Genomic DNA, 57,671 nt, shown 5'->3' on the forward strand with positions numbered 1-57,671 from the left:
CCTGCAAGACGCGCCCCCACAGGACAACCGCAGAAACGGACAGCGGACCTACGTTTCCGTAGGTCCGCTGTCCGGGATGTCCTGCGACATCACATTGGTGGCGGGTGAAGGATTCGAACCTTCGAAGCTTTCGCGACGGGACAGTCCGCGAGATGCATCGTCGTGCCCTGCGAATTCACCCGCGAGGTTCTACCTCTGGACACATATCGGACGCGCCGGGTTCACCGGTCGAGCAATGCCGAACTCGTCGGCAAGGCGCACTGCCACGCTACTCCTGGCCCGGGTCGCAGCTGCGTGCGACCCGACTCGCGACTCTTCAACGACCTGGGGCCTTTCGCCTGCTTGATGCCTGCCCTCTCGGAGTGATGCCGATCAGTTGTGCCGCTGGATCGTGCCTGGTCACGACCTGGACGGGTATCGTTCAGGTCGAGACGCGCACGTACGCCTTGAGTCTTCCGGGCGCACCATGAGCCGGCACTCCATCACGCTCTTAGGGGCTTCGCCACGGCGCGGCGGACGGCGACATCGTTTACTCCCGGCTGCCACAGCGCGTCGGAATCCCCGCCGCGGAGGTGTCCCTTGCGGCCATGCCGACTCCCACGCGCATGCGTACAAGCCTGTTGCGGTCGATCCTGAAGACAGCGGTCGACGACGGCGGTCACTATCTGCCAGGCCCCGCGTGTGCGATCCGTCGGCCCGCTCAGAGCGCGGCCAGGTACTCCCGCGCAGCCGCACAGGCCAGCTCGATGAGCATCGGTCCCATGCTGCGCGCGGTCTCGGTCTCGGGACGGGACTGCACCCACCCCAGGTACGTCGTACCGCGCAGGAAGATGAAGAGCGGCAGCAGGGCCTCCTCCTCGGCGCTCAACGGTCGGACGGAGCGATAGCCCGCGAGCAATCCACGACGAACATCACGGTATCCAGGCGCCTCGAGGTTGAAGTAGAGCGCAGTCGCCAGCTCGAAGAGGAACCAGCCGTGACCGGCGTCGTCGAAGTCGATCAGCTTGAGCTGACCGCCCTCGTCGAGGAGGTTCTCCGGCACGAGGTCGGCATGGATGAGGCCGTAGTTGTGCGGATGCCGGCCGATCCGATCCAACTCGGTGCGCGCCCTCCGGCGCGCTTCCAGGAGGAGGTCTCGTTGAGCATCGGTGAGGCGGTCGTACTCCCAGAACCGGCCCCAGAGCGGGGTCTCGCCCACCAGCCCCTCGGCATCCCAGGAGTGCCTCGTGAACCCTTCGGGCCGTTCCCAGGACCCGCAGTGGTCGTGCAGGCGGGCGGCGACGACCCCCGCCTTGGCGTAGAGCTGCGCAGCCGCCACGCCATCCAGGTCGACGCCGTCTTCCGAGGTGCCGGCGGGCTGACCTGCCAGCCAGCCGAGGACCGACACCTGCCGCGACTGCGGGACGTCGCAATGACGGATCTCGACGACCAGCCGACCGTCGGCCGCCGGCAGAACCGGCGGTACCGTGACGGCGCCGCTCTCCCCCAGCGCGCGCATCCACGCCAGCTCGGAGCGGAGCGCGGCATCAGAGTGGTATCCGTGCCGGTGGATGCGAACGGCGACGCGCTCTCCGCCTGGACGTCGAGCGGAGAACACGGCGTTCTCCCGGTACTTCACGAGCTCGACGTCGCTGAACCCGCCCTCCCAGTGGTCTCCGGCGGCCTGCGCCATCCGGGTCAGGCGCGCAACCTGGTCGTCGACGGGCAGCGTGTCGAAGTCGACGGCGGTCGTCACAGCGCCACCAGCGCTTCCTCGAGGGTGTCCAGGAGGAGATCGGCCTCCGACTGGCCGAAGACCAGTGGGGGCCGCATCTTCAGGACGTTGTCGTGCCGGCCGATCCGGCTGAGCAGCACGCCGCGGTCCCGCATCGCGTTGACCAGGACCTTGGTGAGGCCAGGCGCCGGCGCGCCGTCCTGCTCGATCTCGATGCCGAAGAACAGGCCGCGTCCTCGGACGCCGCCGATCACGTCGTGCCGGGCGGCGAGCTTCTCGAGGCCCTCACGCACGTAGGCGCCGACCACGCGAGCGTTGTCCTGCAGACGCTCCTCCTCCAGGACGTCGAGCACGGCCATGGCTGCCGCGGCGGAGACCGGGTTGCCACCGAAGGTGTTGAAGTAGGTCGACGCTGCCTGGAAGTCGGAGATGAGACCGTTGGGCGCGACGACGCCGGCCACCGGGTGACCGTTGCCCATCGGCTTGCCCATCGTGACGATGTCGGGCGCGACCTTCGCCAGCTCGTGGCCCCACATCGCATCCCCGGTCCGACCGAAGCCGGCCTGCACTTCGTCGCAGACGAAGAGGCCACCCGCCTCACGTACCGTCGCGACGGCACGCCGCACGTAGCCCGGGACGGCGTCGGGCAGCCCCTCGTTGGCGAAGAAGGAGTCGATGAGGATCGCGGCCACCCCGTGCCCCGCCTGCTCGAGCGAGCGCACGGCCTCGGCAACCTGCGTGACGTAACGGTCGGCCAGCTCGTCCTCGCTCAGGCCCTGGCCGTCGTGGCGCGGGTCGGGGACCCGGACAGCCCGGGCGTTACCGGGGAACGCCTCGACCACTGGGAAGCAGGTGGTCAGCGAGGCCAACGTCGCGGTGTTGCCGTGATAGCTGAAGTCGCTGACGATCAGGCCGCTGCTGCCCGTCGCGAAGCGTGCCATCCGGAGCGCAAGCTCGTTGGCCTCGCTGCCCGAGCAGGTGAGGACCGCGGTGTCGAGGGGCCCCGCCAGGGTCGCGGTGAGCCGCTCGGCGTACTCGACGACGAGCTCGTGGAGATACCGGGTGTGCAGGTTGAGCGTGCCGGCCTGGCGCGCCACCGCCTCGACGACGCGAGGGTGGCAGTGCCCGACATGGGGCACGTTGTTGTAGGCGTCGAGGTAGCGCCGCCCGTCGGCGTCCTCGACCCATACCCCCTCGCCACGGACGAGATGGACGGGACGCTCGTAGAAGAGCGGGGCGTTGCGGCCGAGGACGTCGAACCGGCGCTGCAGCAACTGGTCGTCGTCGGTCATGGAAGGCTCCTGCCGGAGATCGAGTGAAGACGACTCAGCCAACGGGGGCCGCCTCGAGCTCGGTGGCCGAGTCGTCGCCGTCGCTCGACGACCGTGACGGCCGGCCGCCGAACAGGACGCCGACCACGAAGACGGCGACTACAGCGGCCAGGAAGATCGCGGCGATCGTGCGCGATCCTCCGATCAGCGTCGTGAAGTTGGCGATCACGAGTCCCGTGATGGCGATGAGGCCGAGTCCCCCGAGCACGGGAGCGATGACGGTCTGCCACAGGCGCGTGTCGACACGCGTACGTCGGAAGTAGGCCACGATCGCGAAGCTGGTCAAGGCCATCAGGGCGAGGATTGCCACGATCGCGACACCGGCCATCCAGGTGAACAGCTGCAGGACGGGGTCGGCGCCGGCAATCGCGAAGACACCCACGAGCACGGCGGCGGACGCCGTCTGCAGGAGCGACCCTGCGTGCGGCGACCCGTGCTTGGCGTGCACGGCAGCCAGGCCACGCGGCGCATAGCCGGCCCGAGCAAGGGCGAAGACATAGCGGGCGATCGCGCCGTGGAAGGCGAGCAGCGTGGCGAAGAGGCTCGTAACGAGCATGATCTGCATCGCCTCGGAGGTCCACGGCGCGAGGAAGCGAGCCGCTGCGTCGAACGTCAGTCCAGCGGTGTCCTTCGCCGCCGCATCGGAAATCCGGCTGCTGCCGAAGGCCAGGACCACGGCCCAGCTGGACAGGGCGTAGAGGACGCCGATCACGATGATCGCGACGTAGGTCGCCAGCGGGACGGTGCGCTTGGGGTTGCGCGCCTCCTCGCTGTAGATCGCGGTGGCCTCGAAGCCCATGAATGACCCGATCGCGAACATCATCGCGATGCCGGGCGAGCCGGAGAAGAAGCTCGAGGGGGTGAACGATGTGGCATCGATCCCGTGCGCCCCGCCCTTGACCAACACAGCGATGGTGAGCGCGATGATCGCGACGATCTCCAGCGCGAGCAGGACGCCGAGGACGAGAGCGCCGAGGCTGATGTTGCGGTATCCGACCACGCCGACGACGGCCATCATCACGAACGCCCACAACCACCAGGGCAGATCCGGACCGCCGTACTGGACGACGAGGCCGTCGATCGTGGCGGCGGCCAGCCCGTAGACACCGGCCTGCACCGCGGCATAGGCGAAGAGCGCAAGACCCGCGGCGCCGATGCCGAGCCGGCGCCCGAGTCCATGGGTGACGTAAGCGTAGAAGGCGCCCGCGTCGGTGATCCGGCTGCTCATCGCCGCATACCCGACGCTGAACAGCAGCAGGACCAGCGCTGCGACGATGTAGGTCAGTGGGGCTCCGGCACCGTTCCCGATGGCGATCATCACCGGCAGGGACCCGGCGACGGTGGTCAGCGGCGATGCGGCCGCCACCACCAGGAAGACGATGCCGATGACACCGATCGAGCCCCGGAGACCGGACGCGTTGCTCGACATACTTCACTCCTTGCGATTGCTGGGGTCGACTCCGCGTGCGGCAGAAGGCCAGCCGGCGTGCGTCGAGGGAGAGTGTGAGGAACGCTACGTTTGCTCACCCACCTGGCAGCAGCGCGACTTTCTCCCACCGCCGTAGGGGGATCCTTTAGGCCGACAGCGTCAGTTGAGCTGGTCGAGGGTCGCGACCCGCTCCGAGAGCGCCGTCAGCGCCTTCACGTACCGCGCGACATCCGCGCGGAAAGCGGGCGCCGTGATGGAGACCGAGGCCAGCACCATGCCACTGCTGCCGGTCAGCGGCACGGCGACCGAGACGTAGCCAGCGGTCGTCTCCTCCTGCTCGACGGCGTAGCCGCGCTCACGGACGATGCGCAGCTGCTCGGCCAGCACCCCCGGCATCACGATCGTCGCCGGCGTCTCCCGAGACAGCCCGCGGGCGACGACCTCGTCGAACACCGAGGCCGGCGCGTGCGCCAGGAGGACCTTGCCCGTTGCGGTCGAGTGCACGGGCATGCGACCGGCGATCCGGGACGGACGCGCGGCTTGGGGGCCGCCCGCGACCTTCTCCAGGTAGAGCACCTCCAGACCGTCGAGGACGGCCAGGTGCACCGTCTCCTTCGTCGCGAAGTGCAGGCTCTCCATCAACGGCCGCACGGTGTCTCGCAGCACGCGGAACCGCGGGACCCGACTTCCGAGCTCGAAGGCGCGCAGTCCGAGCCGGTAGTCCTGGCCGGCCCGCTCGAGCATCCCCCAGTCGACCAGCTCCTGGGCGAGTCTGTAGACGGACGCCTTCGAGATGCCGGTGCGCCGAGCCAGCTCCGAGAGCGAGAGTGCGGAGTCCTCGATGTGGAACGACTCGAGGATCAGGCGCGCCTTGCCCAACACGCTGTTCGCGCTCTCGCCCAGCCCTTCCCCGTAGCGCCGGGGCCGCGATCCGACCACGTCGGCCGTCCTCTCGTCACACACGCTCTCATCCACGCAGGGCAATGCGTCGCCTTGCAGGGCACCAGTATCTCCTCAACGAGACCGGATCAGCCGGCGCACCAGGGCCACGCCTGCCACGACCTCCGCCGTCAGTGCGAGGGAGAGCCCGCCGTGCATGAGAAGATCCGTCGTCGTCGAGACCTCGACGTGCTCGTGCCCCTCGTGCATCGGCGCGAGAAGCAGGTGGACAGCCACCATCGCGAGGCCCAGCACCAGCATGACGGCCAGCTCGAGGTCGGTGCATCGGCGGCGCCACGCGGACGCCGCGCAGGCTGCACACATGCCCGACAGCAGCAGCATCGGCACCGTCAGCACGAGAAGCGACTCCCCCGTCAGTCCGAGCAGCACCACATGCGTGAGCAGGCAGCCCGCGGAGACCAGGGCGGCCACGCGCGGCAGCCGCTCGGCTCGCGCGCCGGTCACCGTGGGGGCCGAGTAGGTGAGCGTCATGAGGGTCCTCGCGATCGTCGTACGCCGGTGGCGTTCAGTATCCGCACCGGAAACCGCTGCCCCACACCGATCGGACTGCTGAGCGAACCGCTCGCACGGATTGAAGGTTTCCCTTACGCCTGCGCGCATTCCTCCGATTTCTGCGCAGTCAGAGGCACGACAGGATTCGACTGACCTACGACCCACGGGAGCGGTGATGACCCAGACCCAAGCGGACGTCCGGCAGGACGTCGACGCCCTTGAGAGTGCCACGTCGATGGAGGACGTGCTCAGCGAGCTGGGCGCCCGACGCGAGGAGTTCCACGCCCAGCGCTACGTCTCGGCCGACTTCGTCGCGCGACTCAAGGAGATCGGGGTCTACCGGGCCGCGACCCCCCAGCACTTCGGGGGCAGCCCTCTGCGCCCAGCTCAGTTCCTGCGCATGGTCGAGCAGATCTCGACCGTCGACGGGTCGGCCGGCTGGGTGGCGAGCTTCGGATGCCAGACGTCCTACCTGGGCTCGCTGCCGGAGGCGACGCTCGAGGAGCTGTACGCCGACGGGCCCGACCTCGTCTTCGCCGGTGCCCTCTTCCCAGTGCAGCAGGCCCGGCCGATCGAGGGTGGCTTCTCGGTCACGGGCCGCTGGAAGTTCGCCAGCGGCTGCAAGGCGGCCGAGGTGATCTGCGTCGGCATCCCGGGCGACGACTCCAGCAGCGGCAAGCCACGCGGCGCGCTGGTGCGGCCGAGCGACGTGGAGATCGTCGAGGACTGGGACGTCGTCGGCATGCGCGCCACCGGATCCTTCGACCTCGTCCTGGAGGACGTGGTGGTCCCGACGAGCTGCACCTTCATCCGAGGGGGCGCGCCGACCATCGACGAGCCGATCTATCGCTACCCGACCATCACCTATGCCGCACAGGCCCTCTCGGTGGTCTCGGCCGGCGTCGCACGCGCCGCCCTCGACTTCGCCCAGGAGATCGGGGCCGCCCGCGCGGGGATCACCGGGGCGCCGAAGCTGGCCGACCGGCCCTACTACCGCACCGGCATCGCCGAGGCAGAGGCCCTGCTCCGCTCGGCCAGGGCGTACTTCTTCGAGGCCGCCGAAGAGGGCTGGGACGCGGCTCTGGACGGCCCCGTGCCGGACCGGGTCAACGCTCACCTCCGGCTCTCCGCCGCCCACCTGTCGCGAGTCTGCGCCGACGTGGTGGGCAAGGTGGCCAGCATCTCGGGCACCGCACCGATCTTCACCGGTCACCCGCTGCAGCATCTGCTCGGCGACGCGCTCGTCCCACAGTCGCACGCCTTTCTCAGCCCGGCGATGTACGACGCCGCCGGAGCCGTGCTCATGGGGCAGCCGGCCACCGTGCCGGCGTTCCGCTGAGGCCCTCGGCAACACCGAAGCTCCGGCCCGCCGCACGAGTGCGGCGGGCCGGAGCTTTTGGTGGGTGTCGTTCAGTCCAGGGAGTCGACGTCGATCTCGAAGACGAGGATGTCGCGCACCAGGGCGCCGAGCGTCTCCACCTCGGTCTTCGCCTTGATCCGCGCGCGATGCACGTCGATCGTCTTGTCGCTGGTGCCCAGCTCTCGCGCGATCGCGCGACTGGACATGCCGCGGATGACGAGACTGAGCACCTCGCGCTCGCGCACGGTGAGCGGCGCCAGCCGGGCGAGCAGCTCACGACGCTGGCGGCTCTGGTCGAAGCGCGCCCGCGCCTGTTCCAGCTGGGTCTGGACGACGTCGATCATCCGCTGGTGGTCGTATGGCTTCTCCAGGAAGTCCACGGCCCCCATCGAGAGCGCCCTCACCGACATCGGGATGTCGCCGTGCGCCGAGCAGAAGATCATCGGAGCCGGATAGCCGCGCTCCATGAGGAGCTGTTGGAGCTGGAAACCGTTCATCCCGGGCATGCGTACGTCGACGATGACGACCGCCGGCTCGTCCGGGTCGAACTCGTCCACGAAGGACGTCGCGTCGGGATAGGTCAACGCCTCGATCCCGACGCTCTCGAACAGGAAGACCAGCGACTGCCGCAGGTCCTCGTCGTCGTCGATGATGTGCACCACGGGCTCGACGGAACGGTCCGAGGAGGTCATCGCACCTCCTCGGACCGTGTCGAGCGCCGGCCAGGCAACGCTCACGCCTACAGGACCACCGTGACCGTCTTGGCCTCGGTGTTGGCCAGGATGCCCTCGTAGCCGAGCTCGCGTCCAACACCGCTGGCCTTGGTGCCGCCCCAGGGCAGCTGGGGGGCGAGCGGCGACCACCCGTTGACGCCGACGGCACCGGCCTGAAGCTGCGCGGCGACCCCATGGGCCCGACCGACGTCGCGGGTCCAGACGGTCGCGGCGAGGCCGAAGTCGTTGTCATTGGCCATGGTCACGACGTCGGCGTCGTCATCGAACGCGATCACGGTGCCCACCGGGCCGAAGATCTCCTCCCGCGCGATCGTCAGGTCGTTGCTGCCCGCGAACACGGTCGGCTGCACGAAGAACCCGGGACCCTCGGGCGTCCCTCCACCGGCCACGACGACCGCTCCCTCGGCCCGGCCCTTGGCGACGTAGCCCAGCACCCGCTCACGCTGCGCCTCGTTGATGAGCGGCCCCATCGTCGTCGACGGGTCGAACGGGTCGCCGAGCACCTGGGCCTGCGCGGCGCCCTTGAGCCCGTCGATGACGGCGTCATAGACCGAGCGGTGCGCGAAGACGCGGGTGCCGGCCGCACACACCTCGCCCTGGTTGGCGAACAGACCCATCGCCAGGCCGGGGATCGCGGCCTCCAGGTCAGCGTCGCCGAAGACGATCTGCGGCGACTTGCCGCCGAGCTCCAGGGTCGTGCGCTTGAAGTTGCCCGCCGAGTTACGCAGGATGCGGCGGCCGACCTCAGTGGAGCCGGTGAAGCTCACCTTGTGCACGCCCGGGTGAACGGCCAGCGCCTCGCCTGCCACCTCGCCGAATCCGGGCAGCACCTGCACGACGCCAGCAGGGAAGCCTGCCTCCTCGACGAGCGTGGCGAGGTGGAGGATCGAGAGCGACGCGTCCTCCGCCGGCTTCACGATCACGGTGTTGCCGGTGGCCAGCGCCGGCGCAAGCTTCCAGCCCAGGATCATCAGGGGCGAGTTCCAGGGCACGATCGCCGCGATGACGCCCACCGGCTCGCGCCGCGTGTAGGAGTGCGTCGGCGCTCCGAAGTAGCCGTCGGTGCTGACCAGCTCGCCGTTGACCTTGTCGGCCCAGCCGGCGTAGTAGCGCAGCGAGGCGACCAGGTTCGGCACGAACAGCGCCTGCGCGAACCCGAAGGGCGTCCCCATGTCCAGCGACTCGAGGGTGGCGAGTGTCTGCGCGTCTCGCTCGACCAGATCGGCGAGCCGGTGGAGCAGGAGGCCCTTCTGGGACGGCGGGGTGGCCGCCCAAGAGCCGCGCAGGGCCTCGGTGGCCGCCACGACGGCCAGGTCGACGTCCTCGACACCGGCTGCGGCGATGACGCCGAGCACGTCGCCAGTGCTCGGGTTGATCGCGTCGATCTTGCCGCCGGAGCCGGTCGTCCAGTTGCCGGCGAGGTACATCGAGGTGGTGAGCTCAGGCAGGTTCACTGGTTCTCCTAGAGGTGACGGACGAGAGGTGGGTGGGTGTTCAGAAGGCTCAGTCGCAGCCGCAGCCCGAGCCGGCGCTGGCGCGCGTCGAGTGGCAAGCGGTTCGGTTGAGATCGGGGACGTCGAGGGTGGGGTTGCGGTCGAAGAAGCCGTGCGGCCGGAGCTTGAAGCCGGCGTAGTCGACCGGCATGATCGGCCAGTCCTCGGGACGGACGAAGTGCGTCAGACCGAACGTGTGCCAGACGACGAGGTCCTCGCCGTCGACGCTGCGGTCGCCCGCGACATACGCCGGGAGGCCGGCGCCGCCAGGGTGCTGGTTCACTGTGTAGCCGGACGGCCACATCTCGTCCCGGTCATACTGCGTGACCCACAGGTGGTGCCGCGCGAAGTTGGCGCGGCGCGAGATCGAGGAGTCCTCCGCTGCGAGAAGCGTGGGCTGCCCCTCCGGCTGCAGGACGTAGGCGGTCGGGTGGCCGAAGCGGTTCGTGCGCTCCGCACTGGAGATCGTCCACACCCGGTTGCGCTCGTTGGCGGCGTCGCGTCGGGCGGAGAGCTCGGTGGCGAGTCGAGTGCTGGTGCGTGCGATCGCGTTGCCCCACGGGTTGTCGGGGTCTGCGGGCACGGAGACCGCATCGAGCTCGTCGACGTGGTTGCGAACCGTGTCTACGGTGAAGTCGAGCCGGGCGGAGAACAGGTGCTGGTGCACCGGGGCACCCAGCCCTGGAGCGAGCTCGGAGAAGTATGGGTCGGTGCCGTCGTGCCCCGATGGGAACGGGATGCCCGTCGCCTTCACCTCCAGGTCGACGGTGCCGTCGAGGTAGAGGGACCAGTAGAAGCCGTAGTCGTAGTTGCCCACCGTGCCGAAGAACGACATCACCATCCGCCGCTGGCGCCGGGTCTCGGAGGTGCCGCTGAAGATGTCGTTGTGCTTCCACAGCACGCCGTAGTCCTCCTCGTGGAGGCAGATGGCGTTGCGGATCGTCTGAGGCACGCAGAAGTCGTCGACGACGACGGCGTCGAGGTAGGTGATCTCGCCGAGGCAGTCACAGCCGAGCTCGAGGGAGTTGGCGAGCCGGCCGAACTGGTACTCGCCGAAGTCGAAGTAGTTCTGCCAACCGTGCGTCGGCCCGGGGTCGCCGTAGTTGACGACCATCTCGGCGACCGACGCGCGGTAGAGGATCGGGCGCTCCTCGTCGCCGTCGGTGAAGGAGAGCTGGTGCAGCGTGAGCCCCTCACGACCGTTGAATCCCAGGCGGACTTTCCAGTTCTGCCAGGACAGCACGCCCTCCTCGATGGAGAAGGAGACGCCCTCGGGCTGCGTGATCGAGATCGGCTTGAGGTCGGTGCGCTGCGGGCCTCGCACGGCCGGGTCGAGGTAGTCGCCGGACTCGCTCGGCATGTGCTCGATGTGCGTCTCGACGACGCGGAGCACCTTGCCGCCGGTGACGTCGACATGGGCGATGACACCGCCCACCGGATGGGCCCACACCATGGCGCCCGGCTCGGGCTCGTAGAAGCTGAGCACGCGGTAGATGCGCCTGCCCACCTCGTCGTCGTAGCCGAACACGCCGGCGGAGAGCGGGACGGGTCGCACCTTGTCGATGTCGGTGACGCCGCGCTTGGTCACCGCCGCGCGCCAAGCCTCGTCGGCCTTCACGATCGCGTCCACGAGCGGGTAGTCCTCGTCGAGGCACGGGCCGAACCCGTCGCGGGTCGGGTCGAGCAGCTCGCGGGAGACGACCGCGCCCGCCGTCAGGTCGACGACCACGGCGCTGACGGTCAGCGTCGCGAGCTCCGTGTGCAGCAGGCTCACCTCGCGGGGCAGCGGACTGGCGCCGTCCCAGGAGAAGACGTCGGCCTTCTCAGGCTCACGCAACATCACGTACGAAACCCGGGACTCGGCCGTCATCAGCCCCTCGCTCTCGAGGATCGCACGCGTGCGGTCGACCTCCGCGGCGGTCAGCGCGGCGAGCGGGTGGCGCGAGCCTGGCCTGTCAGCGCGCCGGGTCTCGGCGACTTCGATGAGATCGGACGTCATGGTGGAGCTCCTGGATCGTGGGCGTGACCTCGCACACACTCCCCGGCTTCACGAATCTTGTCAATCGGACAGTTCTGAAGAAATCCCTCATGCTGGGACCACCCGAGCGTGCCGACCTCAGTCGGCCAGCGGGAGGGCGAAGGAGAACCGCGATCCTCCTTCGTCGCGCCGCTCGGCCCAGACCGAGCCGCGCTGACGCGTGATGATGCGGTAGCTCAGCGCGAGCCCGATCCCGCTCCCGCGCTCCTTCGACGTGAAGCTGTCGACGAACGGGTCCCGGGCGATGCCACGCCCCTCGTCCTCCACCGAGACCACACCGACGCCGTCCCCGGGGCGCACGACGATCCGAAGGCGCGAGCCGCCTCCGGCCGCCATCTCGTCGATCGCGTTGAAGCAGAAGTTGAGCAGCACCTGCCCGGTGAGCACCCGCTCGCAGCGGACGACCACCTGGGTGGCGTTCGGCTCGACGACGACCTCGACCCCAGCATCGGCAGCACGAAGACGGACGAAGTACTCGCAGTCCGCGACGACGTCGTGCAGGTCGACACTCTCCCCCACGTGCTCGAGGTGGCCGACGAAGCCGCGCATCGCCTCGACGATCTTGCTGGCCCGCTCGATCTGGCGGCGGGCGCTGTCGATGCCGCGGACGATGCCACTGAGGTCGCCCTCGGGCACGGCGGACCCCTCCGGCGCCAGCAGTGCGTCGACGCGGGCGAGGACGCCGCCGAGGTAGTTGCCGGCCGCGGCGAGCGGCTGACCGAGCTCGTGAGCGATCGCCATCGCCATGTCGCCCATGGCGTTGTAGCGGGCGAGGTAGTTCTCCCGCTGCGCCTCACGGACCCTCTCCGCCTCCCCGTGAACACGTTCGGAGACGTCGTGGACGATGAGCAGATAGGTCCCGCCCTCGGTGTCGTTGAGCCGCTCGACACTCCCCTCCAGCCAGACCGCGGCCGGACCCTCGTTGATCACGAGCTGGACGGAGGTCAGCGGCGCGGCCGCTTCGACGACGTCGGCCCAGTGCACCTCCGCGTTGTCCATCCGGAGCCGGGCCCGGCCCTCGAGCGGTCCCAGGGGCTCTCGCATGTCCGCTCCGATGAGAGCCATCGCCGAGTCGGTCGCGAAGTGGAGGACACCTCGACGATCGGCCATCAAGGCCGCCACCGACGTCTGTCGCGCCAAGGCATCGATGTACGACGTCGCCAGACGGAGCTCCTGGGCGATGTGCTGCTCGCGCTCGATGTCGCGGAACTGCACCATCACCGCCGGCCCCTGCGCGAGCTCCACCCGCGTGGCGATCGAGTCGGTGGGCACGATCCGACCGGACCGCGTGCGGTAGTGCCACTCCATCCGGCTGGCACCGCGCTCCACGGCGTCCTGGAGCCAGGCCCGGCCGATCACCCGGTCGTACTGCTGGGCCGAGCTGCTCATGTCGTTGGCCTTGAGGGGGCGCAGCTCGGCGACGTCCCACTCCAGGAGCTCGCAGGCAGCCGGGTTCGCCCACAGGATGTTCTTCGTCTCGGCGTCGTGCACGAGCACGCACATCTGCGCGGCTGAGAGCATGGCGACGAAGTCGTCACTGACCAGCTCCGGCGCGCGCGGGTCGACGGTCATGCCCGCAGCGTAGGCCGAACTGCTCGATGGCGGATCAGGCAAGGGCATGTCGGGTCATGATTGCTCCCGCTCGCCCAGCGGGTGGAACTGACGTTGGAAGTAGACCAGCCCACCGGCCTCGGAGTTGAGGAGGATCCGCTCGACCTCGACGAAGACGACGGAGTGCGACCCCTGGCCGCTGATCTCAGTGATCCGGCCGAGCACCGACGCCGCGGCGCCGACCAGGACGGGCACGCCGGCATCGTCGTCCCACTCCCCCGCGGCGAAGCGCTCGGCGCCGGAGACGCCGGTGGCGCCGGCGAAGAGCAGAGCGACGTCCGCGTGACGTCCGCCGAGCACGTTGATGCAGAGCCGACCGTTGCGCGCGAACGCGGCATGGCTGCGGCTGGACCGGTTGATGCAGACCAGCATGGTCGGTGGGGTATCGCTCACCGAGCACACAGCGCTCACCGTGATGCCCGCACGACCGGCAGGCCCGTCGGTCGTGACCACGTTGACGCCCGCGGAGAGGCTGGCCATCGCTGACCGGAACCGCTGCTGGGTCGGCGTCAGCTCGATCATGCTCGCAGTCACCTGGATCCTCCTCACTCGGATGTCGGTCGGCGTGCGTCTCCGACGTTAGGAGCCGGATCGGCTCGGCGACATCGAGAGTTCCTCGCGCGTGCCTGAAGGAATCGCCTACCTCGCCCCGCATCCCCCGCGGGCGCGGTGGCTAGGCTCCTGCCAGGAGGAGGTGGCGAGGAACGCATGCGAGTGACGTACGGGACCGGCCGCCAGGCACTGCTCGACGCAGCGATCCGAGTGGTCGCAGCCCAAGGTCTGCGAGGCCTGACCTACCGGACGGTCGCCGCCGAGGCGGGGGTCAGCCACGCCTCGGTCCGCTACCACTTCGGCGACTGGTCCACCATGCTCGAGGAGGCGCTCGCCTACTGCCTCGAGAGCAGCGCGTCGGACGCCGTCCTCGCCTCGCCACAGCCCGGTCTCGACGGCTTCGCCGAGCACCTGCTCGAGCTGGTGACACGCAACCCGGATCTCCAGGCGTTCCAGTACGAGCTCAACCTCGAGGCTCGCCGCCGTCCGGAGCTCCGCGCGCTGATGGGGAAGGTCGACGACTCCTACCGGGACCTCGTCCGGCGCGAGCTGACGCGACACGGCCTCGACGACCCGGACGTGGCCGAGGTCGTCTACATGGCGCTCGACGGGCTGGTGTTCCACCAGACCGTCCTGGGCGACCTCGACCGCAGCGAACGGGCCCTGGTCGCCTTGCGGCGCCTGCTGGCGACGTACGCCGCCGAGCACCTGTCCGTCTGAGGCCGGGTCGTCTCAGAGGCCGATCCCGCTCAGGAAGGCCTCGACAGCCCGGACGACCTCCTCGGTCTTCTGCTCCATCACCGCGACGGTTCCCCCGTCGATGTGGACGACCTCGACCGACGCGGCGTTGGGGTAGGCCCCAGCCACCCGGTCGGTGTGCGGGTAGGACACCGGGTCGGCTGTGTTCGCCAGCAGGAGCACCGGCGCCTTGACGAGCTCGACCCGATCCTCCATGACATAGCGCGCACAGGCCAGGTGGCCCTCGGCCGGGTCGACCTGGGGGGCGAGAGCGTCTCGGATGTACCGGTTCAGGATGTCTGGGCGCCCGGACGGATAGAGCGGATATCGCTTGCCCCAGAGCACCGTCAGGTGGGACCCGTCCTCCTGGACCGGAGCCACGTCGACGTCGCCGGCCGCGCTCGCCTCGGCGTCCTCCCCGTGCATCGCCTTCGCCGACGCGGCCCGGAAGTCGGTATCGGCATACTCACTCGAAGAGAGAACCGCAGCGAGGACTCGCTCCGGGGCGGCGGCGGCTATCTCCGAGGCGACGAAGGAGCCGGTGTGGTGCCCGACGACGCAGAACTGCTCGATGCCGAGGGCGTCGGCCAGCGCGAGCGCGCCCTGGGCGTAGTGCTCGATGGTCTGCGGCGTGCCGGCCACCGGCTTGGCCGAGACCCCGAACCCGTACATGTCCATGGCGATCGCACGGCGCTTGCGTGCCAGCAACGGCAGGACCTCGCGATACTCGTCCCACGAGCGCGGGGTCTGATGCAACAGCAGGACGGGGGTCCCTTCGCCGGCCTCGGCGTAGTGCAGCTGACCGAGCGGTGTGTCAGCGTAGGCGAAGCGAATGTCGGTGGTGGTCATGGAAGTTCCTGAGATGGGCCGGGTCGATTCAGGCCAGGTTGACGAAGACCGACTGCGTCTCGGTGAACTCGTCGAGGGCGTAGGAGCCCATCTCCCGGCCCCAGCCGCTCTTGCCGAACCCACCCCAGGGCGCACCCGGGTCGATGAGCGGGAGCTGGTTGACGAACACGGTGCCGGCGTTGATCCGCGGCGGCAGCGCGTGCGCCATCCGGAGGTCCTTGGTCCAGACAACGGCTGCCAGCCCGTAGTCGGTGTTGTTGGCGCGCGCGACCGCCTCGTCCATGTCGTCGTACGGCATGATCGAGATCACCGGCCCGAAGATCTCCTCGCGCGCGATGGTCATCTCGTCGGTGACCTCGGTGAACACCGTCGGTCGGTAGAAGAAGCCGCGCTCGAGCTCGCCGCCGACGCGCTCCCCGCCGGTGACGAGCTGAGCACCTTCGGTCCGTCCGGTGGCCACGTAGCCGTCCACGCGACCGAGGTGCTCCGCCGACACGAGCGGGCCGATGAAGGTCTCGGGGTCGGTTCCGGGGCCGATCTTGAGCCCGTCTGCGGCGGCCGCGATCTTGGCGGTGAACTCGTCGACGCGAGAGCGGTGGACGAGAAGGCGGGTGAACGCGCCGCAGGCCTGGCCGGTATTGAAGAGCGCGCCTTGCAGGTTGCCCAGCACGGCAGCGTCGATGTCGGCGTCGCTCGCGACGATGCTGGGAGCCTTGCCGCCGAGCTCGAGGCCGACCCTCTTGAGGTCGTCGGCGGCGGCCCGGACGATCTCCTGCCCGACCGCGGTCGAGCCCGTGAACGAGATCTTGTCGACGCCCTGATGGGCGACCAGCGCCTTGCCGACCTCCGGGCCCCCGGTGAGCAGGTTGACCACACCCGCGGGCACGCCGGCCTCGCGGGCCAGCTCGACGAGGCGGACCGTCGAGAGCGGGGTCTGCTCGGCTGGCTTGAGGACGACAGCGTTGCCGGTGGCCAGCGCCGGGGCCAGCTTCCACGCCGCGATCCCGAAGGGGAAGTTCCACGGCGTGATCAGACCGGCGACGCCGAGCGGACGTCGCTGCTGGTAGGTGAGCTGACCCGGGATGGAGACCGGCGACACCTTGCCCTCGAGCTTGGTCGCCCAGCCGGCGTAATACCGGAACGTCTGAGCAGCCAGGGGGATGTTGATGGTGGTGGAGACGAACGTCGGCTGTCCTTGGTCGGCGGTCTCCAGTGCTGCCAGTTCGGCGGCGTTCGTCTCGATCAGCTCCGCGATCCGCCACAGGATCCGCCCGCGTGCGTCCGGGGTGAGCGACTGCCACGCTTCGGACTCGAACCCGATCCGGGCAGCAGCCACGGCGGCGTCGACGTCGGCCGCACTCGCTTCGGCGAAGGTCCCGATCGTCTCCCCGTTGGCCGGGTCGATCGTCTCGCTCGTCGCCCCGGTCGAGGCATGGACCCACTCGTCGCCGATGAGAAGCTGGGTGGCGGTCATAGAGACATCTCCTTCGTTCGCGTGATGGGCCGAACGTGGCACGGTCACTCGACCCCCGCACGCGGTCGGTCCGGTCACCGAACCGCCTCCCTCAGCCGGCGCATGCGGTCCGCGAGACGCTCGTCGGCCCGTCGATGCAAATTGCGCGGAAGTCGGACCGCTCACCGAACCAGCGGGCGGATGACGCGGCCGGTCGAGCCGAGACTGAGGGGAGGTTCACAGCGGTGTCCTGCTTGCGCCGCTGATCACGAGATGCGTAGTCACGCACACCGGACTCCGATGTCAGTCCCGAAGGAGAACACCGTGTCAAACACCGAAGAAACACCCCTGGCCTCCGAGCAGGCCCGGCTCCTCATCACGACCGAGGAGACGGCTGTCGGCGATACTGTCGACACCGTTGGTGTCCAGCCTGGCCTTGCGCGCGGCACCCTCGGTCCGGCTCACATCGTCTTCATGGTGATGGCCGCCGTCGCGCCTGCCGGTGGCGCCGTCGCCATCCTTCCCCTCGCGATCGCGCTCGGTGTCGGAGTGGGAACCCCGGGCATGTTCGTGGTCGTCGGCGCGGTCCTCACCCTCTTCGCCGTGGGCTTCACCCGGATGGTCCCCTACGTCCGCAACGCAGGTGCCTTCTTCGCCTACATCGCCAACGGCCTCGGCCGCCCACCCGGCCTGGCGGCCGCCTATGTCGCCCTGAGCGCCTACCTGTCGATCGGCTGCGCGACCGCCGGAGCGATGGGCTTCTTCGCCAGCACCACCGTCGAGCAGTTCTTCGGCGTCCACATCGCGTGGTGGGTGTTCACGATCATCGGACTGGCCGTCTGCTTCGTCCTGGGCTACTTCCGCATCACGCTCGCCGCCGGCGTGCTGGCGACCGCCCTCATCCTGGAGGGGACGGTCGTGCTCGTCCTCGACGTCGCGATCCTCTTCCAAGCGGGCTTCAGCGCCTTCCCGCTCGAGTCGTTCAGCCCCTCGCAGATCTTCGTCCCCGGTGTCATCGGCGTCGGGGTGATCTTCGCGTTCTCGTGCTTCCAGGGCTTCGAGGGCACCGCGATCTACGCCGAGGAGGCGCGTGACCCGGAGACGACGGTCCCCCGTGCGACGTACGCCGCCATCGCCTCGGTCTGCCTCTTCTTCGTGCTCACCTCGTGGGCGATGATCGCCGGGGCCGGTGGCTCGGCGGCGCCCGCCAAGGCCTTGGCGGACCCCGGCAACTTCGCCTACAGCCTCAGCGACCAGTACGTCGGCTCGCTCTGGACCGACATCCTCGAGATCCTCATCGTCACCAGCTGCTTCGCTGGCGTCCTCGCCTTCCACAACGCCGCTTCGCGCTACTTCTTCGCGCTCGCCCGGGACCGCTTCATGCCGAGCCGACTCGCGGCCGTGCACCCGCGCTTCGCGTCCCCCATCAACGCCGGCATCGCCAGCTCGGCGCTCATGCTCGTGGTCGTGGTCGCGTTCGCCATCGCGGGCCTCGATCCCTTGACCACCCTCACCTCCGCCCTCACCGGCTTCGGCGCCGTCGGCCTGCTCGGCCTCGTCACCCTCACGTCGGCAGCCGTCGTCGTCTTCTTCTGGCGGCGCCGGCAGTTCGGTTGGGTGCACACGGTCGCGCCGGTCCTCGCCACCCTGGGCCTGGGCACCGCGACGATCATGGCGCTGGTCAACTACGACGCGATCACCGGGACGTCGTCGAAGGTCATCAACTCCCTGCCGTGGCTGCACGTCGTCACCGTCGTCACGGCGATCGGTGTGGCGATGCATGCGAAGTCCCGTCGCCGCTCCGACTACGACCGGATGGGCCGCACGCTCGTCGACTGAGAGTCCTGCCGAGAACGCCCGGTCGATCCTCGACCGGGCGTTCTCGGTGAGCGAACCCTGGTGCTGCGCAACCCCCCGCACACCGCGTTGACTGGCGCTCATGCCCACGCCGACTCCCCGATCCTTCGCGGAGGCCGTCGAGCAACGCAGCGGGACCGAGCCCGACGGGGAGCTCGTCCGCCTCGCCGGCGGTGCTGCCTGGAGCGCCGGAGCACTCTGGGACCGGTCCGTGGAGCTCGCCCGAGGTCTCGCCGCCCTGGTCGGGTCCCGCGACTCCGTCGCGACGGCGACCACACGAGGACCCGAGGCGATCGCACTGACGACCGCGCTCTCCTGGCTCGGCGCGGTCGAGCTCGCCCTCCCCGACGGGATCGACGAGGCTACCGCGCGTCGGCTCGCCACGGCGTCGCGGTGCCGGGTGACCGTCGCATCGCCGACCCGCGCCGCCGGCGAGCCGTTCCTGACGGTGCTCGGCGACCACGCCGTCACCCCGCTGGTGCTCACCGACTCGGGGACCGCAGAGACCCCGAGCCTCGACGACCTGAGGGCCCACCCTCATCCGCTGCCTCACCACGTGCCGGACCTGCTCTCACCTGCCGCCGTCATGGTCACCTCCGGGACCACCGGACGGGCCAAGGGCGCGTTGTTGCCGAACGGCGCGGGGATCGCACAGGCCCAGCGGGTCCGAGCCGCCATGGGGTACGACGCCGCGGATGCGTTGCTGAGCGTCTTCTCGTGGCAGCACATCAACGCCCGCCATGCATCGTTCCTGCCTGCCGTGCTTGCGGGCGCCCGCCAGGTGATCGCCCCCCGGTTCTCCGCCTCGACGTTCTGGGAGACCACGCGGGGCGAGGGAGTGACCGCCTTCAACTTCATGGGCGCCCTCTGCGCGATCCTCCTGCGTCGGCCATCGGACGCCGCCGACCGGGACCACGCGGTGACGCGGGCCTACGGCGGCCCCGCACCAGCATGGATGGTGGAGGCCATGGCCGAGCGGTTCGGCGTCGAGCTCCGCCAGGCCTATGCCTGCACCGAGCTCGCCGATGTGTCGTTGACGGGCGACGAGGTGCGGGCAGGTGCCGCTGGTCGTCCGACCGCCGACTACGACATCCGTCTCGTGAGCGCGGACGGATCGGATGCGTCGGACGGCGAGGAGGGCGCGCTGCTGGTTCGGCCCCGCCGGTCCGGCATCACCTTCAGCGAGTACGTCGGCGACCCCCAGGCGACCGAGGCCGCGTGGGACGACGGTTGGTTCCGGACCGGCGATCGGGTGCGACTCGACGACGGCTGGCTGACCTTCGTCGGCCGGTCGGCCGACGTGATCCGACGCCGCGGCCTCAACATCGCGCCGGACCGGATCGAGGAGGCGGCGCTGTCGCTGCCGGCCGTCGCCGCGGCCGCCGCGGTCGGCGTACCGTCCGAGCTCACGGAGGACGACATCCTGCTGGTCGTGGTCCCGACGCCCGGCGTCGTGCTGACTCCCGAGGCCGTGCGCCGACACTGCACCGCCCGTCTTCCCCGGCATGCGGTTCCCCGCTTCATCAGCATCGAACAGGCCATCCCCCGCAACGCCAGCCTCAAGGTGCTGCGGTCCTCGCTTCGTGACCGCGGGGTGCCCGAAACCGCCTGGGACGGCGAGCAGTCCCTCTCAAACGTGGAGCACATGTGACCCCATCGCCGTTACGCGTCATCGACCTCTGCGACGCGCTGACCTTCCAGGCCGCTCGCCTTCTCGTCGGCCTCGGCGCCGACGTCATTCGTGTGGAGTGCACGGATACACCGGTGCTCAGCAAAGCCGAGCGGCTGCACTGGCACGCCGGCAAGCGCGTGGTCACGGTCGCCTCGCACGACATCGAGAAGGTCGTCCAACGGCTGGTGCCCGACGCTGACGTCGTGCTGGAGTCCGGATCGCTGCGTGCCCTGCGCACGCTGGCGATGCGGGAGCAGCGCCCGGGTGCGTGGACCCGGACAGCCCATGTCGTGACGACGCCGTTCGGTCTCACCGGCCCTCGGCGGGAATGGCTCGCGGACGACCTCGTCCTCACCGCAGCCGGCGGGATGGCCTGGCTCGGCGGCGACCCCGGCGAAAGCCCCGAGCCGCCGCCGCGCGAGCAGGCGACCCAGCTCGCGGGAGTCCATGCCGCCATCGGCGCCCTGCTCGCACTGGTCGCGCGCCGGCGCACCGGTCGAGGGCAGCTGGTCGAGGTCTCGGCCCAGGAGGCGGTGGCCGCCACCCTCGAGACAGGTGCTATCTCGTGGATCCACGGCGGCACTGTCCCGGGCCGCACCTCCGGCGTGTACGGTCACGTCGCGCACCGCGTCTTCGCCGCTGCCGACGGCCACCTTGGCGGGGGCTACTCCGGCAGCCCGCGGATGTGGGATGACCTCTTGGCGTGGATGCTCGAGGAGGGCGCAGCCGCCGACTTGGCCGAACCACGGTGGCAGGACCCCGACGTGCGGTGGCAGGGTCGCCCCCACGTCGACGGCGTGGTCGCCGCATTCGTGGCCGACCGCCCCGCTGCGGCGTTCGCAGAGGAGGCACGCCGGCGCGCGCTGCCCTGGGCGGAGGTCGCCTCCCCCAGCCGGCTGCTGGACAACCCCCAGCTTCGTCACCGGGGCTTCCTGGCGGAGGTGGAGGACAACGGCTGCGTGCTCACCGACGTCGGGTTCCCCTTCGCCTCCCCGGCGCTGCCCCGACCGGTCCGGCTGGCCTCACCCGCCGACGTGCCGGCCGACGTCTGTTGGCACGAGGTGGAGTCGTCAGGTGCCCCCGCTGCTCCGGCGGTCCCGGCGGCCCCGCCCGCGTTGCCCGCCGGCCGGCCCGCCCGTCCCGCCCGTTCCGTCCGGGGACCCGGTGCACTCGCCGGCATCCGAGTCCTCGACCTGACGTGGGTCCTGGCCGGGCCCTACGCGACGAAGATCCTCGGCGAGCACGGCGCGGAGATCATCAAGGTCGAGTCGCAGCACCGCAAGGATCCGACCCGGTTCGCGCCCGGGATGCGGCTGCGTCCCGGTGCGACCTTCGACGACAGCGGCTACTTCCTCAACTTCAACCGCAACAAGCAGAGCCTGGCGCTCAACCTCCGCACGGCCCAGGGGCAGGACCTGTTGCGCCGGCTCGTCCCCCACGTCGACGTGGTGGTCGAGAACTTCAGTCCGGGCGTGCTCACGAAGTGGGGCCTCGCCTACGAGCAGCTGCGCGAGCTCAACCCGGACGTCGTGCTCGTCTCGATGGCGGGCGTCGGCCAGGACGGCCCGTGGCGCAACGCCGTGACGTTCGCCGACACGCTCGCCGCGATGTCCGGACTGACCTTCGAGACCGGGCTCGGGCGGCCGGCGCCTCAGGGCCTCACCTTCGGGCTCGGCGACATGGTCGCTGCGAACGCCGCCGTCCTCGCGACCCTGGAGCTGCTGTACGCCGGCCGTGGCGGGCATGTCGACCTGTCCCAACTGGAGGCGATGGCGAGCAGCCTCGGCGCGGCCCTGCTCGAGACTCAGACGGGCGAGACCGCCGGCCGCTGCCTGCTTCCTCCACGAGTCGTCCGGACCTCCGGCGAGGACCGATGGCTCGCCGTCGGAGCCGTGGAGTCCGCGACGCTGCGCATCGCGCTGCCGGCACTCTCCGACGCCGCCGAGGACGAGCTCGACAAGGCGCTCGCCGAGATCGCGCTCGGGCACGAGGCCGACGCCCTGGCCGAGGCGCTCCAGGCTGCCGGCGTGGCGGCGTACCCGGTCCGGGACGGTCGCGACCTCGTCGAGGCCGACGCCCAGCTCGGCGCCCGGAGCTTCTACCGGCTGCTGCCGCACCCACTTGCGGGTGACGTCCTCCATGAGGGCCTGGTCGAGCATCTCGCCGAGACTCCGGGCGACCTCCGCACGCCCGCGCCATTGCTCGGGCAGCACACCGACGAGCTGCTGGCGCGACTGCTCGGGCTCTCTGCCGCCGAGCTCACCGACCTGCATCGAGAAGGAGCACTCGAATGACCCAGACGATCCCCCAACAGACGACGGAGCACCTGGGATTCAGGATCGAGCGTGAGGGCCCTGTCGCCACCGTCATCCTCGACCACGGCCCGGTCAACATCGTCGACCCTGAGCTCATCGAGTGCCTCGTCGACGGACTCCCGAGCATTCTCGACGACCCGGACGTGCGCTGCGTCGTGCTGCGGGGCAAGGACCGGGTCTTCGTCGGCGGCGCCGACCTGAAGGTGATGCGCCGGCTCGATCCCGACACCTACCGCGCGATGCGGCGCTGGGTGGTCGTCCAGCGACTGCTCGAGCTGGCCCCCAAGCCCGTCGTTGCCGCCATGAACGGGCATGCTCTGGGAGGCGGTGCCGAGCTCTCCCTCGCCTGCGACCTGCGCATCCTGCGCCGAGGCGCGACCTTCGGCTTCCCGGAGACGGGCCTGGGCATCTTCCCGGGTGCTGGCGGCTCCCAACGCCTGCCGAGGCTCATCGGCGCGCACCGGGCGAAGCGACTGATCATGGACGCCACCCGCCTCAGCGCCGAGGAGGCCCTCGAGGAGGGGCTCGTCGACCTGGTGGCAGGCGACGACTTCGAGGAGGTGGTCGCTCGTGAGGCGACCCGGCTGGCGGCGCTGCCGACGGCGACGATCGGCTTGGTCAAGCAGGTGATCGATGCTGGTCAGGCCCTGCCGATCGACGAGGCGATGGCGATCGAGGAGGAGTATGTCCTGCGCAACCTCGGGCTGGCCGACGCGACGGAGGGTATCTCGGCCTTCCTGGCGAAGAGGCCGCCGTCCTTCACCGGCCGGTGAGTCATGATGCGTCGGGCCCGGTCAGGTGGGCCGGCAATGTCAGCACGCTGCGCACCAGGATCTCGGCGAGCCGTCGCATCGCGCCCAGGTCCGCCAGGTTCATCCCCCGAGTGAAGTCCACCGGGACGCCGTCAGGGCCGGCGGGGACCTTCGGCATGCCGACCCGTGCGGTGGGGACGCCGCGCATCCGGAGCACGTTGGCGTCGGTGGCCCCGCTGTTCTCGAGGATCATCTGGAGTGGCGCGCCGGAGACGGTCTCGAAGGCGGCGACCGTCGACCGTACGATCGGGCTGTCCGGCGAGGTGAAGGTCGCCGGGATCGCGGCGATCTGCTGCACCCGCAGCTCAGCGTCGAGCTCACCGCCGATGACGCGCACCTGTTCGCGCAGCTCCCGGATCACCTGCGGAGGCGTCTGGGTCGTGGTGATGCGGAGATCGAGGCGGAGGGTGACCTCGGCCGGAGTGGAGGCGGCGAGGTGGTCGAGCCCGCCGCGGATCGAGGAGACGACGCCCTGAGGCTTCATCGTGTGGTGCTCGTGCCTGTCGGCGTACGTCGCCAGCCACTGCTCGAGCCGGATCGCGACCTCGCCGGCCAGGCTCACGGCGTTGCGGTAGGGCAGCCGGTGGCGGCTGCCGACGTAGGTGTGGATGCCCGGCACGTGGATGTCGGCCCAGACCAGCCCCACCTCCTCGTGGAAGACCGACCACCCTGGCTTGGCGATGACCGCGTAGTCGGTCGTCCAGCCGCGCTCCAGGAGGAAGCCAGCCCCGACGCCGTGCCCGGTGTTCGCCCGGCCCGGCGTGCCGACACCCTCGATCGCGAACGACGGCATGCCGCCCGCCCCGAGCCCGACCACCACGTCGCCGGGCGGCCGGACGCCTGAGGCCGCCAGCGCTTCGGCGACCGCCAGCACGACAGCCGCGTGACCCTTGGGGTTCCCGGCGCCCAAGCCCTCCACGAGGTCACCGGTGACGACGGGCTCGGCACGCATGTCGGGTCGCAGCTCCGGGCTGGCGCCGGGGACGTCGATGGCGGCGTCACCGGTGGTGAAGGTGTCGAGGGGCGCGTAGAGCAGGACCGAGGGACCGTCTCCGCCGGGCACCACGCCGACGGCGTTGGCCTGTCGCTCGTCGAGGTGCTGCACCTCGCTGCGCACGCCGTGGGCGGCGAGTCGGTCTGCGATCCACTGGGCGAGCGGTGCCTCCGCTCCGGTCGGGCTCGCGATGCCGACCGCGCCACAGACCAGGTCCAGCAGGCGCTGCCGACTCACGTGGGCCATCACCGCGGCGACATCCCGCTCCACCTCTTCGTGTCCCATCACAGTCGGGTCCCGTCGTCAGCGGATGCCCGGGGTCACGACGGCCCGGCCCCGCAGCTTGCCCTGGGCGAGCAGTTCGAGGGCGTGCCCGGCGTCCTCGAGCGCGAACGACTCGACGCCGAGACTCAGCTCGCCACGCACCATCAGCTCGGCCAGCTCAGGTGCGAGCGCCAAGCCCTCGGCTTCGCGGCGCACCATGTTGACCGGCAGGAGGGCGACATCGTCGAGCAGCCAGTTGGCGAGGTCGAGCCTGACGTCGGTGCCGGTGACGTAGCCGATCAGGACGGCCCGGCCACCCGGACGCACCCAGCGGGCCCGTGCGGTCAGCTGTGGACCGCCGAGGGTGTCCACGAAGAGGCTCGCGGGCCGTGTGTCGGCCAGCTCGGCAAGCCTTTCGGTGTCGGTCGGCGCGACCACCTCCGCTCCCGCGGCGACGAGCTCGGCCTGCTCCGGGGCGGTCACCAAGGCGATGACCCGAGCCCCGGCCCGCAGGGCGAGCTGGACGACCATCGACCCCACGGCGCCGGCGCCGCCACCGACCACGACGACCTCGTCGGCGGCGGCCGCGACTCCCTCGACGTCCCAGGCCCCGAGCCGGCCGATCGCATGCAGGGCGGTGTGCGCGGTCGTTGTCGGCACCCAGAAGGTCGCGCCGAGCTCCGGCGAGAGCCCTTGCGGAAGCGGCGTGAGGGTCTTCGTCTTGGCCGTGACGTAGTCGGCCCAGGTGCCCGGGCGGGCGAAGCCGAGGCCGCCGCCGCGCAGGACGACGCGGGTGCCGGGTGCCAGGACGTCGGAGGAGACGACCACGCCGCAGCCCTCGACGCCGCCGACGTACGGCAGGTCGGGCTTGATCCCGAAGCTCCCGCTGGCGACCGTCAGGTCGAAGTGCGCCAGCGCGGCGGCCTCCACCTTGACCAGAGTCTCCCCCGCCTGAGGCTCGGGGACCGGGAGCGCGTCCACCCTGGGGGCCTCACCCCAGGCGTGGATGCGGACGGCGCGCATGGTGCCCGCGACCTCGCCGGTCATGAGGCCGGGTGCTTCGCGAGGAAGCCGAGGCTGAGCTCGTTGTACGCCGCGGCGTGCTCGTGCTGCGGCCAGTGGCCGCACTCCTCGAACAGCACGAGCTCCGAGCCGGGGATGTTGGCGTGCATCGCGCTGGCCTCGGGCGTGTCCCCGAACGGATTGTTGCGGCCCCACACGATGAGGGTCGGCACGGTGATCCTCGCCAGGTCCTCGGGGTTGAGGATGTTGCGCAGCCGGGTCTCCATGTTCTGCAGGCTCAGCAGGTTGTCGATGTTGGCCACGAAGTCCGGCTGGTGGTAGATCTCGTGGCGCGCGGTGACCAGCTCCTCGGTGGCGTCGGCCGGGTCGTGCATGAGCAGCCGCAGCCGCTGGCGGGTCAGCTCGACGTCGTCGGTCTCGACGGCCTTGCGGGTGCTGGTGCGGATGCGCTCCATCACGTCGGGGTTGGCCACGGTGCCCCCCGCACAGAGCAGCTGCAGGGAGGCGATCCGGTCGGCGTTGTCGATCGCGGCTCGGGCACCGACCCAGCCACCCAGTGATTCCCCACCGATGTGGGCCTTGTCGATGCCGGTCGCGTCGAAGTAGGCGAGCAGGTGGTCGCGGTAGCGCCCGATCTCGTAGGGGTAGTCGGGCTTCCCCGTGTAGCCGTGGCCGAGCATGTCGATCGCGTGCACGGTGTACTTCTCGGCGTGCGCACGGATGTTGCGCATGAACGCCTCGAGGTGGCCGCTGGTGCCGTGCAGGAAGACGACGGTCTCGGGACCGTCGCCAGCCTGGAGTGACCGGGTCGGCACTCCGCCCGCGTCGACCGTGGTGACCGTGAAGTCGAGACCACTCAGCTCGGTCCAGATCGTCCGGGTCAGGTCGTTGCTCATCAGGTGTTCCTTGCTGTGAGGGGCTGGTGGGACTGCGCGGGCGCTCAGCCCTGGTTGATGCGGTGGACCTGGGTGTTGAACCGATGGGCGATGCCCGGCAGGGCCTGCTTGTGCGTGGCGATGCGGTTGCTGACGTGGCGCAGGCCGAGGAACGCGACGACGAGCGCGACGAGCAGGGTGAGGATCTTCATGAGTGGTTCCTTGACGGGTGTGGACCGAGGTCAGCGGTGGTCGATCGCCTTGAGGAAGCCGTCGACGACGGCGTGGTAGGCGCCGGGGCGCTCCTCCTGCAGGTGGTGGGAGACGTGGTCCATCACGTGCAGGTTGCCGCGCTTGACCATGCGGGCGAGCATCATCGGGTAGTCGGGGGTGAGGAAGGCGTCCTCACGACCCCACATGAACAGCGTGGGGGCTTCGATGAGCCCGAGCTCGGCCGTCATGTCCTGCCAGTCCCCGCGTGGCGAGTCCGACATCGCGGCGAGCTCACGCTCGTCCTTCTCGAGGCTCTGCTGGTAGCGCAGGTCCAGCGTCTCCTCAGGGAGCCGGGCGGCGTCGTACCACTCCAGCTTGGTGATGAGGGTGCGCATCTTCTCGCGGGTGGGGCCCTCGCCCCCGTAGTAGGCGTCGCGCGCCGTCCGGCCGCGGTGGCCGTTCTCCGGGAGGGGCGCGAGCGGTCCGTAGAAGACCGGCATGCTTCCGGTGATGACTGACGACCGAACGCGGTCGGGATACTTCGCCGCCACCATGAGGGCGATGTGACCGCCCCAGGAGTTGCAGATGAAGTCGGCCTTCTCGATGCCGAGCTCGTCGAGGAGGGCGACCATCTTGGCCGCATGGAAGTCCCACATCGGGCCGGTGATCCGGCACTTCTCAGACTTGCCGTACTGGAGAAGGTCGACGAGGTAGAGGTGCCGGTCCCGGGCGAAGTACGGCGCCACGGGTCCGAAGTCGCTCCACGCGGTGCAGCCGGGGCCGCCGCCGTGCAGGAAGACCGTGTCGGGCCCGGACCCGATACCCATCTCGTAGTAGTGGTACTCGACGCCGTCCGCCTTGGCGAACCGGCTCTCCGGCGCGGGACCGGCGGCCGGTGAGGTGAGCTGTGCGGTGGTCATGAGGGTGCTCCTGTCAGAGTGCGAGGTCCGTGCGGTGGTCGCGCCGATCTCACGACGCGTCCGGCTCGATGACGGCGACGCCCATCCCGGTGAGCCACTCGGGCATGGGCGAGTACGCGAGCGCCTTGCCCGGGGCGAACCCGAGAGCGGCGATCATCACCATCCAGGTGCGCAGCTCCTGGCCGCCGTTGCCGGCCACCTCGAGGATCTTCTGGGTGGTCAGCTCGGTGTAGCCGAAAACCTCGCCCTTCTCGAGGTCGGCGAGGAAGCGCTCGTCGAAGTCGGTGAAGATCGTCGGCTGGGCTCCGACGATGATCTCGCGGCGGCGCTTGTCGTACTTCTCCCACTCACCTCGGCCGTTGAGCCAGGCCTCGACGAGGAACTCCTCGTCGGCGCCGTCCGGGTCGGTCCAGTCGCTGGGCCAGGGCAGCTGGTGGGAGAGCCCGCCGGAGGCCACGACGACGACCCGCCTGTCGCCGCCGATCCGCTCGACGGCGGCGGCGAGGTTGGCGCCGAGCTCAGCCACGCGTGGCATCGTCGGCAGGGGCGGCGCGAAGACGTTGACCACGAGCGGCACGACGGGGACGTCGATGCCGTCGAGCAGGTACTGGATCGCGTGCGCCTGCCCGTGGTCGATGGTCAGGCGTGCCGAGATCGCGACCTCGGTGCCGGCGTCGACCAGCTCGCGAGCGAGTGCCCGGGCGAAGTCCGGATCGGTACGCTGCGGGCCCTTCGGCGTGCCGCCGTCACCGGCCGCGATCACCTCGCCCACGCCGAGCGTGAACGCCGGGATCAGGTCCAGCCAGAAGCCACGGAAGTGGTTGGAGCCCACCACCACCACCACGTCGGGCCGGGCCTCGGCGATCCGGTCGCGGGCTGCGTGCAGCCCGTCGCGGAACGCCTCGGCGCGCTCGATGTGCACCACCTTGTCCCAATGGGTGTTCATCAGGGTGGAGTGGGAGGCGCCCACTCCGAGGACGATCGATGACATGAGGGTCCTCTCTCAGGCGCTCGGTTCGGGGACGACGATGCCCTTCTCGGCAAGGGCGTCGATGCGGTCCTCGGTGGTGTCCTCGGCGAGCTTGCGCCACTGCAGCAGCGAGTCGTCGGGGCGATAGAGCTTCTCCGGCGGCGCGTCGGTGACCTCGACCATCCACTTGTCCTGCCCGGAGAACTGACCGTGGAAGAGCCAGCGCACGGCACCCAGGTACTTGAAGTAGAAGGGAATCGTCTTGACGCCCTTGTGGAAGTCGGCCATGACGCCGACGTACAGATGGTTGTCCGCGTCGACCGGGACGTAGAACTCGTAGTGGATGAACGTCGGGTAGGCGATCCGTAGGACGCCGGGCATGCTCACTGACGCGAAGCCGGGGAACTGCTGCGCGGCGATCACCGGGTTGGGCTCCTTGGCAGAGCCGGTGTTGCCGATGTTGGAGACCTTGCCGGCCGGCTTCCTCTTGTACCAGGCCAGACCGCTCCATGTGCCCAGGCCGGGGAAGTCGGCCTCCCAGAACTGCTCCTCCTGGACGCGGTAGATCCACCGGCCCCGCTTGACGATCTTGGTGGTGTTCCAGACCGGCATCGCCTTGAAGAGCCTCCACAGCGCGGTGCGGTGGAGGTACTTGGCGTGGCCCTCGTCGTAGCCGTTCTCGCAGGCGAAGCGCCAGTTGCCCTCCCGCTCCTGGATCCGCATGCCGAGGACGGCCGGGTTGTCGACGAGCTCCTCCGGCAACTGCTCGTCGATCGGGTGCGGCTCCTCGCCGTCACCGACGAAGATCCACACCAGGCCGAGCCGCTCCTCCACGTGGTACGTCGGCTGTGTCACCTTGCCGCAGATCGGCGACTGCGGCCCGTCGGTGATGGCCGCCTTCAGCTCGCCGTTCTTCAGGTCGAACGTCCAGCCGTGGTAGACGCACGAGATCGTGCCCGGGAACTGCTTGTTGCCCTCGCTGAGCGGGACACCCCGGTGGGGGCAGCGGTTGGCCAGGCCGTAGACCGTGCCCTTGTCGCGGACGATGACGATGTCCTCGCCGAGCAGCTTGACCCGGACGGGCCGGTTCCCGACGTGGGAGGAGAACGTCACCGGATACCAGTAGCCGCGGAGACCGGCGGAAGCGGCCTGGTAATGAGGCCAGCTCGACCAGTCCTGTCGGCCCGGGAGGGGCTTGGACGGCGCGGTCTTCTTGGCAGCGGGCGCCACGGCTGCCCTGGGTTCGAGGGTCTCAGTCATTTCCTGCTCCAGTCGTTCGGAGGCGACAGGACATCACCGGCGACAGGTGGCGACAACCACCGTGGTTCGCCCAGCGAACTGGGCGCCTGAAACCGGCCGGATCGCGGCCCTTCGAGCCCGGCAGTTCGCTCAGCGGTCCACCAGGCAGCGCCCTCGCAAGGCGCTGCTCCTACAGTCCTCCGACCAGCCCCACCGAACACTCCAGGAGGACTCGTGACCACCGAGCCGTCATCACTCTCGACCGATGTGCTCATCATCGGCGCCGGTCCGACAGGCCTCTACGGCGCCTACTATGCGGGCTTCCGCGGACTGAGCACCGTCGTCGTCGACGTACTCCCCCAACCCGGCGGCCAGGTCATGGCGCTCTACCCGGAGAAGCAGATCCACGACGTCGCCGCACTGCCCTCGATCCGAGGGCGTGACTTCGTCGCGAACCTGGTCGTGCAGGCGGACGCCTACGCACCGACGTACCTCCTCGGCCGCCAGGCCGTGGAGATGCGTCATGTCGACGGCGAGCCCGTCGTCACACTGGACGACGGGACGGTGGTCAACGCTCGGGCCGTGGTCATCACCGCGGGCATCGGCACCCCGACTCCTCGGCCGCTCGAGTGCGGCTCGGAGTGGCTGGGCCGCGGCCTGTCGTACTTCGTGCTCGACCCCACGGCTCACGCCGACCAGGACGTGGTGATCGTCGGTGGCGGCGACAGCGCCCTCGACTGGGCGGACGCCCTCGCAGGGCTCGCTCGCTCGGTGACGCTGGTGCACCGACGTGCCGCCTTCCGTGGCCACGCCGCCACGCTCGCCCGCGTCCAGCAGAGCAGCACGATCATCCACACCGACAGCGAGGTCGTGGCCTTCGACGGAGACCTCGAGGCCGGTGCCCTGGCGAAGGTGACGATCCGCGCCAAGGACGGTGCCGAGCACGTCGTGGCGGCCGACCATGTCATCGCAGCCCTCGGGTTCATCAGCGACCTCGGCCCCCTGCGCGACTGGGGACTGGAGCTGCGAGGTCGCTCCGTCGCGGTGGATCGCGCCGGCCGCACCAACCTGCCCCGGGTCTTCGCCGCCGGCGACCTCACCGACTACGAGGGCAAGGTGAAGCTGATGTCCGTCGGCTTCGGCGAGGTCGCGATCGCGATGAACCACGTCGCCGTCGACCTCGACCCCGATCTGACCCTCTTCCCCGGTCACTCGACCGAAGGCGCCTGAGCGCACCCACCGCCATCTCTTCGAGGAGCAACCATGAGCTATGTGATCGGCGCGAACTGCATCGACGAGATCGACCGTTCATGCATCGAGGTCTGTCCGGTCGACTGCATCTACGTCGGCGACCGCAAGAGCTACATCAACAGCAACGAGTGCATCGACTGCGGAGCGTGCGAGGTGGAGTGCCCCGTGGACGCCATCTTCGTGGACCGGAAGGCGCGCAAAGACCCCGATCTCGGTGCGTACATGACCGACTCGCGGCGCTTCTTCGACGAGCCGCTCCCCGGCCGCGACGAGCCCGTCGGCGACCCCGGCGGCGCCGCGAAGATCGGTGACCTCGGTGTGGACACCGAGCTCGTGGCCGCCTATTAGCCGATCACCTCACGAGGGCCCTCGACGGGGTGGTCGTCACACGCTGGAAACCGATCGGTGACGCGCTGGTTATCCGACTGGATAATCATGGCGATTCGCGCCATACTGTTGCGCGCGTCACACGACCTGCGCGGCGTCTTCGCTGCTCAGGCTGATCAAGGAGGCCGCCTGTGATGACCGCTGAACCGACCGGTTCCCTAGCCGTCGATCCCACGCTGAACTCGGTGCTCGGCAAGGCGAACGCGCTGCTCCGGGCCTTCCAGGACGGACATCTGACCCTGCGGCTGACCGATCTCGCGCAACGATCCGGAGTCTCCAAGGCGTCCGTCTACAGGCTTGCCGAGCAACTGGTGGACCTCGGCATGCTGGCGAGGACCGAAGACGGCTACCAGCTCGGCATCGCCATGTTCGAGTTCGGCCGCCACGTCCCGCTCCCTGCTTCGCTCAGCGCGACCGCGCGCCCGATCCTGGTCGACCTGGCGACCGCCATCCGCGCCACGGTGCACCTGTCCGTGATGGACGATCTGGACGTGCTGTACGTCGAGAAGATCAACGGCCGGCAGGGCTTCCACCTGATCTCGAGCGTCGGCGCGCGAATGCCGCTGAGCACCACCGCGTCGGGCAGGGTGCTGCTCGCGTCGTCACGTGCCCGCGAAGCGGCGATCGACCGTCTCATGACCCTCGGGATGCTGGACGCTGCGGCGCTGCCAGGGCTCCGCCGCGAGCTCACGCGGGTCGACGAGCTGGGATACGCCGTCGAGCGCGACGTGGTCGCTCGAGGGTGGAAGAGCATCGCGGTCGGGGTGCGTGACGGCGTCGGCGAGACGACGGCCGCGTTGTCAGCGGTTGTTCAGTCCTCGCGAACCGATGAGCATGAGATCGTCCGCCACGTCCGGGCCGCGGCCGGGAGCATCAGTCGGAGGACTCGCTCCGTAGCGGCATCGACCTCCCGCTCGCCTCATCACGCCCGCTCCGCTCTCGTAGCTGTTGCCGCAGGAGCGCCAGGATGCGCTCCGTCCGCGCATCACTGCCGTAGATGAAGTGCTGCAGCACGATCCCGTCCAGCGTGGCCATGAGCAGAGCCGATGCGTCACCGTCCGGATCGCTGATCGAGAGAGCCCGGAGGGTGCCGCCGATCGCGCCGAGGTAGTCGTCGTACTGCCGGACCACGTTGTCCATCGGCAGCACGCCGCGGATCGCCTGGACCAGTTCGTCGAACTGCATCACGGGACGCTCCCAGGACTGGTTCAGGGAACTGACGAGCGACTCGGCGAAGGACTCCACCGTGTCGGCCCGCAGCATCGCGCTGCTCGCGTCCTGCTGAGCCGCCCGGCGGAAGGCCTCGTTGAGCAGGCCCTCCCGGGAGCCGAAGTAGTGTCGGACCATGCCGTGCGCCATGCCCGCCCGGGTCGCGACCGAGCGGTAGGACACGGCCTCCAGTCCGTCGCGGCCCGCGATCTCGATCGCTGCGTCGAGCAACCGGTCCCGCGGCGAGACCGGCGAGCCCTCGGTCTCCGATGTCTCGCTCATAGGCGATTCGTACCACCTGTGAGCGGGCAAGTCACCGGCGGCCCTCAGTTGGTCAGCCGAGCCCCCAGAGCGCAGTGCGATCGAGCCCCAGGCCGAGATTCACCGACTTCGTCGCGGTGTACTCGCGCAGTGTCTCGAAGGAGAGCTCACGCCCGAAGCCGCTCTCACCCACGCCACCCATCGGCATTCCCGGCGCCAGGTCGAACCACCGATTGACCCAGACGATGCCAGCCTCGAGCTGCTCGGCGATCACGTGGGCACGCCGCAGGTCCTGCGTCCAGACCCCCGCGGCCAGCCCGTAGCGCGTCGAGTTGGCGCGCTCGACGGCCTCGTCGTAGTCGCTGAAGCGCTCTGCGACCGTCACCGGCCCGAAGACCTCGGTCCGCGTGATCGCGGCACGACCGTCGGGATCGGTCAGTAGCACCGGGCGCTGGTAGTAGCCGCTCGTCAGGTGAGGGTCGAGGTCGAGCGGCTCGTCGCCGGCCAGCACGAGCACGCCCTCGGCGCGAGCACCCTCGACATGACCGCGCACGAGGTCGAGCTGGCGCCGGGAGACCAGCGGACCCATCTCGCTGCGTGGGTCGGTCGCGTCACCGACGCGGATCCGGCGCGCGATCGAGGCGAAGCGGTCCACGAACTCGTCGTACACCGTGTCGTGGATGAGTAGGCGCGACGACGCGATGCAGGCCTCGCCGTTCGCGAGGTAGATGCCCATCAGGGCATCCTGCACGGCACGCTCGAGGTCCGCGTCCTCAGCGACGATCATCGGGCCCTTGCCGCCGAGCTCCATCAGGCTCGGCGTGAGCGTGTGGGCCGCGCTGCCCAGGATCGCCTGGGCGGTCGCCGGCCCCCCGGTAAAGGTGATCTTCGCGATGTCGGGGTGCGACACCAGCGCCCCACCGACCTCGGGGCCCACCCCCGTGACGACATTGACCACGCCCGGTGGCAGCAGGTCGGCGATGAGCCTGACGAACTCCAGGATGCTCGCGGAGGCATACTCCGAGGGTTTGACGACGACGGTGTTGCCGCCGGCGAGGGCTGGGGCCAGCTTGTTCGCGAGCGTGATGAGTGGGGAGTTCCACGAGAGCACCGCCGCCACGACTCCGAGCGGCTCGCGACGGGTGTAGATCAGCGTCTCGGCATCGGCGACCGGGATCTGCTCGCCGTTGAGCGCCCGGACGCACCCGGCGAAGAAGCGGAAGATCGCCTGCACGGTCGGGATGTCGGCGATGTGCGCCTCGCGGATCGGCCGCCCGTTCTCGGTCGCAAGAAGGCTTGCGAACCGCTCTCCGTGCTGCTCGAACCGGTCAGCGATGGCCAGCAGCACCTCTTGCCGACGGTCGAGCGGGGTCCTTCGCCAGCCGGCGAAGGCGGCGCGCGCGACGTCGACGGCTCGCTCGACGGTCGCCACGCTGCCCTGCGGGATCTCTGTCCACGGCGTGCCCACGCTCGGGTCGATCGCCTCGAACGTGCACGGTGCCGACTCCCACTCACCGCCGACCAGCATGTCGTAGGCCGCTGTGGGGGTGAAGCTGTTGCGCTCAGCCAACGTCACGGTGCTCATTCCTTCGGTCTCGCGGGACGACTGCTCGCCGACGGTCATGTCAGTGACGGTGATCAGGGCCGGCGGGGTGGCAGCTCTTCGCCTCCGAGGGCGGCACGTCCAGCGCCGGGTTCTTGTCGAAGAAGTTGACCGGCAGCAGGTGGAAGCCGGCCTTCTCGACCGGCATGACGGGCCAGTCCTCGGCACGCGGGATGTGGGTGACCCCGAGGGTGTGCCAGAGGACGACGTCGGTGTCCTCGACCGGCCGGTCCGCCTCCGTCCACCGCGGCAGTCCGTCGCCGCTGCGGCTCTGGTTCGGGAAGTCGCCCGCGGAACGCATCTCGTCGGGGCGGTACGGCGTGACCCACATGTTGCGCGTCCCGAACCCGGCACGTCTCGCGATCAGCGAAGGAGCCTGCGCCAGCATGGTCGCCGAGCTCCAACCCGGGAGGAACTTGTAGCCCACCGGAGTCCCCCACGCGTTGGTCTTCTTCCTGTTGATCACCGTCCAGTTCCGGGAGGACTGCGTGTTGGTCACCCAGTCGCCCGCATTCTCGGTGTCGATGACGGTCTTGCGCACGCCGATCGCGTTGCCGTGCGGGTTCTCCGGGCCGACGGGGACGCTGTGGGCGTCGTTCTGGATCACGGTGTTCTCCCAGCCGTCGACCTCCATGTCGAGGCGGAATGAGAACAGGTGCTGGTGGTAGGTGCTGACCAGGTTGGGGGCGACGCGGGTGCCGTGCGGCGTGGGAACGCCATCCGGGACAGCACGTGTCTGGACGATGCCGAGCAACTTGACCTCCATCTGGACGGAGGCGTCCTGATAGAAGTACCAGAAGAACCCGTAGTGGTAGTTCCCGACCGTCGCGATGAAGCTGACGACCAGCCGCCGTGACCGCCTGACATCGACCTTCCCCGTCACCCAGTCGGTGTGCTTCCAGAGGATCCCGTCGTCCTCCTCGTGGATGCAGACCGCGTTCTTGATGACCGTCGGCTCCCCGTCCTCGCCCGCGATGACGGCGTCGAGGTACACGATCTCCCCGAGGCAGTCACATCCGAGCTGCAGCGAGTTGGCGAGCTTGCCCAGGCCGAACTCGCCGACGTCGAACGCACTGCGCCAGAAGTGCTCCTCGGACGGATCGCCGTACGGCACCACCATCTCCGCCAGCGAGCCACGATGCATCACCGACCGGTAGTCGTCCCCGTCCTGGTACTCGACTGCGTGCAGCACGACGCCCTCAAGCGGGTGCATGTTGATGCGGAAGCGCCACTTCTGCCACGTCAACTCGGGCCCGTCGAGCCTGAACCCCACGCCCTCCGGCTGGGTGATCTCCAACGATGCCACGTCGTCGCGCATCGGCAGGTTGGCGTCGACCGTGTAGTTGCACAGGTCCGGGTTCATCGGCCGCACTCCGAAGTCGTGGACCGCAATCACCTCGTGACTGACAAGATCGACCACCGCGATCACCCCCTCGATCGGGTGGGCGTAGCCGTTGTCGTCGGGGAACTCGCGATAGTAGGAGACCGAGCCGGCGAGTCGTCGCCCTGCGACCTCGAAGTCGCCCATGTTGCCCACCCCCCACGGGTCGATCTGGACCTTGTCCAAATCCCTGATCCCCCGCTTCGCCAAGGCCTCGACGTAGCGGGAATCCCTCTTGATCAGCGCAGGGGCCAGCTCGAACTCAGCCAGCAGGACCGGAGCGGCGCCCTCGGTGATCTCGGTCATCGACACGACCTTGTCGACCTCCAGGTCGACAATGACGTCGTAGCTTCGACCGGTGTCTCGGTCAACGACCATGGCGCGGCCGCGGCGTGCGACCGCGTCGCCGCGCCGCAGAGCCCGCTTGTCCGGCTCGTCAGTGAAGACCGCGCTGAAGCCGGGGCGCGCACCTCCGATGCCCTCGCTCCGAACCGCACTGGCGACCCGCCGGATCTCGTCGGCCGTCAACGAATCGAACAATGGACTCCGCACGTGGCACCTCTCTGGGGACAGATGTCGCCACCTCGAAAACGTTCCATGCGATCAGGTCCGGCGTGTGGCGACGGACTCACGAAACCACGCTCGACCCGCGCACGCGGGGCTCTGTTTCGCTCACCGAGTCACCTTCTCTTCAGAGGATTCGCCAACCGTCCCTCGGCGCACCTGTCCGGCCTGGCGGGGCGAGCACAGCACTGGACATATCGCCGAAGCATGGATGCCGACTTCATCGTCGTCGACACCAGCATCTTCGATGCCAAGCCGGAGGAGTTCGTGCGTGCGAGCGCGCGTCGCACAGTCATCGGCAGACCCCAGGCGGTGGCATCTTCGGCTCCGATGCCGATTACCTGCAACGAGTCATCCAGGGCCCGAAGCACATCGGCCGGCCGCCGGAGCCAAGCTCGCTCACCCTCGGAGGCCCTTCGATCGGAGAAGCTTCGAACGGCGGAAAGGAAGTGCCCAGCATCGACCGATCGACCGTGGACCGGCCGGCTGCATTGCGCCGAGTGCGAAGGTTCCGATTCCCATCCGGTCAGCGACGCCCACCACGACAGCCGCCATCGTCCGCTGATCTAGCTGGCGATCGAGTGATCCCATCGGCTTCGACGAGTCGCGATTCGAAGCCGCTGAACCACTCTGTCGACATGCCAGGACGTCCCGAACCTGCCGGGCGGCCGCGATCGTCGGCTCGCTCGAGCACCGCCTAGTTCACTTGACTAGCGCGCCCCTCCCAGAAAGGTTGCCGCAACTTGAACTTCTGGAGCTTCCCTGTGGCGGTCCGTTCGAGGCTCTCCCTGATCTCGATACGCTTGGGACACTTGTAGCCGGCGAGGCGCTCACGGCAGTGCTGCAGCAGCTCAGCCTCGTCGACGGCCTGGTCGGCAACGATGAGCGCCGTGACCAGCTCTCCCCATTTCTGGTCGGGGATGCCGATGACAGCGGCTTCGCGGACGGAGGGGTGGGACAACAGCACGTCTTCCACCTCGATGGAGGAGACGTTCTCCCCACCCGTCACGATGACGTCCTTCTTGCGGTCGACAATCGTCAAGTACCCGTCCTCGAGCAGGCCGCCGTCGCCCGTGTGAAACCACCCACCGGCCTGCGCTGCCGCTGTCTGCTCGTCCATCTGCCAGTAGCCGGTCATGCACTGATTGGCCTGAGCAAGCACCTCTCCTGCCGTGTCAGTGATCAGGCGCACGCCCAAGGCCGGAGCGCCTTGACGGCCCAGTAGCTTCGCCTGCTGATCGCGCGGCTTGTCGCGCCACTCGGCCCGCATGCGGTTCACTGTCAGCAGCGGGGCCGTCTCGGTCAACCCGTAGATCTGAATGAACTCCCAACCCAGCTCATCTCTGATGCGCTCGATCGTCCGGGTCGGTGGCGGCGCGCCGGCCACCACGGCTCGGACCCGACCCCGGCCTGGCACGACGCCGTCCCACTCTTGTGCCGCGTCAAGCACCGCCGACAGCACCGCAGGCGCGCCACACAGGAGCGTCACTCCGTGAGCCTCGATCCGACGAAGGATCTCCCGGCCGTCGACCTTCCGCAGGACGACCTGCTTCACTCCCATGGCACTGGCCGCGTAGGGCATCCCCCAGCCATTCGCGTGGAACATCGGCAACGTGTGCAAGTAAACGTCGTCGTCGTTCAGGCCGATGTGCCAACCGAACGTGGTCGCGTTCAGCCAGAGGTTGCGGTGGGTGAGCACCACACCCTTCGGCTTCGACGTGGTGCCCGACGTGTAGTTGATGGTGGCCGCCGCGGACTCATCTCCGGACCACGGACGCGGCTCGCCTGACCGGCTCCACAGAACGTTGTCGGTCTCGCCGAACACGAGCGTGCGGAGCCGCAGGTCAGGGTTCACCAGATGCGCCAGCTCTGGATCCACGAGGACCACCTCGGCGCCCGACTGTTCCAGGATGTAGTCGACCTCAGGACGAGCGAGACGGAAGTTGACCGGGACCAGCACGCGACCCCAGCACGACACGCCGAAGAAGGAGACGAGGAGTCGTGCCGAGTTCTGGGACAGCACAGCCACCCGACCCCCGGGAGGCACGCCCATCTCATCGAGCGAGATGGCCTGGGAGCGAGCGAGTCGGTCGACCTCCCTGTATGTCAGCGCGCCGAGGGATGTTGCGGGCTGGTCAGGCTCATCGACCACCGCGACCCGCTCGGGATAGACGGTGACAGCGCGGTCGAGGAAGTCCTTGATCGTCAGCGGGAACTCCATGTTCGTCCTCTTTGGTTCAGGCCGATGACGGCACAGGGTGATGGGTTCAGGGCCGGTCCGCTCTCGCCCGGTAGATCTCCACGTCGCGTGCCGGCTGGGCCCTGTCGACGATTCTCGATCGCTGGATCCCCAATTCCTCGACCTCCAGCGTGACGACATCGCCGGGAGTGAGAGGCGGGTGCGCGTCGAATCCCTGGTTGCCCCAGGCCTCTGCCAGGCACCCGCTTCCGGCGGTCCCCGAGCCGAAGACGTCCCCCGGGCGGACCTGAGTGCCGCGCGAGGCGTAGGCGATCATCTGGCCGTAGCTGAACGCCATGTTCGACCAGGTGTCAGCGCCGATGAGCTCATCGTTCACATAGGCGCGCATGCGCAGGTTGAACGAGGGTCCTTGGCGAAAGGACTCCAGCTCGTCTGGTGTGACGAACCACGGGCCCATCGAGCTCGCCGAGTCCTTGCCCTTCGACGGTCCCAGACGCACTGTCATCTCCTTGAACTGCACCGACCGGCCAGACCAGTCGTTCAAGATCATGTAGCCGGCGATGAGCTTCTCGGCGTCAGAGACACTGAGATCTCGTCCTGATCCGCCGACAACGGCGGCGATCTCCAGCTCGAAGTCGAAGAGGGTCTCACCGGGAGGAAGCTGCACATCGTCGTAGGGGCCCACAGTGGCGTAAGGGTTCGTGAAATAGAAGATCGGCGCGGTGTACCACTGCTCTGGCACCCTGGCTTCAGGATCGGCCAGCCGGATGGCGCCCTCGACGTGCTGTTCGAAGGTCATGTAGTCGCGAATGGTCGGCGGGGTGGGAATGGGTGCCAGGACCACGAGGTCCTCAGGAGAGAACTCCTCGGCGCGACTCCGCAGGGCGGCCTCGCCGGCTCGGCGCAGGGAGTCTCCGCCTTCCCGGAGCAGGCCCAAGAGCGTGGCACCGACGGGAAGGGCGTACACCTTGTCGTCGGCGGCGACGCCCAGTCGCTCAGTGCCGTTGTCGGAGAACGTCAAGAATCGCATGGTGTGTCCTAGTCGAGTGGGTCGATCACACAGTGGTCGGGAGTCGCGCACCGTTGTAGATCACTGCATCGTCGAACGCGGCGAGAAGATCGAAGTTCCAGTCCGTGACCTCCGCGTACGCGCGGTGCAGGTTGAGCACGATCCGCTCGGCGTCCGGGAACGTCGCGAACTCGCCGAGGTCGGTGCGTCTGGCCGTCTCGAGCGGTGACAGGCCAGCAGCGAGTCCGTTGCGGGCGGCTGTCTGGATCAGACGGTAGTACGTGCGATGCGTGTCCAGGACGGCTTCGACGTCTCGCCGCTGGAGAACCGCACCGTGGCCCGGGACCACCACCTCCGCGTCGAATTCTCCGATCCAGTCGAGGGAGCGGAGAGCCCCGTCGATCGAACCCATGAAGACCAGCGGCGTCACTTCGTGGAACAGAAGGTCTCCGGTGAAGAGGACGTCGACCCCAGGGACGAACGCCACCGAGTCACCCGGGGTGTGTGCTGCGTAGCCGGGATGCACGACGTGCACCTCTGTCGACCCGCTGTGGAGCACCACCCGATCCTCGTAGGTGACCGAGGGAAGCCGCTTGGTCACGTGGCCCCAGTCGGGGGTCGGACTCCAGAACGGCGGACAGGCGTCGATGATCGTGTCCTCCTCCAAGCCGGCCCTCATCTGCGAGTGCCCGACGATGCTCGTGCTCGTCGGCAGCAGGCTGTTCCCATACGTGTGATCACCGTGGAGATGGGTGTTCACGGCGAACCGGATCAAGGAGTCGGTCCGCACGGCTCTCACCCGGTCGAGGAACCGACGCGTGCGCTTCTCGGTGGCGCAGGTGTCGATGAGGATGTCCCCCTCGTCACCTGCGACCAGCCCGGCGTTGTTGATCCACCAGGATCCGTCGCCTTGCGTCCACGCCCAGACGCCGGCGGCGACATCGGCGAGCGTGCCGTCGTCGGCATCGTGCACTCTCGTCATCATCGGCTACGCCGCGCTTGGGCGTCGATCGCCGCGGCGATCAGGATGATGCTTCCGTAGACCACGTTGCCGTAGAGCGGGTCGAGGTCCAGAAGATTGAAGCCGTTGTCGATGAGGGAGAGGAAGACGACGCCGACGACGGTTCTCCACACTGCTCCGTCCCCACCCCAGATGCTCGTGCCACCCACGACGACAGCAGCGATGCTGATCAGCACGAGGTTGGATCCGGCGGTGACCGGGACGCTCCCCGATTGCGATGCCGAGAGGATCCCGGCGATCGCCGCGCCCAGTCCGCTGATGACGAAGGTCGCCATGCGGATTCCGGTCACCGAGACGCCCGAGAGCTCCGCCGCGAGAGCATTCCCTCCGGCCGCATACATATAGCGTCCGTAGATCGAGCGACCCAGCACGTAGCTGAGCAGGAGCGCCCACCCGATGAAGACCCACGTCATCAGGTCGAGGCCGAGGAACTGCCGAGCCGACAGCGTGATGAAGGAGATGTTGGTCGTGTTCGTGTTCTCCCCGCCGGTGACCACGAGGATGACGCCTCCCATGACCAGGCTGGAGGCGAGCGTCGCGATGAAGGAGTTCACGCCGAGCTTCGTGACGATCACGCCGTTGAGCAGCCCCAGCACCATCCCCGTGAGCATGCCCGCCGCTACTCCGAGGATCACCGAGTAGTTCTCGACGACGAGCACCGTCACGATCCCGGAGGCCGCGAACACCGCACCCACCGACAGGTCGAAGTTGCCCGCGACGATCAGCAGGGTGGCTGCACAAGCCATGATTCCGAGGATCGCCGACTGGCTCGCGACGTTCCTCAGGTTCACGACGGTGAGGAAGTGGTCTGCTGCGAACGACAGGTAGAGGAACAGGAGCGCAGACAGGATGAGGACGGCGTACTCACGGGCGAGCCCGGCCAGCGGGACTCTCCGGCGCCCGACATCGTCCTGTGGCAGGAGCTCGCTCTGCTTCTGATCGATCGTCACGATGCCACCGCCGTTCCGAACGCGTGTGCGAGGATCGCATCCGGGTGCACCGATCCGTCCGCAAGTTCACTCACGATCTGTCCCTTCCTCATGACCAGCACACGATTCGCCAGTCCGATGACCTCCTCTAGCTCCGACGAGATGATCAGCACCGCCATGCCCTGGTGGGCCATGTCGGCGATCAGCTCGTAGATGCGCGCACGAGCGCCGACGTCGACACCCTGGCTCGGCTCGTCCGCGATGAAGATCCTCGGCCCCGTCATCAACCACTTCGCGAACATGACCTTCTGCTGGTTTCCGCCTGAGAGTGTTCCCACAGCAGCGTGCGCGGCAGATGCTCGTACGCCGACCTTTGCCAGCATCTCGTCGACCGAGCTCTGCTCGAGACGCTTCCGGACCTTCGAGAAGCGCGCCAGACGTGGGAGCTGTGGAATGCTGACGTTCTCGGTGACAGAGCGGTCGAGCATGAGTCCGAGCTCCTTGCGATTCTCCGGGAGCATCGCGATGCCCGCGTCGATCGCCCGACGCACCGAACCGATCCGTGTCTTCTCGCCGTTGATCTCGATGGTTCCGTCGTGTGGATCCGCACCGAAGATCGCGCGCGCCAGCTCGCTGCGACCGCTCCCCACCAGCCCTGCGATGCCGAGCACCTCACCCGGCCAGATCTCGAGGTCGATGCCCTTGAGGCCCGTCGAGGAACTGAGGTTCGAGACTCGCAGCGCGGGTGTCCCCGTCCGGGCCTGCTTGGACTTGGGCGGGTATTCGGACGCCAGACTGTTCCCCGTCATCGACGTGACCAGGGAGTCGGGCGTCTCGGTCTTCGAGGAGCCGGTGCGGACGTACTTCCCGTCTCGCAGGACGGTGATGGTGTCGCAGACCGCAAGCACCTCGTCGAGGTGGTGCGACACGAACACGATGGTGCGTCCCTCGGCGGCCAGGCGGCGCGTCACCCGCACGAGCTGACGTGCCTCGTCGGAGCTCAGTGCGGCAGTCGGCTCGTCCATGACGATGAGGCGGGCGTCGCGGGCCACCGCGCGCAGGATCTCTGCCTTCTGCTGTTCACTCCTGCGGAGCGTGCCAAGACGAGCATCGGGGTCGAGCGAGAATCCGACCTGCTCGCTCAGCTCGAGGAAGCGTCTGCGCAGCTCCTTCCGGTGGACGGCGAGGCCGCGTCCGGGCTCCTGACCGAGCATGACGTTGTCTGCGACCGTCATGTGAGGGACGACGGCCAGCTCCTGCGCGAGGATGGAGATGCCGTGCGCCAGAGCGTCCGCAGCGCTGTGGAGGCGCAGGGGCCGGTCGTCGACCGAGATCTCCCCGGCATCGGGAGCGACGACACCGGCGATGATCTTGCCCAGGGTCGACTTGCCCGCACCGTTCTCGCCGACCAGGCCGCGCACCTCTCCGGCCCCCACCGTGAGCGACACGCCCCTCAGGGCATGGATCGCGCCATACCTCTTCTCGATCCCCGTCACCTCGAGGGCCAGGCCGCGACCGGAGGCGGAAGGTCGGCTTCTCGCGGTGTCGCGCACGGTGTCCGGACTCACTGCGTGTACTCACCCTTGAAGTCCGGGAAGTCCTTCAGGTTCCGCTGGGTGATCGCCTGCGGGAGTCCAGCCGACTTCAGCGGGTCCACCGACGAGGGGATCTTCTTGCCGTGCACTGCATCCGCTGCGAGATCGAGGGCGATCCTCATCTCCGTGGCAGGCAGGTTCACGATGGTGCCGTAGACCTCGCCGCGCCGCATGGCTGCCATGACGTCCTGGCTGCCGCCCGCTGTGGCGATGAGGACGTCCTTGCCAGGAGCCTTGCCCTCGGACTTCAGCGCAGTGATCGCGCCGGACGTCCCCTGCGTCGCGTAGGACAGGATCAGATCGAGTCCAGGGCTCTTCTGCAGGAAGGTCTTGGTCGCCGTCACGGCAGCTCCGACCTCCGTCTCGGACGAGACCTCGCCGACGATCTTCATGTTGGGGTGCGTCTTGAGCGCTGCATTGAGCTTCTCGTCGATGATCGCGTCGCCCTGGGGAAGGCTCTTGGTGGTTCGCAGCCATCCGATCTCGCACGGGTTCTTGTCGGCGCAGGCGGGGATCACGATGTCATCGATCAGCGTGTCGATCTGGGTGTCGAGCGGGACGAGCACCTGGGACAGCACGCCCGGTGTGGTCGGCTCGGCATGAGCGGTGTCCGTCCCGATGGGCCCGAACATCCCGATCACCGGGATGCCCGCCGCTTTGGCCGCGGTCGCGCAGGCCACGCTCGCGGACGGGATCGCTGAGTTGATCAGGATCGCGTTGTACTTGTTCGACGCGATCGCGTCCTTGCACGACGACACCGTCTTCGCCGGGTCGAACACGGCGTCGTACATCTTGGCCTTGATGCCGAGCTTGGCCGCCTCGCTCGTCATGGCGTCATTTCCCGCAACGCAGTACGGAGCCGCCGTGCAATTGAGCACGGCAACGCTGACCTTCGCCTTGGCGTCACCCGCTGCAGCGCCGCCGGCGTTGTCGGACCTGGCTGCACATGCGCTCAAGGCGAGCATGGACGCCATTGCTCCCATGGCCACAAACCACTTGGTCCGCTGGTTGACCGCGAAGTCGCTCATTCTTGCTCCTAGGAATATCGGGCTGTCCCGGATCCGCCCTGATGGGCTGCTGAACTGCTGGTGAGCTCGTGTCACCGCACGCTAGGACGTCGGTGTGACGCCAACCACACCCTGTGAGAGCCACCCACCACCGCCGGAGAGCACACCCGCGCGGCCGGACCGCATGACCGCCACTCGACGGCGGCACGAGAACGCGCCACCGTCGGCTGATGCCGACGATGGCGCGTCAGAAGAGCCCGCTCCACGGGCGAGCAAGGGTCCCGGCCTATGGGCTCTGCAATCAGAGCGTCTCCGCTCAGGCGGGTGGGATCACCGGAAGCAGCAGGTACGGCTGGTGGTTCCCTCCTGAGTAGAGAGTCACCGGCTGGCCGTAGACGTCCGCTGCTCTCGCCACCGGGTCGTCGTGGACGTTCACACCTGATCCCCGCATCTCCACGCCGTACGGCGTAGGCAGCCCTTCGCGTCCGTGGTCGTAGTCACGCCCCAGGACGGTGAGACCGATCCGGTAGCCAGGCGGCACGACGATGCACGTGGGCCAGATCTCCACGTCGACCTCGTAGGTCTCCCCCGGCACGAGCGGCACGGCCTGATCATGAGGGTGCGCTGGCCGGTAGGGCAGGCTTCTCACCGGATCGAGCTCTCGGTGGGATGCGCGAAGCCATCCTTGGGAGAGCGGGTGCTTTGGCTCCGTGGCTCCCTCGAAGAGCACCTCGACCCCATCGGGGTCGTAGAGACCGAGGACGAGGAACAGGTCGGCGTCTTCACTCGCCGAGGACATGAAGAGCTTCGCTGCGACAGGTCCGGTGATCTCTGTCGCCTCCTCGAACGCGGGAGACATCAGGGTGACGCCTGGACCAAACGGCTCGTACGTGGTCTGGGACGGCTGGGCGCTGGGTTCGGGAGACAGCGCTTGGTCAGCGACGTCGAGGTGATACTTGGTCCAGTTGGTCCGAGCCAGGGGCCACTCGTTCTCTGCTCGTAGCTCGAACCTTTCGCCCGGATGGCGGATATTGAGAGCAACCCGAGGCTGCTCATTGGGCCAGTCCCCTTCGCCTTTGAGGAAGTAGTCGAAGAACCGCCTCTGCAGGTCCACCCCGTAGTCCGAGTAGTAGAGCGTCCAATGCGCCTCTCCGTGCACCTCCAACCACTTGTGTTCCGAGGCCGACTCCAGATATCCGTCGATGTTGCCGCGAAGGTGAAGGGCCTGCCCACCCCAGTTGCCGGCAGACAGAAGCGGAACCTGGATGTTCCGCAGGTCCGCGCTCCGTGCCTCCCAGTAGGAGTCGAAGAACGGGTGCCGACGAAGCTCGTCAGCCACGTCAGCCCGATTTGCCCGGAGTTCGACATCATCGAGATCGACATCGCCTGAGACACGCACCCCTGTTCGAGCGTTCGTCTGTCCGCGGCTGCCGAGCCCGTGTTGCACCGTCTCGATCTGAACTCCGTATAGGCGCGGGAAGAATGAGCTGGGAATGCCTCCGTGATAATTGGCGTCTCGATACCAGTCGACCATTCCTTCCCAGGGGCAGATTGCGGCGAGGTGCGGAGGTCGAAGAGCCGCCACGGACCACTGATTGATGGCGTAGTAGGAGATGCCGCTCAGGCCGACCTTTCCGTTGGACCACGGCTGTGTCCCGCCCCACTCGATGCACTCGTAGAAGTCCCGGGTCTCTTGCGACGCAAAGCTGTCGATGAACCCCGGTGAACGGCCCGATCCTCGTGAGTCCACACGCACGAGAGCGTAACCAAACGGCACCCATCGTTCAGGGTCGGCGAGCTCCCAGACCTGATGCTTGCCAGTCGTTCCCTCGAGGATCTCTGGGTGCGCCTTCACCATCGCATCGAACTGCCTGGGGTAGGCGTCCTGAAAGCTCAGGTCCTTGCCGTAGGGCCCGTAGCTCATGAGGACCGGATACTGGCCTTCATCGATCGGACGGAACACATTGGCACGCAGGATGGTCCCGTCCGACATCGTGATGGGCACGTCGTATTCGATCAGCATGCCGTCGGACTGCGTGATGCGTGCGTCATGCTGGCGAACTGATGCTGCGGGTTGAACCATGGAAACTGTCCTCTGTAGATGTGCCGAGAAGGTCACCACCATCAGGGAGTCACAGGGTGGGGAATCGAATCATCCACTCATGTGCTGGGACCAACGTCGGATCGGAATAGAAAACCGTAGAAGATCTCGATCTCAATGAGCCGCAAACGTATTCCGCTCATGAGACGTGAACCACACCCTGCTGGAGCCACCCAGAGAAGAATCACGAAGTGCCAGGTGCTTGGCGTCTTGTCACGCGAGGAGCGAGACGCTCCCGCGGGATTGTGTCACGTAAGTCGCGGCGGCGCAGTGCGGCTGGGTCGCGTCTCCTGATGTCGCCTGGCATCGCAGATGGATCTCATCAGTCTCAGTGCTTGCTCTCCGACGGAGTCGCGCGCCGAGTAGACCGTGAGATGACGATCCGAAGGACCGGGGAGGCGGAGCGCGTCATAGTGAACCTCAAATCGACCCGCCTGGGGATGCTCGAAGACTCTTGATCCGTAGTTTCTGCCCAGCACGTCGTGGGAAGCCCAAAGCCTGGCGAAGGAGTTGCTTCGCGCGGACAGCTCGTCCACCAGCTGCGCTATCCGCTGGTCGTTCGGGTGACGTCCAGCACCGCCCCTCAGGAGGGCGACGTTCTGTCGCGCAACATCACCCCACTCCACGCATCGTGATCGAACCTGGGCGTTGGTGAACACCAACCACGAGAGGTTGCGCTGATGGGGCGGAAGAGATTCCAGGTCGACCAGAAGCTCGCACGTCATGTCGTTCCACGAGATGATGTCCAGTCGTTGGTCGACCACGAATGCGGGGCGGTCCGTGATAGCGCCGAGGAGCCTCGCACCGACCCTGTCGGGCGCATCGTTGGCGTCTTCCGAGGGACTCCCGCCCCTTAACAGCGCCGCCAGATCCTGCACGTACATGACTTCGTCGCTCGACAAGAGGAGCGCCGCAGCAACCGCCTCGAGCACTTCCGACGACGGATTGAGCGCACGACCCTGCTCGAGCTTCGTGTAGTACTCGCGGCTCACCGCAGCCTTCTCCGCAACCTCCTCGCGACGCAAACCTCGGGTCCGTCTCACGCCGGGTTCGCTGTCTGGGCCAAGGCGTTCGCGGCGGGTGCGCAAGAAGTGCCCCAGCTCCTTCGCGACGTCCGTTCGCTCCATCGAGTCAGTATGCACCCGTGGGAGCACTCTCAGGATCTGAACCTCACAGGGGCTGCTTCTGCCACAGCTGATCGAACGCCTCACGGCTGCGCTCCAGCAGCTCCGAAGGCTGCAGCTTCCACAGGGAATCTGGGAAGTCGTTGCCCCATCGGCCATCGTCGGAGAAGATCTCGAGCTCGTACCAGCCGTCGTACCCGCCACGCTGGAGCGCGCCGAAGATCGCTGGTAGATCGATGATCCCTTCACCAGGGATTCGGCGGTCGGCAAGCGAGCGCGGCGGATCCGGCCAGTCACAGACCTGGACGATGAAGGTCTGGGCGGCCAGCTGCTCGGTATTGTGCAGCACGTCTGGAGAGTCCCAGACGTGATAGACGTCGTAGCACAGTCCCACGTTCGCTTCACCCACGAGCGCGATGAACTCGGCCGCCTCGGGCAGTGTTCTCACGAAGGATGCGTCGAACCCGAGATCGCCGCGCACGACCTCAACAGCGAGCCTCGTCCCGAGATCGCCCGCAAGCCGAGCCACGTCACGGATACCGTCAGCGGCGATGCTCCACGCTTCGTCCTTCGCGTAGCCCTCGCAAGAGCCGGTCGTGACGATGATGCAGTCAGGTTTGAAGGCGGCGAGTCGCTCGACGGACTCGCGCATCAGGTCGATGCGGACAGCCGGATCTTCGGGGCCGGGATACATGACCGGAGGCCGCAGAGGAAGCGGAGCGAGGTTGGCCGGAATTCCGCCCGCAACCTTGAGGCCGGACGCCTTCAAGGCGGCTAGCTGCGTCTGCTCCTCGCCGTCGCGCAGCTTGCCCTCGGCGATTCCGATGCCGGATGCGCCCGAGGAACGCACCAGTTCGAGATCCTCCTCGAATGTCGTGTCGGGCATCGTCAGAGGACAGACTGAGTAGTGTGGGGTATTGGTCGTCATTGTCATGCTCCTTGGATGAACGATTCTGAAGCAGCGGCGCCCGGAAGTTCGCCGACGCGGGCCGCGTCGCCGCCTAGGACACCGAGATGTCGGAGTAGTCAAGCAAGACCGCAAGGGTCTGGTCAGCGTGCTCGTCGATCAACCGGTAGGCGTCTGGCGCATTTCCGAACGGAACTCGATGCGTGACCAGCTTCGCGACATCGAAACTCGCGAGCCTGCTCTGGGCGACCTCATAACGGCGTATCCAGTCCCACCGCGGCTGCAGCCCCGACCCAATTGAGCTGATTTGGCTGCTGACGATCCGCTGACGACGGAAGTGGAACTGGAGCCCAAGCTGCAAGGTCACCGGCTTGTTCCCGTAGAAGGACAGGACGGTGATGGTGCCCTCCTGGCCTGTGCTGTCGATCGCCGACTGCAGCGCGGCTGGCGCCCCGCTGGCTTCGAACCAGAGATCGTTTCCTCTGCCTGCGGAGAGTTCATCGATCACGGACGCGACGTCGTCAGGCGAGACAACCGCGTCGGCACCGATCCAAGCTGCGCGATCGCGGCGACTCGGCATCGGATCGACCAAGATCAGCTTGCTGGCGCTCTCACGACAGAGATGTGCGACGAAAGTGCCGATCACGCCGAGTCCCGAGACGACCACCACGTCTCCGATCCGCACCGGCGTGTCCAAGAGGGCGTTGTAAGCGACGCTGAACAGATTCGTGAAGGCTGCCTGCTCCGCGCTTGCGACACCGAGAACCGGAAAGACGAACCCAGAGTTGCCGGCGATGTTGAAGCGTTCCTGGTGGGGGTGATAAGCGAACACGCGATCACCGACGGCGAAGCCCGACAGCTCCCCAGCCTCTTCGACTTCGCCGACGATTTGATAGGCGAACTTGAGCGGGAACGGATACGTGCCCCCGGTGGTCGGCAGGTCGACCGCATCAGCCGAACCTGCAGTGCCGTGGTAGACATTCATCTCGGTTCCCGAACTCACCAGGGAGGTCAGCGCACGGACGCTGATCTCGTCCGCACCCGGTGAACCGACCTTTTCGCTACGGAGCTCGACCTCCCGCGGCGCGACGAACCAGACGGCTCGGGCACCTTCCTCTGCTGTCGCCTCGTGCGTGTTGCTCGTCATGTCGCCAACCTTTCACTGAGTGCCATACGGCGTTCGAAGGCCATCGTTCGTCCCCTCGACCCAGGCCTGCTAGTGGCCCGAGAGCCCCGCATCGATGATGAGAGCGGTGCCGGTGACTCGGCGCGACTCGTCAGAAGCAAGCCAGAGCACGCCATTCGCAAGATCCTCAGGCTCCACCCACGGCACGGCTAGCAGGTGTGTCTGCGTGAGGATGTCGAGCATTCCCTGCCGCCGAACCTCTGGACTCTCGTGCTCCTGGCCAGGCGTGAACAGGTTCCACATGACCTCGTTGTCCATCATGTGCGTGTTGACTGCCGTCGGCTGCAGCGTGTTGACGCGAATTCCGTGCGGTCCGAGTTCGAGCGCGAGTTCTTTGGTCATGCCGATCAGCCCGTGCTTGGTGGCCGAGTAGTGCGCCATGTTTCCAACTCCACCCGCCACCACTCCCGACGTGGTGAAGATGATCGAGCCGCCTTTGCCTGCCTCGATCATCGAAGGGATGACTGCCTTGGCGACGCGCCAGCTTCCTGTCAGGTTGATGTCGATCTGCGTCTGCCAGTCGGTTTCCGTGATCTCCCATCCAGGCGCCAGCAATGTCACGCCGGCATTGCCCACCACGACGTCAATGTGTCCGAACGCCTGTAGCCCGTCCGAGACCACCTTGTCGACGTCCTCACCACTGCGCACATCGCCCACGTGGGAGACCACTTGACGACCGATGCTCTTGACCAGGTCGATCGTCTCGGCGAAGTCGTCTTCGGTGGCCGCTGGATACCGGACTCCGGGCACCGGGCGGCACAAGTCGAGCATGATGATGTCGGCGCCCTCTTCCGCCAGGCGCTTCGCGTGCGCCCGCCCCTGACCCCGTGCTGCTCCGGTGATCAGCGCAACCTTGCCATCCACTCTGCCCATGACAACACCCTTCTTCGGACCACGACGTGACCCACTGAGACCGACGTCACGAACGTACGGCGATGGTGTGACGGCAGCCACACCCTGATAGAGCCACCCATGTCCCATGTTGAGCGCGGACTGCGGGCATGAGCTCCTCTGTGTGCTGCCGCGAGTTGGCCGGGTTCGAGCTCCGAGTGTTTCCCGGTTTGGGGGCGTTCCAGCTGCGGACGTTTCGGTTGATGTCGGTCCATCACATGAGTTCGTCGTCACTCGTTGTGATCGGAGCGCGCCGCCGAGCGCCGACGACCTGAGTCGCTTCCCGCGTTCTCGCCGTCAGTTGCCCGTTTGATCGCGAGAGTGCGTCATGACGACGCAGTTCTGGGGCCCGCCGGGGAGGGCGTGCAGCTTGTAGTCGGTGGACGCCTCTCGGATTGCACGCTCGTCGGATGAAGACCAGACCTTCGCGGATGCTGATGGAGGACCAGCATCCAGGTCGAGATCTTCAGCGTGTCCGCGCCCGGATTCGTGGGTCCGCCAGCAGTTCGGGCGGGCGCGAAAGACCGCGTTGCCCTCGCTGGAGGGGATCGAGGCGCCGCCGCTACCAGCGGAAACGCTCCGACCTCTCCCCTCGCCCGCCAGTTGGGTCGACTGGGTGAGCACCCCGGAGCCGTTTGATGTCGCCGATCTTTAACCGCCGCCCGACGAAGCTGCTGAGCTCGGCCGGCAGGTTGTCCAGTCGTGTTCCTGCGCACCGGTCCACTCGGCCCCAGCGATGCCGGGCCGAGTGGGTCAGTCCGCCACGGCTACGTCATCGTAGGCGTCAGTCCGTCACGCCGGGTCGCTGTTTGAGGCCTCGCTGGAGGATTCCTCGAATGGAGGGCTCGGAAGGTAGCGGTCATCGCCCTAGAAGACCGAGGGCTGCGTCGACGACGGCCGTCGTGTCGATGCCGTGCAGCGCGTAGGCATCCGTGACGCTCGAGGACTGGCCGAACTCGCTGACGCCCAGACAGCGGATGCTGTCTCCTCGCGCGGCGGCGAGGAAGGCGAGGGTGTGGGGGTGGCCGTCGAGCACCGTCACGAGGGGTGTGGGGTGAGTGTGTGGGAAGAGCTCGCCGATGATGTCGCCGCCATGCCCGGGCGCCCTGCGGCCTCGCTGCTGGAGCGATCGGAACACCAGGTCGGCGCTGGTCAGGCACACGACTCCTGCGATCACCCCGTGCTCGGAGAGAACGTCCGCCGCGGCGAGCACCTCCGGCATGATCGCACCCATCCCGACGAGTGTGATCTCCTCGGTGGCGGGGTCGTGGCTGGTGATGCGATACCCGCCCGCCAGCGCCTGCCTCCTCCTGCGCTCCAGGAGCTCCGGTGACTCGGGGACTCGCGCCGAGGCGGGGTCGAGCGGGCGCGTGGAGAGCCGGAAGTACGACGAGGTTCCGCCCTCGATCCCGACCTGCGACATGGCGTGCAGGAACGTCCACTCCAGGTCGTGCGCGAAGGCGGGCTCCCAGGCGATGCAGCCTGGCTGCTCGAGCCCGATCGAGGGCGTCGTGATCGACTGGTGTGCGCCACCCTCCGGTGCCAGCGTGACTCCCGACGGCGTCCCGACCAGGATCGACTGACCGCCGGCATAGATGCCGTAGGACCACGGCTCCAAGGCGCGCGAGACGAATGGGTCATAGATCGTGGCGATCGGGATGAGGCGTTGTCCCCAGCGGCTCCAGGTGGCTCCCAGCTCGCCGAGGAGGCCGACCAGGTTGACCTCGGCGATCCCGAGCTCGATGTGCTGCCCGCGGTCGGTCTCCGCCCACTTGAGCAGGCGCTCGGCGTCGTCGGCGAACCAGTCCCTGCGGTCCTGAACCGACCAGACACCGGTCTTGTTGATCCACCCGCCCAGGTTCGTCGAGGAGGCGACGTCCGGGCTGCAGGTCACCACGTGAGCGGCGGCCTCGGGGGCATCTCGGGGGAGGTCGGTGAGCAGCCGGCCGAGTGCGGCTTGGGTGGAGATCGGCTTGCGGTGTGAGTGGCCCAGCGTGGTCGGCACCGTGAAGCTCATGTCTGTGTTGATGGGAGCGCGACGTAGGTCCTGTGCGCGGCGGGCACACAGCTGGCCGGCCGGGCTGTTCGACTCGAACGACCGCCACGGATCCTCCAGCGAGGTGCCGCAGGTGTCGGCCAGGGCGAGGATCTGTGACTCGGTCAGCAGAGCGGAGTGGTTGTTCGGGTGGCCCTCGGTCGGCAGGCCTCGGCCTTTGACGGTGTAGGCGAAGACGACCGTCGGACGCTGGTCGTCCACCGCTGCGAAGGTGTCGACCAAGAGGCCCAGATCATGGCCGCCGAGGTCACGGATCGCGTCGGCCAGGACCGCCGGCTCCAGGCTCGCGAGCAGTGCCCGCAGCTCTGGATCGGAGCTTTCCCCAAGGATGCGGGCGGGCAGCTCGTCGACGTGTGCCCGCAGCATCCGTTGGTACTCCTCGTTGGGCATCTCCTCGAGACGATGGCGAAGCGCCGACCCGCCAGGCCGCTCGAACAGCTCGCTCACCAGGCGACCCCATTTCAGGGTGATGACCTGCCAGCCCGCCGCCGCGAACATCCCCTGAAGGCGTTCGATCTGGATGTCGGGAACTACCCGGTCCAGGGACTGACGGTTGAGGTCGACGACCCAGAGCAGCTCACCGAGCCGCGCGGCTGATGGGTCGGCGACCGCCTCCCAGATCGCGCCCTCGTCCAGCTCGGCGTCGCCGATGAGGCTGATGAAGCGGCCAGCAGGTGGTGTGGCGGCGAACTTCGATCGCGCATAGCGGTGTGACATCGCGGCCCACAGCGTGGCGGTGGCGCCGATGCCGACAGACCCGGTGGAGAAGTCGACGGTGTCGGGGTCCTTGAGGCGGCTGGGATAGGACTGCAGACCGCCCTTGGCACGCAACGTCGGCAGGTACGTCGCGTCGAGGTCGCCCAGCAGGTAGTTGATGGCGTGCAGCGCCGGCGAGGCGTGCGGCTTCACCGAGACCCGGTCCCCTGCGGTGAGCTCATGGAACCAGAGGGCGACCATGATGTCGACCATGGACGCCGTCGACGCCTGATGACCGCCTACCTTGACGCCCGTGTCGTTGGGCCTGCCTCTGTTCGCGGCGTCCACGATCGCCGTCGCGAGCCACAGCACACGCTGCGAGATCTCGCGCAGCGTCGGGACGGACACGTGCGCTGCGGGCGGAGGGACCAGATCGATCTCGGACACAACGACTCCTCGACGGCACCATGCCGCTTCGACATCAGGCTCGACAGGCGCCTTGAACAAGCGCCGGTATTGCCGCAACGACTCGATCCGGGGTGGGGAGAGTCGTTGCTCAAGGGGTGCGGGGATCGCCCGCGCTCAGGCTCGCACATCTCACGCGGCGGCGGCGCGTATCCGCAATCATCGCGCCAAGATCGCAGACCCAAGCACGCCCACGGCAAGGTTTGGCGACCGAATGCGGCTGAAGACGTGACATCATTGCGCCGTGACACTCGACGACGTCGACCAACGCATCCTCACCATTCTTCGTCGTGACGGGCGAGCCTCGGTCACTGAGATCGGACGGCAGGTGGGCCTCTCACCCGCGCCCGTCTCGCGGCGGATCGAACGGATGGAAGCCGACGGCGTGATCCGGGGATACACCGCACTGATCGACGACGCGCAGTCCGGCTCGCTCGAGGCCTTCACCGAGATCCGGCTGATGGGCAGCACCGACACCGGCGAGCTGGGCGAGATCGTCCGCCAGGTTCCAGAGGTCCAGGAGTTCTACACGATCGCAGGAGATCCAGATGCCCTCGTCCGGATCCGCGTCGAGGACGTCAACCACTTGCAGCGCGTGGTGAACGCGCTTCGGCGCACCGGCAAGCTGACCGGCACGAAGACCCTCATCGTCATGGACGCGTGGAGCCGCGTCGAGGAGCCGTCAAAGGAGGTCTGACAGGACTCGGACCTTCAGAGCTCGATGACGCCCTGCTCCAAGCGGCGCCGCACGTCGGTCAGATAACGAGCGGCATCCGCCCCATCGACGATGCGGTGGTCGTAGGTCAACGCGAAGTACACCATGTCGCGGGCCGCGATGCTCTCGCCCAGCTCGCCATCGCGGGCGATGACGGGTCGCCGCACCACCGTCCCGGTGCCGAGGATCGCCACCTGCGGCTGGTTGATGATCGGGGTGTCGAACAGGGCGCCCCGGCTGCCCGTGTTGGTCAGCGTGAACGTGCCACCTGACAGCTCGGCGCTTGAGAGGCTCTCACTGCGGGCACGGCTCGCCAGGTCGGCGATCGCACGAGCCAACCCTGTGACGGACAAGTCCCCGGCATGGCGGATGACGGGAGCGACCAAGCCTCGGTCATGGTCGATCGCGATGGCCAGATGCTCGGCGTCGTGGTAGGTGATCTCGTCGGAGTCGGGGTCGATCACAGCATTGAGCGAGGGATGCTGCTTGAGCGCGTCGAGCGCGGCCTTCGCGAAGAACGGGAGGAAGGAGAGTCTGACGCCTTCGCGGGCATGGAACTCGTCCTTGACCCGCGAGCGCAGCCGCGCGACCGCTGTGACGTCCACTTCGACCACGGAGGTCAGCTGCGCCGAGGTCTGCAATGAGTGCAGCATCCGCTGCGCGATCAGCTTCCGCATCCTCGTCATCGCGACGGTGGTGCCACGGACCGAGGAAACCGGCGCGGTCTTGTCCGATGCCGGCGAATGATGAGCGGTCGGGGATGCGGAGCGTGAGTCTGGGGTGGCCGGGCGCTCTGGAACCGGCGAGACGCTCGGTGCCACGGCTGGCGGTGGTGCTTCGGTCTGGTCGACGTGGTGGACCTCGGCGGACGCGGGTGGTTCCGGCGCCGTTCCCTGGCCTTGACCGCTCGCGACGAGGGCGACTACCGCTCCGACCTGAACCGAGTCGTCCTCCTTCGCTCGGATCTGGGTCAGCGTGCCCGAGAGCGGCGATGGGATCTCAGTGTCGACCTTGTCGGTCGAGACCTCGAACAGGGGCTCCCCGGCCTCGACCTGGTCACCGACGGCTTTCAGCCATCGGGTGATCACGCCTTCGGTGACTGACTCCCCCAGCGCAGGCAGGTGGACTTCGATCGACACAGTTGGACATCCCTTCGAGGTGTCTACGGCGGCAGGAACAGAAATGGGGCGGGGAGGACTGTCGGCCCACCCGCAGCGGCACCGGTCGGGCGTGCGCGGCGGAATCAGAGGTCGCTGGTCTCGAACGAGGGCGCCATCCCTCGGGCGAGCTGGATGGCGTCGTTGCTGGCGCCATCGGCGATGCTCGGCCAGACCAGCGCGTCGGGCTGCACACGGAAGTCGACGACGACGGGTGCGTGATCGATCTCCATCGCCCGTTCCAGCACTGTGTCGACGTCCTCGGGACGGTCACACGCCAGACCCACGCAGCCGAGTGCCTCAGCCAGCAAGGGGAAGTCCGGGATCAAGCGAGCACTCCCGGGTCCCCGCAGATCCACGTTGCTGAGCCGGTCGTTGTAGTAGAGGGACTGCAGTTGCCGCACCATCCCGAGGGACTGGTTGTTGATGATCGCCACCTTGATCGGGATCTTGTTGATCGCGCAGGTCGCGAGCTCCTGGTTCGTCATCTGAAAGCATCCGTCACCGTCGACGGCCCACACCGTGCTCTGTGGGCAGGCGACCTGCGCACCCATCGCCGCAGGCACCGCGAACCCCATCGTGCCCAGGCCACCCGAATTGATCCATCGGTTCGGCCGCTCGTGCGGCAGGTGGTGAGCCGCCCACATCTGATGCTGGCCGACCCCAGAGCTGAAGATCGTCTCCGGACCACACATGCGGGCCAACCGCTCGAGGACGAACTGCGGCGCGAGGCTGCCGTCCTCAGGAGTGACATATCCGACCGGATAGTCCGCCTTGATGCCCCCGACGAACGTCGTCCACTCCTCATAGTCCAACGCGTCACCCGCGTCGATCCGTGCCACGAGCTCCACGATGAGCCCCGAGATCACCGATCGGCAGTCACCGACGATGGGAACGTCCACCGGCCGGTTCTTGCCGATCTCGGCGGGATCGATGTCGGCGTGAATCACTTTCGCCAGCGGTGCGAACGACGTCAGATCACCGGTCACCCGGTTGTCGAAACGGGTCCCCAGCGCGATGATGAGATCACTCTTCTGCAGGGCAGCGACCGCCGCGACAGAGCCGTGCATCCCCGGCATCCCGAGGTGCAGGAGATGGGAGTCCGGGAAGGCCCCTCGTGCCATCAGAGTCGTCACCACCGGGATGCCGGTCAGCTCGACCATGCGCGCAAGCACTGCATCTGCACGCGCACGGATGACGCCACCACCGACATAGAACACCGGGCGGCGGGCCTGTGCGATCAGGGCGGCGGCATCCTGGAGCTGACGGCCGTTCGGCTGCCGAGGCGGCCGATAGCCGGCGAGCTCGATCGTCTCCGGCCACTCGAAGACAGTCTGCGCCTGAAGTGCCGACTTGGTGATGTCGACCAGCACCGGCCCGGGTCGTCCCGTTGACGCGATGTGGAACGCCTCGGCGATCGCCGCAGGGATCTGACCGGGGTCGTCGACCAGGTAGTTGTGCTTCGTGATCGGCATCGTGATGCCGCGGATGTCCGCCTCCTGGAAGGCGTCTGTCCCGACGAGGCTGGAGGCCACCTGACCCGTGATCGCCACGATCGGGACCGAGTCCATGTAGGCGTCGGCCAGAGGCGTCACCAGGTTGGTCGCGCCTGGGCCCGAGGTGGCCATGCAGACGCCGACCTTGCCCGACGCGACCGCGAACCCCTCCGCAGCGTGTCCGGCACCCTGCTCGTGGCGCACGAGGATGTGCCGGATCGAAGAGTCGTTCAGCGCATCATAGGCGGGCAGGATCGCACCACCCGGGATGCCGAAGACGTCCGTCACCCCCACCGCCTCCAGCGACCTGACCAGGCTGACCGCACCGGAACAACGCGAATCCACAAGGACCCCTTCAGGGCGAGGAGCCGCATCACGCGGCATCAGAACGAGAGCGGAGAAGTCGCGGGTCCTTGTGGGACGAGATGGGCTGGTTCGCGTTGGTGCGCGAATGACAGCCGAGGAGGGCGACCTGCCCCAGATCCTGCCGGAACGCTCACCACTCGCGCCATGATCGAGCATGAGATGTTCGTGTCACGCCGAGAACGACGC

Annotated in this window: 45 protein-coding genes and 1 pseudogene; 10 read left to right on the forward strand and 36 right to left on the reverse strand. The window is 68.1% G+C overall.

What is annotated here, in order from left to right:
* Positions 1-700 precede the first annotated feature (700 nt).
* From ACYQ1K_RS21250 to ACYQ1K_RS21270, 5 genes are all read right to left on the reverse strand, one after another.
* Positions 701-1,735 carry a phosphotransferase enzyme family protein gene (locus tag ACYQ1K_RS21250; RefSeq protein WP_459985281.1) on the reverse strand — a complete coding sequence of 345 codons (1,035 nt, stop codon included), beginning with the start codon at positions 1,733-1,735 and terminating at the stop codon, positions 701-703.
* Positions 1,732-3,006: an aspartate aminotransferase family protein gene (locus tag ACYQ1K_RS21255; RefSeq protein ID WP_459985282.1), complete on the reverse strand. Its 1,275-nt coding sequence runs from the start codon at positions 3,004-3,006 to the stop codon at positions 1,732-1,734. Before ACYQ1K_RS21255 ends, ACYQ1K_RS21250 begins: the two co-directional genes overlap by 4 nt.
* A 34-nt stretch (positions 3,007-3,040) precedes the next feature.
* Complete coding sequence (locus ACYQ1K_RS21260; RefSeq protein WP_459985283.1) at positions 3,041-4,474, reverse strand: APC family permease; 1,434 nt, start codon at positions 4,472-4,474, stop codon at positions 3,041-3,043.
* A 159-nt stretch (positions 4,475-4,633) separates the two neighbouring features.
* Positions 4,634-5,437, reverse strand: a complete 804-nt coding sequence (locus ACYQ1K_RS21265) for an IclR family transcriptional regulator (RefSeq protein ID WP_459985284.1) — start codon at positions 5,435-5,437, stop codon at positions 4,634-4,636.
* Between the two features lie 51 nt (positions 5,438-5,488).
* Positions 5,489-5,905: a hypothetical protein gene (locus tag ACYQ1K_RS21270; protein WP_459985287.1), complete on the reverse strand. Its 417-nt coding sequence runs from the start codon at positions 5,903-5,905 to the stop codon at positions 5,489-5,491.
* 196 nt (positions 5,906-6,101) lie between these two features.
* On the opposite strand from ACYQ1K_RS21270, the gene ACYQ1K_RS21275 reads away from it, so the two are divergent.
* The gene (locus ACYQ1K_RS21275; protein ID WP_459985288.1) at positions 6,102-7,265 is read left to right on the forward strand and encodes an acyl-CoA dehydrogenase family protein; all 1,164 of its coding nucleotides are present in this window, start codon (positions 6,102-6,104) and stop codon (positions 7,263-7,265) included.
* Positions 7,266-7,336: 71 nt separating this feature from the next.
* On the opposite strand, the gene ACYQ1K_RS21280 is transcribed toward ACYQ1K_RS21275, so the two are convergent.
* The 5 genes from ACYQ1K_RS21280 to ACYQ1K_RS21300 form a co-directional block, all read right to left on the reverse strand.
* The gene (locus ACYQ1K_RS21280) at positions 7,337-7,978 is read right to left on the reverse strand and encodes a response regulator transcription factor (RefSeq protein ID WP_459985289.1); all 642 of its coding nucleotides are present in this window, start codon (positions 7,976-7,978) and stop codon (positions 7,337-7,339) included.
* A gap of 47 nt (positions 7,979-8,025) precedes the next feature.
* On the reverse strand, positions 8,026-9,474 hold the full coding sequence (locus ACYQ1K_RS21285; protein ID WP_459985290.1) for an aldehyde dehydrogenase family protein: 1,449 nt from the start codon (positions 9,472-9,474) through the stop codon (positions 8,026-8,028).
* Positions 9,475-9,523: 49 nt separating this feature from the next.
* The gene (locus tag ACYQ1K_RS21290) at positions 9,524-11,512 is read right to left on the reverse strand and encodes a primary-amine oxidase (RefSeq protein ID WP_459985291.1); all 1,989 of its coding nucleotides are present in this window, start codon (positions 11,510-11,512) and stop codon (positions 9,524-9,526) included.
* Between the two features lie 117 nt (positions 11,513-11,629).
* Entirely contained in the window at positions 11,630-13,123 is a 1,494-nt protein-coding gene (locus ACYQ1K_RS21295) for a PAS domain-containing sensor histidine kinase (protein WP_459985292.1), read from the reverse strand.
* Between the two features lie 54 nt (positions 13,124-13,177).
* Entirely contained in the window at positions 13,178-13,696 is a 519-nt protein-coding gene (locus ACYQ1K_RS21300) for a flavin reductase (protein ID WP_459985293.1), read from the reverse strand.
* Between the two features lie 174 nt (positions 13,697-13,870).
* Here ACYQ1K_RS21300 and ACYQ1K_RS21305 point away from each other — a divergent pair, with 174 nt between their 5' ends.
* Positions 13,871-14,434: a TetR/AcrR family transcriptional regulator gene (locus tag ACYQ1K_RS21305; RefSeq protein ID WP_459985294.1), complete on the forward strand. Its 564-nt coding sequence runs from the start codon at positions 13,871-13,873 to the stop codon at positions 14,432-14,434.
* A 12-nt stretch (positions 14,435-14,446) separates the two neighbouring features.
* Here the strand turns inward: ACYQ1K_RS21305 and ACYQ1K_RS21310 are convergent, their stop codons facing one another.
* Both ACYQ1K_RS21310 and ACYQ1K_RS21315 read right to left on the reverse strand, forming a co-directional pair.
* On the reverse strand, positions 14,447-15,301 hold the full coding sequence (locus tag ACYQ1K_RS21310; protein ID WP_459985295.1) for an alpha/beta fold hydrolase: 855 nt from the start codon (positions 15,299-15,301) through the stop codon (positions 14,447-14,449).
* 28 nt (positions 15,302-15,329) lie between these two features.
* Entirely contained in the window at positions 15,330-16,775 is a 1,446-nt protein-coding gene (locus ACYQ1K_RS21315; protein WP_459985296.1) for an aldehyde dehydrogenase family protein, read from the reverse strand.
* 303 nt (positions 16,776-17,078) lie between these two features.
* Here ACYQ1K_RS21315 and ACYQ1K_RS21320 point away from each other — a divergent pair, with 303 nt between their 5' ends.
* The 4 genes from ACYQ1K_RS21320 to ACYQ1K_RS21335 all read left to right on the forward strand — a co-directional run bounded on the left by ACYQ1K_RS21320 (position 17,079) and on the right by ACYQ1K_RS21335 (position 23,371).
* Positions 17,079-18,593, forward strand: a complete 1,515-nt coding sequence (locus ACYQ1K_RS21320) for an APC family permease (RefSeq protein ID WP_459985298.1) — start codon at positions 17,079-17,081, stop codon at positions 18,591-18,593.
* Between the two features lie 100 nt (positions 18,594-18,693).
* Positions 18,694-20,262, forward strand: coding sequence for an AMP-binding protein (locus ACYQ1K_RS21325; protein ID WP_459985300.1), 1,569 nt, complete (start codon positions 18,694-18,696; stop codon positions 20,260-20,262).
* Positions 20,259-22,577: a CaiB/BaiF CoA-transferase family protein gene (locus ACYQ1K_RS21330; RefSeq protein ID WP_459985301.1), complete on the forward strand. Its 2,319-nt coding sequence runs from the start codon at positions 20,259-20,261 to the stop codon at positions 22,575-22,577. Before ACYQ1K_RS21325 ends, ACYQ1K_RS21330 begins: the two co-directional genes overlap by 4 nt.
* Positions 22,574-23,371 (forward strand): enoyl-CoA hydratase/isomerase family protein, encoded by a 798-nt coding sequence (locus tag ACYQ1K_RS21335; RefSeq protein WP_459985302.1) that lies wholly within the window; start codon positions 22,574-22,576, stop codon positions 23,369-23,371. Before ACYQ1K_RS21330 ends, ACYQ1K_RS21335 begins: the two co-directional genes overlap by 4 nt.
* A gap of 1 nt (position 23,372) precedes the next feature.
* Here the strand turns inward: ACYQ1K_RS21335 and ACYQ1K_RS21340 are convergent, their stop codons facing one another.
* The 7 genes from ACYQ1K_RS21340 to ACYQ1K_RS21370 are packed head-to-tail and all read right to left on the reverse strand — an operon-like array spanning position 23,373 to position 29,929.
* Positions 23,373-24,689, reverse strand: coding sequence for a hypothetical protein (locus ACYQ1K_RS21340; RefSeq protein WP_459985303.1), 1,317 nt, complete (start codon positions 24,687-24,689; stop codon positions 23,373-23,375).
* A gap of 18 nt (positions 24,690-24,707) precedes the next feature.
* On the reverse strand, positions 24,708-25,715 hold the full coding sequence (locus ACYQ1K_RS21345; RefSeq protein ID WP_459985305.1) for a quinone oxidoreductase family protein: 1,008 nt from the start codon (positions 25,713-25,715) through the stop codon (positions 24,708-24,710).
* On the reverse strand, positions 25,712-26,587 hold the full coding sequence (locus ACYQ1K_RS21350; RefSeq protein WP_459985306.1) for an alpha/beta fold hydrolase: 876 nt from the start codon (positions 26,585-26,587) through the stop codon (positions 25,712-25,714). Before ACYQ1K_RS21350 ends, ACYQ1K_RS21345 begins: the two co-directional genes overlap by 4 nt.
* Before the next feature lie 44 nt (positions 26,588-26,631).
* On the reverse strand, positions 26,632-26,778 hold the full coding sequence (locus ACYQ1K_RS21355) for a hypothetical protein (RefSeq protein WP_459985308.1): 147 nt from the start codon (positions 26,776-26,778) through the stop codon (positions 26,632-26,634).
* A 30-nt stretch (positions 26,779-26,808) separates the two neighbouring features.
* Positions 26,809-27,699, reverse strand: a complete 891-nt coding sequence (locus ACYQ1K_RS21360; RefSeq protein ID WP_459985309.1) for an alpha/beta fold hydrolase — start codon at positions 27,697-27,699, stop codon at positions 26,809-26,811.
* 49 nt (positions 27,700-27,748) lie between these two features.
* The gene (locus ACYQ1K_RS21365; RefSeq protein ID WP_459985310.1) at positions 27,749-28,690 is read right to left on the reverse strand and encodes a DODA-type extradiol aromatic ring-opening family dioxygenase; all 942 of its coding nucleotides are present in this window, start codon (positions 28,688-28,690) and stop codon (positions 27,749-27,751) included.
* Positions 28,691-28,702: 12 nt separating this feature from the next.
* Positions 28,703-29,929, reverse strand: coding sequence for an aromatic ring-hydroxylating oxygenase subunit alpha (locus ACYQ1K_RS21370; RefSeq protein WP_459985311.1), 1,227 nt, complete (start codon positions 29,927-29,929; stop codon positions 28,703-28,705).
* A gap of 213 nt (positions 29,930-30,142) precedes the next feature.
* Here ACYQ1K_RS21370 and ACYQ1K_RS21375 point away from each other — a divergent pair, with 213 nt between their 5' ends.
* The 3 genes from ACYQ1K_RS21375 (at position 30,143) to ACYQ1K_RS21385 (ending at position 32,547) form a co-directional block, all read left to right on the forward strand.
* Entirely contained in the window at positions 30,143-31,138 is a 996-nt protein-coding gene (locus ACYQ1K_RS21375) for an NAD(P)/FAD-dependent oxidoreductase (RefSeq protein WP_459985312.1), read from the forward strand.
* 33 nt (positions 31,139-31,171) lie between these two features.
* A complete protein-coding gene (locus ACYQ1K_RS21380) occupies positions 31,172-31,507 on the forward strand; it encodes a ferredoxin family protein (protein ID WP_459985313.1) in 336 nt (111 codons plus the stop codon).
* Positions 31,508-31,680: 173 nt separating this feature from the next.
* Positions 31,681-32,547, forward strand: coding sequence for an IclR family transcriptional regulator (locus tag ACYQ1K_RS21385; protein ID WP_459985314.1), 867 nt, complete (start codon positions 31,681-31,683; stop codon positions 32,545-32,547).
* 310 nt (positions 32,548-32,857) lie between these two features.
* On the opposite strand, the pseudogene ACYQ1K_RS21390 reads toward ACYQ1K_RS21385, so the two are convergent.
* The 15 genes and pseudogenes from ACYQ1K_RS21390 to ACYQ1K_RS21460 all read right to left on the reverse strand — a co-directional run.
* Positions 32,858-33,037, reverse strand: a pseudogene (locus ACYQ1K_RS21390) (TetR/AcrR family transcriptional regulator); the annotation flags it as partial.
* A 52-nt stretch (positions 33,038-33,089) separates the two neighbouring features.
* Positions 33,090-34,640, reverse strand: a complete 1,551-nt coding sequence (locus ACYQ1K_RS21395; RefSeq protein ID WP_459985316.1) for an aldehyde dehydrogenase family protein — start codon at positions 34,638-34,640, stop codon at positions 33,090-33,092.
* Position 34,641: 1 nt separating this feature from the next.
* Entirely contained in the window at positions 34,642-36,552 is a 1,911-nt protein-coding gene (locus ACYQ1K_RS21400; RefSeq protein ID WP_459985317.1) for a primary-amine oxidase, read from the reverse strand.
* A 709-nt stretch (positions 36,553-37,261) separates the two neighbouring features.
* Positions 37,262-38,785: a class I adenylate-forming enzyme family protein gene (locus tag ACYQ1K_RS21405; protein WP_459985318.1), complete on the reverse strand. Its 1,524-nt coding sequence runs from the start codon at positions 38,783-38,785 to the stop codon at positions 37,262-37,264.
* A gap of 46 nt (positions 38,786-38,831) precedes the next feature.
* Complete coding sequence (locus tag ACYQ1K_RS21410; protein WP_459985319.1) at positions 38,832-39,794, reverse strand: fumarylacetoacetate hydrolase family protein; 963 nt, start codon at positions 39,792-39,794, stop codon at positions 38,832-38,834.
* A gap of 25 nt (positions 39,795-39,819) precedes the next feature.
* Positions 39,820-40,746: an MBL fold metallo-hydrolase gene (locus ACYQ1K_RS21415; RefSeq protein WP_459985320.1), complete on the reverse strand. Its 927-nt coding sequence runs from the start codon at positions 40,744-40,746 to the stop codon at positions 39,820-39,822.
* An 8-nt stretch (positions 40,747-40,754) separates the two neighbouring features.
* On the reverse strand, positions 40,755-41,744 hold the full coding sequence (locus ACYQ1K_RS21420) for an ABC transporter permease (RefSeq protein WP_459985321.1): 990 nt from the start codon (positions 41,742-41,744) through the stop codon (positions 40,755-40,757).
* Complete coding sequence (locus ACYQ1K_RS21425) at positions 41,741-43,291, reverse strand: sugar ABC transporter ATP-binding protein (RefSeq protein WP_459985322.1); 1,551 nt, start codon at positions 43,289-43,291, stop codon at positions 41,741-41,743. The genes ACYQ1K_RS21420 and ACYQ1K_RS21425 overlap by 4 nt, the downstream gene beginning before the upstream one ends.
* Positions 43,288-44,346 (reverse strand): sugar ABC transporter substrate-binding protein, encoded by a 1,059-nt coding sequence (locus ACYQ1K_RS21430; RefSeq protein ID WP_459985323.1) that lies wholly within the window; start codon positions 44,344-44,346, stop codon positions 43,288-43,290. The genes ACYQ1K_RS21425 and ACYQ1K_RS21430 overlap by 4 nt, the downstream gene beginning before the upstream one ends.
* A 295-nt stretch (positions 44,347-44,641) precedes the next feature.
* Positions 44,642-46,408 carry a CocE/NonD family hydrolase gene (locus ACYQ1K_RS21435; protein ID WP_459985324.1) on the reverse strand — a complete coding sequence of 589 codons (1,767 nt, stop codon included), beginning with the start codon at positions 46,406-46,408 and terminating at the stop codon, positions 44,642-44,644.
* A gap of 266 nt (positions 46,409-46,674) precedes the next feature.
* Positions 46,675-47,553: a helix-turn-helix domain-containing protein gene (locus ACYQ1K_RS21440; protein ID WP_459985325.1), complete on the reverse strand. Its 879-nt coding sequence runs from the start codon at positions 47,551-47,553 to the stop codon at positions 46,675-46,677.
* Between the two features lie 43 nt (positions 47,554-47,596).
* Positions 47,597-48,436: a sugar phosphate isomerase/epimerase family protein gene (locus ACYQ1K_RS21445; protein WP_459985326.1), complete on the reverse strand. Its 840-nt coding sequence runs from the start codon at positions 48,434-48,436 to the stop codon at positions 47,597-47,599.
* A gap of 115 nt (positions 48,437-48,551) precedes the next feature.
* Complete coding sequence (locus ACYQ1K_RS21450; protein WP_459985328.1) at positions 48,552-49,604, reverse strand: zinc-dependent alcohol dehydrogenase; 1,053 nt, start codon at positions 49,602-49,604, stop codon at positions 48,552-48,554.
* 69 nt (positions 49,605-49,673) lie between these two features.
* Positions 49,674-50,516: a mycofactocin-coupled SDR family oxidoreductase gene (locus tag ACYQ1K_RS21455; RefSeq protein WP_459985329.1), complete on the reverse strand. Its 843-nt coding sequence runs from the start codon at positions 50,514-50,516 to the stop codon at positions 49,674-49,676.
* 877 nt (positions 50,517-51,393) lie between these two features.
* The gene (locus tag ACYQ1K_RS21460) at positions 51,394-53,733 is read right to left on the reverse strand and encodes a transketolase-like TK C-terminal-containing protein (protein WP_459985330.1); all 2,340 of its coding nucleotides are present in this window, start codon (positions 53,731-53,733) and stop codon (positions 51,394-51,396) included.
* 262 nt (positions 53,734-53,995) lie between these two features.
* Here ACYQ1K_RS21460 and ACYQ1K_RS21465 point away from each other — a divergent pair, with 262 nt between their 5' ends.
* A complete protein-coding gene (locus ACYQ1K_RS21465; RefSeq protein ID WP_459985331.1) occupies positions 53,996-54,448 on the forward strand; it encodes an Lrp/AsnC family transcriptional regulator in 453 nt (150 codons plus the stop codon).
* A gap of 14 nt (positions 54,449-54,462) precedes the next feature.
* Here the strand turns inward: ACYQ1K_RS21465 and ACYQ1K_RS21470 are convergent, their stop codons facing one another.
* A complete protein-coding gene (locus ACYQ1K_RS21470; protein WP_459985334.1) occupies positions 54,463-55,605 on the reverse strand; it encodes a 2-oxo acid dehydrogenase subunit E2 in 1,143 nt (380 codons plus the stop codon).
* A 104-nt stretch (positions 55,606-55,709) separates the two neighbouring features.
* Positions 55,710-57,503 (reverse strand): acetolactate synthase large subunit, encoded by a 1,794-nt coding sequence (locus ACYQ1K_RS21475; protein WP_459985335.1) that lies wholly within the window; start codon positions 57,501-57,503, stop codon positions 55,710-55,712.
* Positions 57,504-57,671: the final 168 nt, after the last annotated feature.

The organism is Nocardioides sp. AN3, from assembly GCF_054653495.1.

Excerpts from the sequence above, each read along its gene's own strand:
- ACYQ1K_RS21255 (WP_459985282.1), bottom strand. The coding sequence starts at position 3,006 with ATGACCGACGACGACCAGTTGCTGCAGCGCCGGTTCGACGTCCTCGGC.
- ACYQ1K_RS21260 (WP_459985283.1), bottom strand. The coding sequence starts at position 4,474 with ATGTCGAGCAACGCGTCCGGTCTCCGGGGCTCGATCGGTGTCATCGGC.
- ACYQ1K_RS21270 (WP_459985287.1), bottom strand. The coding sequence starts at position 5,905 with ATGACGCTCACCTACTCGGCCCCCACGGTGACCGGCGCGCGAGCCGAG.
- ACYQ1K_RS21275 (WP_459985288.1), top strand. The coding sequence starts at position 6,102 with ATGACCCAGACCCAAGCGGACGTCCGGCAGGACGTCGACGCCCTTGAG.
- ACYQ1K_RS21280 (WP_459985289.1), bottom strand. The coding sequence starts at position 7,978 with ATGACCTCCTCGGACCGTTCCGTCGAGCCCGTGGTGCACATCATCGAC.
- ACYQ1K_RS21290 (WP_459985291.1), bottom strand. The coding sequence starts at position 11,512 with ATGACGTCCGATCTCATCGAAGTCGCCGAGACCCGGCGCGCTGACAGG.
- ACYQ1K_RS21295 (WP_459985292.1), bottom strand. The coding sequence starts at position 13,123 with ATGACCGTCGACCCGCGCGCGCCGGAGCTGGTCAGTGACGACTTCGTC.
- ACYQ1K_RS21305 (WP_459985294.1), top strand. The coding sequence starts at position 13,871 with ATGCGAGTGACGTACGGGACCGGCCGCCAGGCACTGCTCGACGCAGCG.
- ACYQ1K_RS21310 (WP_459985295.1), bottom strand. The coding sequence starts at position 15,301 with ATGACCACCACCGACATTCGCTTCGCCTACGCTGACACACCGCTCGGT.
- ACYQ1K_RS21315 (WP_459985296.1), bottom strand. The coding sequence starts at position 16,775 with ATGACCGCCACCCAGCTTCTCATCGGCGACGAGTGGGTCCATGCCTCG.
- ACYQ1K_RS21325 (WP_459985300.1), top strand. The coding sequence starts at position 18,694 with ATGCCCACGCCGACTCCCCGATCCTTCGCGGAGGCCGTCGAGCAACGC.
- ACYQ1K_RS21335 (WP_459985302.1), top strand. The coding sequence starts at position 22,574 with ATGACCCAGACGATCCCCCAACAGACGACGGAGCACCTGGGATTCAGG.
- ACYQ1K_RS21340 (WP_459985303.1), bottom strand. The coding sequence starts at position 24,689 with ATGGGACACGAAGAGGTGGAGCGGGATGTCGCCGCGGTGATGGCCCAC.
- ACYQ1K_RS21345 (WP_459985305.1), bottom strand. The coding sequence starts at position 25,715 with ATGACCGGCGAGGTCGCGGGCACCATGCGCGCCGTCCGCATCCACGCC.
- ACYQ1K_RS21350 (WP_459985306.1), bottom strand. The coding sequence starts at position 26,587 with ATGAGCAACGACCTGACCCGGACGATCTGGACCGAGCTGAGTGGTCTC.
- ACYQ1K_RS21355 (WP_459985308.1), bottom strand. The coding sequence starts at position 26,778 with ATGAAGATCCTCACCCTGCTCGTCGCGCTCGTCGTCGCGTTCCTCGGC.
- ACYQ1K_RS21360 (WP_459985309.1), bottom strand. The coding sequence starts at position 27,699 with ATGACCACCGCACAGCTCACCTCACCGGCCGCCGGTCCCGCGCCGGAG.
- ACYQ1K_RS21365 (WP_459985310.1), bottom strand. The coding sequence starts at position 28,690 with ATGTCATCGATCGTCCTCGGAGTGGGCGCCTCCCACTCCACCCTGATG.
- ACYQ1K_RS21370 (WP_459985311.1), bottom strand. The coding sequence starts at position 29,929 with ATGACTGAGACCCTCGAACCCAGGGCAGCCGTGGCGCCCGCTGCCAAG.
- ACYQ1K_RS21380 (WP_459985313.1), top strand. The coding sequence starts at position 31,172 with ATGAGCTATGTGATCGGCGCGAACTGCATCGACGAGATCGACCGTTCA.
- ACYQ1K_RS21385 (WP_459985314.1), top strand. The coding sequence starts at position 31,681 with ATGACCGCTGAACCGACCGGTTCCCTAGCCGTCGATCCCACGCTGAAC.
- ACYQ1K_RS21395 (WP_459985316.1), bottom strand. The coding sequence starts at position 34,640 with ATGACCGTCGGCGAGCAGTCGTCCCGCGAGACCGAAGGAATGAGCACC.
- ACYQ1K_RS21405 (WP_459985318.1), bottom strand. The coding sequence starts at position 38,785 with ATGGAGTTCCCGCTGACGATCAAGGACTTCCTCGACCGCGCTGTCACC.
- ACYQ1K_RS21410 (WP_459985319.1), bottom strand. The coding sequence starts at position 39,794 with ATGCGATTCTTGACGTTCTCCGACAACGGCACTGAGCGACTGGGCGTC.
- ACYQ1K_RS21430 (WP_459985323.1), bottom strand. The coding sequence starts at position 44,346 with ATGAGCGACTTCGCGGTCAACCAGCGGACCAAGTGGTTTGTGGCCATG.
- ACYQ1K_RS21435 (WP_459985324.1), bottom strand. The coding sequence starts at position 46,408 with ATGGTTCAACCCGCAGCATCAGTTCGCCAGCATGACGCACGCATCACG.
- ACYQ1K_RS21440 (WP_459985325.1), bottom strand. The coding sequence starts at position 47,553 with ATGGAGCGAACGGACGTCGCGAAGGAGCTGGGGCACTTCTTGCGCACC.
- ACYQ1K_RS21445 (WP_459985326.1), bottom strand. The coding sequence starts at position 48,436 with ATGCCCGACACGACATTCGAGGAGGATCTCGAACTGGTGCGTTCCTCG.
- ACYQ1K_RS21450 (WP_459985328.1), bottom strand. The coding sequence starts at position 49,604 with ATGACGAGCAACACGCACGAGGCGACAGCAGAGGAAGGTGCCCGAGCC.
- ACYQ1K_RS21455 (WP_459985329.1), bottom strand. The coding sequence starts at position 50,516 with ATGGGCAGAGTGGATGGCAAGGTTGCGCTGATCACCGGAGCAGCACGG.
- ACYQ1K_RS21475 (WP_459985335.1), bottom strand. The coding sequence starts at position 57,503 with ATGCCGCGTGATGCGGCTCCTCGCCCTGAAGGGGTCCTTGTGGATTCG.